Below are 57,671 nucleotides of genomic sequence, written 5' to 3' on the forward strand. Positions count from 1 at the left end.
TTGCACGCAAGCGGTTGAACCGCCGTATACCGAACGGTACGTACGGTGGTGTGAGAGGTCGGCTACTCAACTAATGGGTAGCCTCCTACTCGATTGTGTCTTGCTCGCGCACCTTGATCTCGCTAGCGTCATTTCAACCTTTTACTTTGCTGGCAGGGCAGCAAGTGCATCACAGAATGCCTTTCCATACGGAGGAAGATCAGGTGGACGTCGAGCCGAGATAATATGTCCATCCACAATGACGGCTTCATCCTTCCAGATCGCCCCTGCGTTTTCCATGTCATCCCGAATACCCGGTGTAGATGTAACTGTAACGCCATCCAGTATTTTCGCAGAGATCAGCACCCAGCCTGCATGACAGATTTGTCCGATGGGCTTGCGGTCTGCATGCATTTCCTTCACAAGCTCCAGCACCTTGGAATAACGTCGTAATTTGTCAGGGGCCCAGCCGCCTGGCACCAGTATTCCATCATAATCGGAACTGCTGAGCTCATCGAAGCCGTATTCAGCGACAGCGGGCACACCGTATTTGCCGATGTATGTTTTACCTTTTTGCTCACCAGCCAGATGTACTTCCGCACCTTCCTCGCGAACCCGGTGCACCGGGTACCACAGCTCCAGATCCTCGAATTCTTCATCGACCAGTGCAATGATTTTTCGTCCTGTTAATCTCATTGTTGTTGCTCCTTCCTGTTGCCTGGGATAGTTGTCCTTTCATCGTACTGTATATTGTAACAGATTCGTTGCTCTGCTTCATACACAGCATAACGTTTACATCAATGTACCGTTTCCAATCCAGTAATGTCTGAGTTTCGACAGCCTTCATCTGGTGACAGTGGTAATTTGTGCAACCTTTAGTTTACAGCAGGATTTAAGCAGAAATAGGTCGAATGGTACTTATATAGAGAGCAGAGTTGAATGAGGTGAAGGATAGTGCGTAAGTCGTGCAGATGTGGACATGTAATGGAATTGGAATTAAGAACGGTGGTATACGCCAAAAAGGTAGAAATACGCAATGTACCCGTCTTTGCGTGTACAGCGTGTGTAGCCTATGAAGTGCTGCAGCCGGTGAAACCGGATCTGACCGAATGTATCAGCAAGCTCGGGGAACGCCCTGCGAAGCAGGATCTTTCGTTTGCAGAGCAAAATGAACTGGCCGATCTGTTTCATGAACAGCTGCTCGCCTGGCCGGATGCAAGCGATCAGGAGATGGAATATCGAATGAAAGAGGCCGTGCAAGAGCGAATCAATCTACTGCTGGATATTATGGGATACGCTCACAAAGCCGAAGACGAAGCGTGGATGGAAGACACCCAGCGCAGACTGGGACAATTGTCCGGGTTTGTGTGGCGGGCGCATTTCTCAAATGCCGTCTAGTTTTGACGTGCCCAATGCTTGCTTTCATGAAAATTGGATTTTTTGCTCACTTTTTGTTAAGATATCGGAGAGTGAAAACGCTCAACATGGCGGTATTGCTGATAAAGGGGGATGTATAACGAATGGCTGACATGACTAGAATGACAAGTATTGAACAGCTAAACTCCGCAGTGCAGGCAACGGAGGATCAACCCTTGCTTCTGTTCAAGCATAGCACCCGCTGTCCAATCAGTGCGCATGCTTACCAGGAGATGAAAGATTATTTGCATAACGCTCCGAATGAAAGCGTGAAATATGGCATGATTTACGTGGTAGAAGACCGCCCTGTATCTAATGAAGCGGCAGAGAAGCTGAATGTGAAGCACGAATCGCCCCAGGTCATTCTGGTCAAAAATGGCATGCCTATATGGCATACTTCCCATTCACAGATTACCAGCAGGACGCTTGCTAACATTTTAAGTGAGGCTTAGAGCCTATTTTAATTGATTAATGCTATAATTTGTCGTAATATAAATCTTAATGAAAATGGAATGAAAATTTACTGGTAATGGAGCGAAGTACTGTGACGGTAACCATTTATGATGTGGCACGTGAAGCTGGAGTGTCTATGGCAACGGTATCACGGGTAGTCAACAATAACCCTAATGTCAAACCGCAGACGCGGAAAAAAGTATACGAAGCAATTGAACGACTTGGATATCGCCCGAATGCGGTAGCCCGTGGTCTGGCTAGTAAAAAAACGACTACGGTCGGAGTCGTGATTCCGGACATTTCGAACTCGACCTTTGCGGAGATTGCTCGCGGGATTGAAGATATTGCGAATATGTACCATTACAACATTATTCTATGTAATGCGGACAAAAAGAAAGAAAAAGAAATTCGTGTAATCAACACATTGCTGGAGAAACAAGTAGACGGTCTGCTCTTCATGGGGGGAACGGTAACGGATGAACACATTCAAGCGTTCCAATCTGCAGCGGTGCCGATTGTATTGTGTGCGACAAGTGATGAGAAGGGCACATTCCCTTCTGTTGATATTGACCATGAAGCAGCAGCTTTTGATGCAGTCAACACGCTCATTCGCCATGGTCACAGAGAAATTGCAATGATCAGTGGTACACTGCAGGACCCTGCTAACGGATTTGCACGTTTCCAAGGTTACAAGAAAGCACTGGAAGCTGCAGGCATTGAATACCAGGAGGATCTGGTGCGGATCGGTAACTATCGTTATGAATCCGGTGTGGAAGCGATGAAATATTTCCTTGGACTCAAGAAAAAGCCGACAGCAATCTTTGCAGCAACAGACGAAATGGCGATTGGTGCCATTCACAGCATTCAGGATGACGGGCTGAAAGTGCCGGATGACTTCTCGATCATTAGTGTGGACAACATCCGTATGGCTTCTATGGTACGTCCGCAGTTAACGACAGTAGCCCAGCCGATGTATGATCTGGGTGCGGTAGCGATGCGTTTGCTGACCAAGCTGATGAAGAAGGAAAATGTGGAGAATCCGAGAGTGATTTTGCCGCATGAAACGATTCTCCGTCTGTCTGTAAGCCACGCAGGTTAATTCGTTTATTTGCTGAAGTAAAAGAAAGGGAGAAGGCATTCTCTCTACATAGAGTTTGGTTGTGCATAAGCTCCGGAAACGGGGCTTTTGTGCTGAAAACGGCTTGGTGAACATGCGTTGATTTCACATACAGGATGACTGAATTGCAAACAGGGAGGAAACAACAATGCGTGAAACGATAGGCATTATGGGTGCTATGGATGAAGAAGTAGAGCTTTTGCTTCAAGGGATGAAACAGCATGAAACGGTGAAGCAGACGGGCATTACGTATGTTGCTGGCGAGTGGCTTGGCAAGCAGATTGTTGTGTGCAAGTCAGGCGTAGGGAAAGTCAATGCGGCGGTAACGACGCAGATTCTGATTGATCGTTTTCAAGTGAATCGTGTCATCTTCACAGGTGTAGCCGGAGCGGTACATCCCGACCTGAACATTGGAGATATGGTGATTTCTTCGGTATGTGTACAGCATGACATGGACGTAACGCCGCTGGGATTCGAGCGTGGAGTAATTCCATATCAGGAAACATCAGCATTTCCAGCCGAGGCTTCACTGATTGCGCTGGCCGAGGAAGCCTGCAAAGCACAGGGGGCCCTTTACCGCATCGGCAAGGTGTTGTCAGGGGATCAGTTTATCGCGAGCAAAGAGACCGTGAATATGCTGTACACGGAGATGGATGGAGCGTGTGCCGAGATGGAGGGGGCAGCCGTCGCTCAGGTATGTTATATGAACCGTGTACCTTTTGTTGTACTCCGCAGCATGTCTGACAAGGCTGATGGTTCCGCACATGTCAATTTTGCCGAATTCACCGTAGAGTCTTCACAGCGTTCCCACCGCATTGTGGAGCATATGCTTGAACATATGTGATTCTCATATATAAACCGCCTCTCAGAGCCACTTCCGTTCAGATGGAGAATGTTCTGCAAGGCGGTTTTTATGTATAAAATGAAATAAAATGAGCGACACTTCGTTTCGTGTTAATACATAAATCGATGACGGAAGCGCACTCGGTCAAATTGTTCTTCCGAGCTCATAGGGACTTGATTACCGATACGAACCATCAGGCAGTTCGCGGGGTGAGAGCAGATTTCAGGATCATCCGTGGCATACCAGGTCATATCAATGTTCTGCATCAGCCGCTCCATCATTTTACGGTAGTCCCATACGTTCAGTCCGCTGCCCTTCAGGTCCCAATGCCAATAAAATTCTGTCGTGAAAATAATATACTTCTCCATGTACTTGTCTTCCATCGCAGTAAGCAGCATTTCACGTCCGACTCCAAGGGAACGGTATTCATCTGCAACTTCAATGGCCCCAAGCTCAATCAGATCCGTCATGTTGCCCTCGGACCAGCGTTCGCATTCATCTGCGTAATGGAACGTAACATAGCCGATAATGACGTCATTCTCATGTGCGATAATAATGCGTCCTTCAGGTAAATCAGCAATCTCGGCAAGAGCCTCCTGCTGTTCTGCCGGACGCCGGAAGGCATCCAGATCGGCATGGAAAGCCATACGTCTAATCTGGTCGGCATGCACAGGGCCCTCAACCGTAATTCGGTGGTCGGACTTGAAGATGGAACGCATATGATGCTCCTTGATATGCTCCATGGTTCATACTCCTTTCTCCCCCTACTTATAGCAAACAATCGAAAAGTTGAAAAGCCATAGACGATGTTTGATCAAATTTGATATAATTGCGTTGACAAAAATTGTTCACAATTCAACACCGTTTATGTGCATCAGTTGGGTCAGGCAAGTACGTGAAAGTAGTTTTCTCTCTACTAATGTAAGCGCTAACTGGAAGTTCAGTCAACACAAAGGCAATACGAAGCAACCCTGTCGGGAATCGAATGTCGAGTTGAAGGAGGCTGGCAAGCATGAGTCAAGCACATAATGAGATGCTGCAAACGGTGGTGTCTGAGTCGAATCTGGGCGATTATACGGAAGCTAGAAGCCGGTTCGATTGGGAAACGGTAGAAAGGCACTTTACGTGGCACGCCAGCGGAAAAGTGAATATGGCACATGAGGCGATTGATCGCCATGTACTGGAAGGCAGAGGCGGGAAGACAGCACTGCTATACAGCGACGCCTCCCGTGAGGAAGCATACACATTCGCTGATCTAAGCGAGCAGTCCAGTCGCTTTGGTAATGTACTGCGTAAATATGGCGTAGCCAAAGGAGATCGTGTCTTTATTTTTATGCCGCGAAGTCCAGAGCTGTATTTCAGTCTGCTGGGTATTCTGAAAGTAGGGGCTGTAGCTGGTCCCTTGTTTGAAGCTTTCATGGAAACGGCGGTGAAGGATCGGTTGGAAGACAGTGGAGCTGTGGCACTGGTGACGACACCGGAGCTGCTGGGACGAATTAAACGTTCCGAATTGCCGGACTTGAAGCATATTTTTGTCGTCGGCGGTGGTCCGCAGTCTGATGCGGGACTGATTGATTTTGATGCAGAAATGGCGGCTGCTGCAGATGATATCGAGGTTGAATGGCTGACGCGTGAGGATGGACTGCTGATTCATTATACGTCCGGTTCTACCGGGAAACCAAAGGGTGTGTATCACGTCCAGAATGCGATGATTCAGCATTATTATACAGGCAAGGTAGTGCTTGACCTGCGAGAGAATGACGTATACTGGTGTACCGCCGATCCGGGCTGGGTAACAGGCACTTCTTACGGCATTTTTGCGCCTTGGCTGAACGGAGTAACCAATGTGATCCGCGGCGGCCGGTTCAGTCCACAGGATTGGTACAGTACGATTGAGAAAAACAAGGTAAGTGTATGGTATAGTGCTCCTACAGCGTTCCGTATGCTCATGGGTGCCGGGGATGAGACGATTGCGCAGCATGATCTGAGCAGCTTGCGCCATGTGATGTCGGTAGGCGAACCACTCAACCCTGAGGTGGTACGTTGGGGCTGGAAGGCTTACGGCCAGCGAATTCATGATACGTGGTGGATGACTGAGACGGGGGCACAATTAATCTGTAACTACCCGGGTATGCCGATTAAGCCGGGTTCGATGGGACGTCCTCTGCCGGGCATCGAAGCAGCCATTATTGATGACCGGGGACAGGAGCTTCCACCATACAGCATGGGCAATCTTGCCATTCGTGCACCATGGCCGTCCATGATGGCCAAGATCTGGAACAATCCAGCCAAATATGAGGAGTATTTCAGGCTAACAGGCTGGTATGTATCCGGGGATTCGGCCTACATGGATGAGGATGGCTACTTCTGGTTCCAGGGACGTATTGATGATGTGATCAACTCCTCTGGCGAGCGAATTGGGCCGTTTGAGGTGGAGAGCAAGCTGGTAGAGCACCCAGCAGTTGCTGAGGCGGGTGTTATTGGCAAACCGGACTTAACCCGGGGGGAAATCATCAAAGCGTTTGTCGCGCTCCGTGAAGGGTATGAGGCCACCCCGGAGCTAAAGGAAGAAATCTATCGATTTGTCAAAGAAGGTTTGTCCGCTCACGCAGCCCCGCGCGAGATTGAGTTTAAGGAGAAGCTGCCGAAGACACGTTCAGGCAAAATTATGCGTCGTGTATTAAAAGCATGGGAGCTTGATTTGCCAACCGGTGACTTGTCTACAATCGAAGATTGATCACTTACTGATTATCTGAGCAGATGGAACGGCTCGCTTGAAAGAACAGAGGCCTGGCTCATGCGTAAAGCGTGAACCAGGCTTCAGTTGCATGTTATTGAAGAGAAGCGGTAGCTAAACTAGCTAACGGTTAGCGAAGGTATCGCGAATCATGTGATGACGCACAAAACAAAAACAAGCATGCTTACACCTTGTATAACACGAACAAGCCGCATGTCCAGTGTACTCAACTCACTGGACATGCGGCTTGTTTATTGTGGATATGAGGACTCAGAGAGAGCGTCATATCAAGGCTGATAATGTACCGCTACGGAAGCGTCCGATTCGCCGACACTGTTGATGGCAGATACTTTGAACCAGCCGCTGGTGGATGAGGGTACACCATAATCCATACTTGTACCGGAGGTTGTTCCGATTTTGGTGTAAGCTCCCGAACCTGTCTCACTGTAATAGACTGCGTAACTTTGTACCTTGTCTGCTTCCGGATTGGATGACCATTGAATCCGAAGGCCTTGGGAGAGCGCAGAGACACCGACTTGACCTGGTGTGCCTGGAACGGCTGTTGGTGCATTGTCATTCACTGCCTCTCCTGGTGTTACCACAGTGCCCGGGACTTCAATTGGTTCCTTGACCTCGGTCTGAGGCGGAGTAACACCTGCACTGCTTACAATTGCACTTGGTGCAGATTCCCTGCCTGCAACGTCTACAGCTGTGACATAGAATGCAAAGTTGCCGCTTAATGTTGCGTAAGCAGAGAACGATCTGGACTCACCTGTCAGCACGACCTGGCCTTGGTTCTGGAAGCCGGCACCGTTGACTGAGCGATAGAGGCGATAACCAACGACATCACTTTCAGGTGTAGCATTAAATGTGATCGTTGCACGCTCTCCCGAGATCGAGAGACGTACGTTGCCAGGTGCATCAGGGGCTTTGCCGTTATCGGTACGCGGATCAACCTCTGTCGGCAGATCAGCACCAGCATCTTCTGGCAGGTAATAGGCCAGTGACTCGTGACGGCTCATCCGTTTAAAAGCATTTTGCAATTCTTTGATGAGATCCGAGATTGGCTTTTTGCGTTTGATAACCGTTTTTTCTCTCAACATATCATTAGGTGTTTCATCTCGAGGGATATAATTAACACCATTGTACGTAATATATTTTGCTTTAGCAACAGCATCATCGCTCTCCTTCGGAATAAATTTGCTGTTGAAAATGTCAGTAACAAATTTATCAGTCAGCGATGTTGGCAGCTTGCCGCTGTATGCAGACACCGTCCGGGTTTCGATGCCTGACGGTTTTTTGAATGAATTGGTCACGAAAAGATCCTTCTGTGTTTCCACGACTTCATTCATGATTTTTGCCCAGAGCTGCTGAGCGCGTTTTCGTTGTGACTTGGTCTCCAGTGTGTTAATCGGCTGTTTATAACCGACCCATACACCGAGCGTAACATCTGGCGTGTAACCTTCAAACCAGACATCCGCATAGTTTTGAGTGGAGCCTGTTTTACCCACAATCGGTACACTTGATCTGTACTTGTAGTTTTCCCGCACTTTATCGGCTGTACCTTCAGTGATGACGGTACGCAGCATATCTGTCATCAGATAGGCTGTTTGCTCCGAGAACGCCTGCACAGGCTCACGATCATGCTGGTATACGATCTTACCTTTGGAATCGACAATTTTGCTGATCATATAGGAGTCATTGTATACACCTTTATTGGCAATCGCACCATAGGCACTTGTCAGCTCTTCAACCGTTACACCATATTGAAGTCCGCCAAGAACACCTGTCTGTGCCTGATAATCCTGCTTCTGAATCGTCGTAATTCCAAGCTTTTTCGCAAAAGCCCAGGCTTTGTCGATTCCAACTTCCTCATTGAAAAGTTTTAGGGCCGGAATGTTCAGCGAGTAATTCAATGCTCTGCGGGCTGTTACCAGACCTTGGTAGCGGTTGTTCGCATTTTTGGCAATATGGTAGCCGCTAGAGCCGTCTTTAAGGATGATTGGTGAATCATCAATAATGGAGGCGGGTTGAATAAGACCTTCCTCCAGAGCTGGCAAGTAGGCGGCAATCGGCTTCATTGTTGAACCAGGCTGACGGACCATCTGTGTTGCATAGTTCATCTGCTCGTCTTTGAAGCTGCGACCTTCAATCATGCCCAGAATAGCACCTGTTTTGTGATTGATGAGCATGGCAGCGGTTTGCTCTTTTCCTTTGACAGGATCATCCGCAGAGAAATTGCTGTCATCCTCGGCAATCGTACGCATCGTTTTGTAAATATTTTTGTTAATCGTTGTATAGACGCGATACCCGCCAGTACGCAGCTGGGATTGTGCTTCCTCCAGCAATGCGCTGTTCTCCTTGGAGGAGGTTTCAGCATCTGTACTTTTGCTCACGGCCTTCGTTTTGTTCTCACTCAGCTGCTGCATCAAAATCTGTGCTGCCTGACGTTCCGTTTCCATCATAAGGTATGGATAAGTATTATAAGCTTTAACGGTTTTTGGTGCGAGCGAGCTTTTAATATCAAAGGCAAGAGCTTCATTGTACTCAGATTGTGAAATTTTTCCAAGTTCGAGCATTCGGCGAAGAACGAGATGCTGACGATTGATGGCGCGGTCAAAATTGTCCTCTACAAAGTCACCTTTACCATTAAAGGCGGAGTAGGAGGAGGGCAGCTGTGGCAAGCCGGCCAGATAAGCCGCCTGAGCCGTGTTGATTTTATCCAGATCATTAATATTAAATAGTCCCTTGGCCGCTGCTTTGATCCCATATACGTTGTAACCGCTTGAGCCATTACCGAAAGGTACTTTGTTCAGATAAGCTGTCATAATCTCGTCTTTGGTCAGAAAACGTTCCAATCGGAGAGATAACAAAATTTCCTTCACCTTACGATCTTCCGTACGATCCAGATTTAAAAATACACGTCTTGCTAGTTGCTGTGTAAGTGTACTGCCGCCTGTTTGCACTGATTCTTTCAGCACTTTCTGTTTCACGGCACGGAGCGTTCCGCTCATATCTACACCTTTATGTTCGTAAAAATGATTGTCTTCAATCGAAACAACGGCATCAATAACTTTTTGTGGAATCTGGTCAAAAGTGACCGGACGCCGATCTTCTTCCGTACGCAGCTGACCAATCGGACTGCCGTCGGAAAAATAAGCAAAGCCTGTGATGGAGTTTTCGCTGACTTTTTGTTCGATCAGGGCCCTGGAACGCACGGGTTCGTCTTTGACGATGGAACTGACGTAACCCATCAGAGCACCGCCCGCGAACAGTACGCCCATTAATCCAAGCACAGCCATCCATAGAACGAAGCTGCCCAGTCTGCGAGCAAAGCTACGCTTGCGTACAGGCTGCTCTTCAGGCTTTTTCTTAGTAACATCACCCATTCAGTGTCTTCCTCCTTTTAACAGCACTTATTATAGCATAAAAAGGTCCGTTTGCATGCCTGAGAAATACAAGTATTGGTCGAAATTTGCCAATCTGGCATGGATTATGCTATATAGCATGTGATATCGGGGGACATTTCATGAGTTGAAAAACAAAGGAAAAAGGCTGTCACTGCATGAGAGCAGGACAGCTTTGGAGAGATAAGAGCTCCCATGTGTTACAGAAAAATATTACATTTTATTACAGAAGAATATTACATTATAGCTGTCATTACGTTCTGAAACGCTGGATGAGTTCAAGCAGCTCCTGAGTGAGATGTGCCAGAGCAGCGGAGGCGGCAGTGATTTCCTCCATAGATGCCAGCTGCTTCTCGGAAGCGGAAGCCACCTGATTGGCATGGTCGGCCGTTTCATGACCGATCACTTTAAGGTGTTCTAGAGAGGAGTCGACTTGCTGCGATTCGTCTGACATCTGCTTGGCGATGGTGGAAACTTGCTCAATCTGCTCGTTCACGTCGGCAATCTGGGAGGAGATGGATAAGAAAAGCTCACCGCTCTCATTCATTACTTCTGCGATGTGAGTTACTTCAGCACTTCCCGTTTCCATATTGTCCACAATAGCTCGAACCTCATGCTGCACCGATTGGATCAACGTTGCAATGTCGGAGGCCGATTGATTGGACTGTTCAGCAAGCTTGCGAATCTCGGCAGCGACTACACCGAATCCGCGTCCGTGTTCACCCGCACGCGAAGCTTCTATAGAAGCATTAAGTGCGAGCAGATTGGTTTGACGACTGACTTCCGTAATCATACCTGTAATTCGTCCAATTTCCTCCGAGCGCTGCTGGAAATGCTCCAGCGCGGTCATGGAGGACTGGACAGAAGAATTCGCACGTTCAACCATATCCATAGCTGCCTTCATCTTGTCAGTACCAGAAGAAGTTCGTTCTGTGACCGATCTGGAGGCCTGGCTTACCTCGGCAGCGGCATCTGCTATCTTTCCGATCCCTGTGGATATTTCATTCATCGAGCGGGAGGAATGCTGCAGCTCTTCGACCTGCTTCTCAGCCTTTTTGGATACCTCGAGTCCCGTGAGTGCCATCTGCTCGGCAGCTTTGCTTGTATCTTCCGCACCGGCTGTCAGTTGCTGTGAAGTTGAACCTACAGATAAGGCATGCTCGGAAATAACGGAGATGGTATGGCGCAGCGTAGTCATCATGTCATTCATATGAACAGCCATAACTCCGAATTCATCCTTCGATCTTACAGGTAATTTTTGTGTCAGATCTCCACCTGCCAGCTGCCCGGCAACCACATTTACACGGTTTAATTGCTTCACAATGGAGAGGATGGTATACGTCACAACGCCGGCAAGCAGAAGCACTGCGAATATAGCGATAATCACAGACCACTTCAGGCTTTCGTAGAACGGCTTCAGAATGACATCTTTGGGCAAGGCGGATACCAGAAACCAGCTTGATTCAAGTCCAGGCATTTTCGCCGGCTCAGCGATAAACAAATCTGGCTTGGCATTGTCAATTGAACTGTAGAATCCAGACTCGCCTGCTGTAATACGCTGAATAACGGCTTGGGTATCCGCTGAGACCTGAGCGTTTTCCTTGACAAGCTCGGGCCTGGAGCCGTGGGCTGCAATGCGCCCTCCGCTGGTAATCAACATCGCATATCCTTGGTCAGGGTTAAGGGCGGCGATATTTTGCTGAAAGCGATCAATTGTAAAATCAACTCCGATAATGCCCAGGAATGTATTATTCTCGTCCAGGAGCGGGAGAACAATGGAGACGAGAGAGATTTCTTTGCCGGCTACCTTGTAGGTTGTAGGTTCAGTCCAGTACAATGCTTTGGTGGCCTTGGGCTGCTGATAATATTTACTTGTGTCACCTGCTCCTTCGTAGGTGGTCAGCGGCTCGTAATGTAACGAGTTACCATCTCGCACGATATAAGGGATAAACCGTCCGGTCGCATCATCATACTTGCTTTTGTTGACATGCTCGGCGTCTTTACCGTCAAAGGCATTTGGCTCAAAGCCGGTATAAATCCCGAATACCTTGTCATCCTTCTTCAGATGCTCCTCCAAAATACGAACGATATCTTCACGGCTCATCGACCCGTTTTTAGCTGCATCAACGATGGTTGTACCGAGGCTGTCCAAGGAGCTTCTTAACTGATTGATATCGCCCATAAAATCGTTTACTGCTGCATTTGCGGATTGTGCCGCAACAGACTCGCCGTATTGCAGGCTTTTGTCATAGATGGCTTTGGTGTTAAAAGCGATTAACGCCCCGATTGAACAGAGGAGTACCACCCCAAGCAGCACGCCAAGTTTTACCCCCAGTTTGGTATGTCTCAAAAATTGCATATGCAGCCCCCCACGATGTCTTTATGAAATGTTTTCTAATGATCAATCTGTATTTATCTTTAATGATAATATCGTTATGTAAAGGTTAATAATGAAGATAAGCTATGAAAAAACAAAAAAAGACACAAAAACAACTGCCGAGAAATTCTCAAGCAGTTGTCTTTGTGTTGTGGTGCAACGATTAACGGTTGTAGAACTCGACGATTTGTTTTTCATCGATGTCTTGGGACAATTCAGCACGCTCAGGCAAGCGAATGAATTTACCTTCTACAGCTGCTTCGTTGTATTCAACGTATGCTGGAAGATGCGTACGGTTTTCCAGAGCTTCCTTAACGGAAGACAAACCGCGGCTTCTTTCACGCAAGCCAATCACATCGCCAGGGTTTACCTGGTAAGAAGCGATATCGACTTTTTTGCCGTTTACAGTTACGTGACCGTGTGCTACCAATTGACGCGCTCCAGCGCGGGAGTTAGCAAAGCCAAGACGGTAAACGAGGTTGTCAAGGCGGCACTCAAGCAAGAACATGAAGTTCTCACCGGCAATACCTTGCATTTTTTGCGCTTTGGAGAACAATGTGCGGAATTGTTTTTCACCCAAACCGTACATGTGGCGCAATTTTTGTTTTTCTTGCAACTGCATACCGTAGTTGCTCATTTTTCTGCGTTGGTTAGCTCCGTGCTGACCTGGAGGGAAAGGGCGTTTCAATTCTTTGCCTGTTCCGCTCAGGGAAATGCCGAGGCGACGGCTCAATTTAAATTTAGGACCAGTGTAACGTGCCATGTTTAAAGTAGCTCCTTTTTAGTTAAAGTTCATATAGGGCTCTGTTTGCGCTCCAATTTGTTGATGCGGGCTTGGCCTCGCATAGAACAATCAGGAAAGTTCAGCCGCTGTCCTGAAAGCAACAAAAAGAATGAGGGTGACACAACCGGTAACGCCCAAATTTAAAGACACCGAAGTAGTCTTCATCAACAATTTATTCTACATTCTGTAAGCATCAAAGTCAAGTAATAGATAAAGTCAGAAAATAGTCTAAATTTGTCGATAGGTCATTGGGCCTAAAATAATGGGACAATTTTCTGAAATATGGATGCAAAAATGCTTTAAAGAGAGTAAAATAGATGGTATCTTAACTTTAAACAATCTTGTGTACCAAGGTTTCGCGATTGTTTTGCAGATTTGCGATAGCTAAATGCAGATTAATGCATCCACCCGGATGCAAAAACGGTGCAAAGGAGCGCCTGACATGTTGGAACATCTAAGAAGTATACCTGCCAGCCTGAACTCGCGAAGTGCGGGCGATTCCACATCGTTTAATGTGTCGCCATCTCATGATGATCACGCGTTGTGGATGCAAAAAATGGACATTACCCCTTTTGACTTTTCATATTTAAGCAGTTTGTTAGGGCAAGCGTACAATGATTGGACAAGCCAGGTGGATGCCCCACTGGACAGGACGTTTACTGTATACAGTGTATGGAGTACAGAAGGTGAGTGCGTCGGGGAGGACCCCGGTCAGGAGTTCGATCCAGCCATCAATGTACGTTTGCTGGCTTTGGAATGTGCGGAGAAGAAAAGTACGCTGTCCCGAAGCGGGACCAGCATACAAGGAGACTATCTGCTTATTGCAGAGCCGTTATTCTCGAGAACAAATAGAGATTTGTTTGCCGTGTTCATTGCTCTGGTTTTTGAATCCAGCTTATCCGAAACTTCAGAAGCTGTAGTTCGATCTGAGGCATTGCACTATCGTACTTGCTTTTACCGAAGATTCGAATACATATTTATGACGGATTTGCTGCATGCACACGAACAAACAGCACGCGAGGAACACCGAAGATCTATTCTTTTTCAGATTGTACAGCGCATGCATGACAAGATGGATGTCGGAGCCATATTAGACGAGGTTTTTGTAAGTATGGATTATCTCTATCCTTCAGCGAACATTATGCTGTATATGTCTCAGGATCAAAGGAATTTTAACCCAAGGATCAAGCCGCTGCTTGTGCAGGAGCGTGGAGAGGACATTTGCGTTCGATCCTTTATGGAGGGCAAGCTGATCGTTTCCCGATCTGAAGGAATGGAGAGGCGTATCATTGAAGTGGGCTTGCCGCTGAAAGGCAAACAAGGCATCTATGGTGTCTTTCATATCGAGATGAATGAGGAATTGATAGAGGATTCCGATCTGCAGCTCATTGCAATGATGGCGGATACGGCCGGGACTGCTTTTGAAAATGCTAAATTGCATGAACAGTCCCATATGCTCATCCAGGAACTTCGTGTAATCAATGATCTCACACAGCGTCTCAATAAAAGTTTGCAATTGACGGAAATTTATCAATTTTCCGGGCAAGAGCTCAAGCACACGTTTCAAGCTGATTTTTGCTGCATTTTGCGATTAAATGACAATACGAACCGGTTTGAGGTCATGTCCACCAATGTTAAAGAAATCAGTCATAAAACGTATCCGGTGGACTCCGGCATTGCTGGTTATATGTATCAGACGGAAGAGCCGTTAATCATATCCGATTATACGCAATTTGACAAAGTTACCTCCAGCTTTATGGAGCTTACTGGCGCGATGTCTTTGATTGCAGCTCCAATCCGGGTAGATGGTCAGGTGAAGAGTGCAATTTTGCTGGCCCATGAACGGGAGCATTTTTTCTCCTATGACAATTATCGCCTGCTCCAGATGTTATCCATTCATCTCGGCCTTGCGATAACGAATGCGACCTTGCATGCAGAAGTACGACGTCTGGCTAATCTGGATATGTTAACAGGACTGTATGTAAGACACTATCTGGATAACATCATTCACGAGCGTCAGGCTCATGATTACTGCGGTTCATTGGTTGTCGTTGATATCGACCAGTTCAAACAGGTGAATGATACCTTCGGTCACCAGACCGGAGATCAGGTATTGAAGCAAGTGAGTGACATTGTCACCAGTTCGGTTCGGCCTGAGGATATATGTGCAAGGTGGGGTGGGGAAGAGCTTGCCATCTACATGCCGCAGATCGGAATTCATCAGGCGCTTGCTTATGCTGAGATGATTCGTACACGAGTGGAGGCCGAGACCCGGCCGTCTGTGACAGTGTCAAGTGGTATTGCGGAATGGAACTGGATGGACGAGAGGGTAAGTGTGGAGTCCCTGTTTTACCGTGCAGATATGGCACTGTACAGTGCCAAGAACGGGGGACGAAATCGAATTGTTATCGAAGAGCAGGAAGTCACACGTTAAGAGAGAGCTATTCCCGCTTGCGGAGTCGGTTCTCTTTTTTTTGTAGTATAAGTGTATACGGTGGGGGCAATCTATGGAGAAAATGACCGAAAGGTGGATTGCATATGGTGAGCCGTCAGTTGATGCGGACTTTGTTGTTAACCTTGTGTGTTATGCTGGCAGTCGTTCCGGGCTGCGGCATACTCCAGAAGGATCGGACACCGGAAGAGATCTTTGCTATGGCCTTATCCGGCATAGCGGGGAAGGAGACGATGACGTTTGAAGGGGAGGCAGGACTACGGCGAGAAAACAGCGCAATGTTTGAAAATCAGTTCAAATTCGAAGGAAAGCTTGAGGAGCATGACCGGCTGACGCTGCAGACCCGTTTGCCAGGCTCGGTGACTGCAGCAGGTTCAGGCATCTCCATGAATGCAGTTAACCATAACGGACAACCAGGTGGCTTCAGTGCCTCGTATAAGCGGAAAAAAGGAAAATGGAATGCTCTGGCGGCGGAGCATGAACCATTGCGTGGATCACTATCCCGTTTCAATCCCATTGCTCAACTGGAGCAGATTGATACGATGAAAAAAACGATTCAATCCGAATATGGATCGGGGCGTCAAACGCGAATATTACGCATTGAACTCGCGCCGGAGGATGCCAAAGCTTGGGCGGCAAGCCAGTTGACCGACGAGATGAATGCGATTCGGGCAGATTATATGCATAAGGCGGTTCAGGTAAAAGGTGCGAATCAGGGAAAGCTGGAGGAGGAGCTGCAGAAGGTGTGGCAGCAGGGAGAGACCTCCATGCAGAAGATGTTCGAGAAGGCGGAGGTGCATACGGTGTACCACCTTACAGTGGATCGTAAAACAAGCTTGCCCATGCGCCTTTCTTCGGAAAGTCAGATGAAGTATAAAGATAACAGCAACCGAAATAATGTGGAGGCACTGGTCACCGATGTCAATTTCAAATCATATCAATAAATTAAAACCTGTGACTGCCTGCTGACGGGATGCCTGGTGCGTGCTACAATAGTAACGTAATTTACCGTTGTTCAATTCATTGAATGGCATATGACAGGAGGATTTATCATATGAAGGACCCTAGAATTCAGAAGCTTGCAGCAAACCTGGTAGGTTATTCTGTTGATGTACAGCCCGGTGAAAATGTATTGGTTGAGATGATTGGATCAGAGCGTGATCTGATGAATGCCATTATTGAGGAAGTGGGCAAAAAAGGCGGTAACGTTTTCGTGCAATTGACGGATAGAACGGTTCAACGTGCGATGCTCAAAAATGCTACAGAAGAGATGATGAAAACGTGGGCGGAGATTGATCTGAACCGTATGAAACAAATGCAGTGTTACATCGGTATTCGTGCCGGAGAGAATGTAAACGATCTGTCCGATGTGCCGGAAGAAAAAATGAAGCTGTACAATGCTCTATACTCCCATCCGGTACATAGCGAGCAGCGTGTCAAACATACGAAATGGGTGGTGCTTCGTTATCCGAACGCAAGCATGGCACAACTCGCCAATACAAGCACGGAAGCATTTGAAGACTTCTACTTTGACGTATGCAACCTGGATTATGCGAAAATGGACAAAGCACAGGATTCACTCGCGAGTCTCATGAAACGCACGGACAAAGTGCGGATTACAGGACCGGGAACAGATCTGAGCTTCTCGATCAAAGACATCGGTGCAGAGAAATGCTCCGGGCAAAAAAATATTCCCGATGGCGAGGTGTATAGCGCGCCTGTTCGCGATTCCGTGAACGGTACGATCAGTTATAATACACCAACACTGTATAACGGAGTTACGTTCGAGAATATTAAATTTACGTTTAAAGACGGTAAAATTGTTGAAGCATCCAGCAATGATACGAAACGTCTGAATGAAATTCTGGATTCGGATGAAGGCGCGCGCCATATCGGTGAGTTCGCTATCGGATTCAACCCTCACATTCTGCACCCGATGAAAGATATTTTGTTTGACGAAAAAATTGCAGGCAGCCTGCATTTTACGCCTGGTCAGGCATATGAAGAAACAGATAACGGAAACCGTTCATCCATTCACTGGGATCTCGTATTGATTCAGCGCCCGGACTACGGCGGTGGGGAGATTTATTTTGATGATGTGCTGATTCGTAAAGATGGCATTTTCGTCATTCCTGAGCTGGAATGTTTGAATCCGGAACAGTTGAAATAGGAACTGCATTTTGCAGTTGCTAGGAAAGCGGATTCACGGTATCATGTAGTGGTAATTAATAGATGATACTAAAGTAAAAAGACGGAGGGATTCCTATGTCGAGTAATAATGCGGCTGTAGTAGAAATTGCTCAAACAGCAGGCAAGTTTACTTCTTCAATCGTGCTTCATTCAGAGAACAAGTATATCGACGTAAAAAGTATTCTGGGTTTGTTTACAACACTGATCAGCACTCACAGCTATGAGCTGCACGTTCATGGCCCGGATGCTGATGAGGCGAAGGCGGCAATGTCCGAAGTATTCGCCAAGCATGGTCTGAATGTAAACATCGCTTCTGAATAACAACGTTTAAGAACACCTCTGCTTTAGGGCAGGGGTGTTTTTTAATAAAGAAAAACATTGTGGGGAGAGTTCCGCAACGTGTAAAGAGTGCAGAGCACAGAATGGTCGCGAGTTACTTATAGCTTGTGTGCTTATTTTGGTCAGGTTCTTGTATTAGCTCTTCATTTCGTCTAATATTAGATGTAGAACGTCTTTACGCGATTTTTGGGACATAGGGGGGAAATGATGCATGACTTCATCTGATCTGCAGGACCAGCTGAACCTGAAAGCAATCAGTCTTCTTCAAGAAGATGCAGATAAAATACAGAAGCTTATCGAAGTACAGATGGAGAATCTGGCTACCCGCTACTGCCCTCTCTATGAGGAAGTATTGGATACACAGATGTATGGGTTCTCCAAGGAAGTGGATTTTGCTGTTCGTGCAGGGCTCCTTCCAGAAGGTACAGGGAAGCAGATGGTTAGCGCGCTTGAACGGAATCTGGCCATTTTATATGAAGCACTGAACAAGAAGAATGAGCAATAGCCTGCGTCGCGCGGGTCAGTATAGAAGGCATGCACATGTTCGTTGCATGCTTTTTTTGTATGAGATAAAAGGATGATGTGAATTCAAAAAAGGCATCTATCAGGAATGAGTTTCCCATAGATGCCTTTTTTGAGTAGTGTCAGCTCAAGATGTTCATATGAGACAGCGCGGTGGAAACAGGGCATCTGTCCAATTAGACAAGGAAGAAGGAGACACCCAGAATGACATATACCACAAGCAGCAGCAAGCCTTCGTACCAGTTGGTGGAGCCGTCCTGTGTGATCGACTTGGCTATGAACACAGACACGCCGATCGCAACCAGCTCAATGGTGGTAAACACGATGTCCATTGTACGCCCGGTAAAGTAACTGACAAAGATAAGCACAGGGGCGACAAACAAGGCGATCTGCAAGCTGCTGCCTACCGCAATTTCCACCGCTGCCCCGATTTTATTTTTCATCGCAAGCATGATAGCGGCGCTATGCTCAGCTGCATTCCCGATAATTGCCACGAGGAATGCACCGACGAACAGCTCGCTCAGACCAAACTCGGAAGTGAATACTTCCAGAGTGCCGACCAGCCATTCACTGACAAAAGCAACCATGACCGTTGCGATGACGAGATACAGAATGGACTTTTTCTTCGACCACTCCGGTGCATGCTCATGAGGCAGTTCCTCATCATTATCGTCAGTTACATCTGCAAGGTAGCTTTTGTGCGTAACCATGGAAAACAGCAGCCACGCGATGTAAGCGGCAATGAGCAAACCCGCAACGATGAGACTGAGTGTATTCGTATCCCGCTGTGTGATGGAGTGGGTGTTCAGGAAGACAGCCGGAACAAACAAAGCGATGATGGCAACAATCATCAAGGAGCCGTTTAGCCCCGCAAGGGATACGTTGTAGTTCTGAATTTTAAACTTCAGACCTCCGGCGAAAATACTGAGTCCAAGCACAAGCAGCAGGTTCCCGATAATTGACCCGGTCAGACTGGCCTTGACCATGTCGAACAGGCCCTCTTTGACAAGGAAAATGGCGATGATCAGCTCAGCCGCGTTGCCAAACGTAGCATTCAGAAATCCACCCAGCCGCTGTCCGGCATAATGGGCAACATTTTCGGTAGCCTTGCCTAAAAAGCCGGCGACAAAAATAACCGAAATGGCAGATAAAACGAACTGCAGAATCGAATCCCATTTCATGTAGTGGGCGATGGCGCTGAGTACAAAAAATGCAATCAGCAAATAGGATGAAATCCGGTTTCTCACAAAAAACACCTCGGTTATGTACTTATTTTGTTTGGAAAATGACGTAACGTACCTATGCGATTAATTTCATATTTCAATATAACCAAATGGTGGCAGGTTGTAAACGCATCTTTTTCAGTTAAATTTGCTTTTTGGGGTCGAAACGATTTAAAATACGAGTAACGAAGTGAAGGAGGATGTGGCATGGCAGAACAACTTCAATTGGAGAGCGGAAACATCCGGATTGCCGATGACGTGGTTGCGAAAATTGCTGGAATGGCTGCAATGGAAACGCCTGGAATCGCCGCAATGTCTGGAGGTTTGTCAGAGGGCTGGGCGAAGCGTCTCAGTGGTAAAAACGTGCAGAAGGGCGTGAGCGTTGAGGTCGGCCAGCTGGAAGCAGCCATTGATCTGCGCATCATCGTCCTGTACGAAACCCCGATTCATGAAGTTTCACGTATGCTTCAACAGAATGTGAGAGAAGCGGTAGAGACGATGACCGGATTACGTGTCGTTGAAGTCAACGTAAAGGTCGAAGGTGTATCTTTCCGAGGCGACGACCTGTAAAAGATGACCCTATAAAAAAGACTCTGCATCAACTGATGCAAAGTCTTTTTTTTACACTTATCCAGCCTTATCGAACCCGGCGAATAGAGTCTCGGGAACGAAGTGCAGGAGATGTGCGCGTTTGAACCGTCACCGATTTGGTTTTTTCTTCTTTGATGGCTTCAAGGTTGTTCGTGCGTGAGATGCTCAGTACAATTCCCATCGCGACCATCATGACGAAGAGTGACGTTCCCCCATAACTGATAAACGGAAGGGTAACCCCCGTTACAGGGATCGTTTGAGTGACCCCTCCGATATTGATGAAGGCCTGGATCGCGATCAGTCCCATAATCCCTATACCCACCAGTGTACCAAACGGATCAGGACACCGCAGCGAGACAATGATTCCCCGCCAGATAAAATATAAATATACCAGCAGGAACAGGGTACTACCAATAAAGCCGAGCTCCTCTCCGATCACGGAGAAAATAAAGTCATTATAGGCATTAGGCAAATAATGCAGCTTCATGGTTCCTTGTCCAAGTCCCGAGCCTGTAACGCCGCCGTCACCAATAGCTACAAGAGAGCGGTAGAGGTTAAGACTTCCACCGTTAATATCAGACAATGGATTGAGGAAAGCCTGAATCCGACCGATTTTGTAGTTCTGTTCGGCTGTCACTGTTGTTGCGGCATCCAGTGCGGGAGCGCTTGGAGACATAGAGGAGAACAGGGCATTTGCGCCAAAAGCAAGACCTCCACCAAGCACTACGAGCAGAATGGAGCCGAGAATGTGTTTCATACTGGCTCCGCCGGCATAAATAACAAGACCGCAGGTGGACACCAGGATGAAGCAGGTGCCGAAGTCAGGCTGCAGCATGATTAAACCTGCGATAAAGCCGACGATAATTAACACAGGGAAATAACCGGTTTTGAAATCACGGAAACGTTCCCCTTTTTTGGTGATCAATGCAGCCAAATAAAGAATGATAGCGATTTTTGCAAATTCTGCAGGCTGTAGACTGAATCCGAACAGATGAATCCAGCTTTTTGCACCGTTCAGCACTTTTCCTGTAATCAGTACGAGCAGCAGCAGCGCCGTGGTGAACAGGAAAAAGGGAGCATACAGTTTTTTGTACTTGTTAAAGCGGATGTTCATGGCAAAAAACATGCCAAACAGACCGATAATCGCCCACATAAGTTGTTTTTTCGTGAAGTAAAGGGCATCGTTGTTAAAACTTTTGCTTGCAATTGCAATGCTGGAACTGGAGCTGAATACCATCACCAGTCCAAAGCCCACCAACAATAAAGTGAGGATTAGCAGTTGAAAATCCGGCGTGCCTCTCTTCGTTCTCGTCTGGGCCTTTTGTTGTTTCATAGCAGGCCCGCCTAAGCTTCGAGCAGTTCTTTGAGCTGCTGTAATTTTTGGGTCGCCAGCTTCACGACTGGCTGCGGAACGGAAGAGTCGTAATCAAGTCCATGCGGAAAAGTGGCTTTGCCGAGATAAACGGCTTCAACGGCCAGAACCGTATCAGGTTTCTCAAGCTTGCCTTCTACCGCGCGCGTATTAATGCGTACAAAGTATTCTGAGTTAGTTTGTTCGTCTTCGATTTTGTAGTCATATGTAGCACGGTAATATTCCCACTGCCACCGGACAAATCCGACTTTCTCGGCGCTCTCATCCAGGTATGCCAAGTCGCTTTTCAAGCCATCCAAGCCTGTGTTCTCAAAAATCATAAGCGTTTGATCCTCCTCATAAGCTTCCGAGTATATTTCTCGTATGTTACTCTAGTTTATGATAGTATGTTTCACCTTCCCGTGCAAGCTTTCCAAAGGCCTTTCGTATCGGATTTCATGCAATTCTGCTACAATATACTGCAACAGGTTTGAAGAGGAAGGTTAGCTACTGTGAAAAGTGCCGTTAATGATCGAAAGGATGGGGTTACATGACAACGAATATATGGTGGGAAGATCTGCAGATCCACATGGTGGAATGGCGGCGTCACCTTCATCGCAATCCTGAGGTTTCCTTTCATGAGGAGAAAACATCCTCTTTTGTGGCAGATATGCTGGAGAGCTTTGGTATTGAGGTTAAACGACATGTAGGCGGTCATGGAGTAATTGGTGTACTGCGTGGAGACAGGCCAGGACCTGTTGTGATGCTGCGGGCGGATATGGATGCACTGCCTATTCAGGACGAGAAAAATGTAGCATATGCTTCTCAGCAGGCTGGGGCTATGCATGCCTGTGGTCATGATGGTCATATTTCAATGCTGCTTGGAACAGCGTTATATTTCAGCCGTCACAGGCAGGAGGTGCAGGGAGAAATCCGCTTTCTGTTCCAGCCGGCTGAGGAACTGCTTCCAGGCGGTGCTGTTCAAGTAATCGCAGACGGAGCGCTGGAAGGGGTAGACGTTATCTACGGAATCCATCTGTGGACGCCAATTCCTGTAGGTGTGGTTGCAAGCACAGCAGGACCAATGATGGCGGCGGCCGATGATTTTTATATTGATATCAAAGGTAAAGGCGGTCACGGCGGGATGCCCCAAGCTACAGTAGATAGTGTAGTCGCTGGCTCTGCCCTTGTCATGCAGCTGCAGACGGTAGTCAGCCGCTCGGTTGATCCGTTACGCCCGGCTGTGCTGACGATTGGTACGATGCAAGCGGGCTCGGCGCAGAATGTTATTGCCGAACAGTGCAAATTAAGCGGCACGGTGCGGACCTTTGATGAAGAGACTCGAAACGCAATGAAGGAACGTGTGCTTGCGATGGTAGCGCAGACTGGGGCTGCTTATGGTGCAGAGACTCAGGTGAAATACATTATGGGCTACCCTCCCGTTGTTAATGATGAGCGAGAGACAGCGCGGTTCTTCCGCGAGGCTGAAGCGACATTTGGTGCGGATCGGGTTCAGAACTCTCCTATGCTGATGCCGGCAGAAGACTTTGCATATTATTTGCAAAAGGTTCCGGGATGCTTCATGTTTGTCGGTGCAGGCAATGCAGAGAAAAATGCAGTGTATCCACATCATCACCCGATGTTTGATTTTGACGAGGACGCCATGCAGACAGGTGTTAAGCTGTTTGTGTCCATGGTGAAGGGTTACGCAGCCGAATGTTAAACCTTATAGTTGGGCATCCTGATCATACCGAGGTATGGACAGGGTGCTTTTTTGTGTTTTGGAGAAACAGAGACAGATTAACAGAAGGTGAGGGAGGGAGAGAAAAATGAGGACGTTTAATCCGTCAGGTGCCTGCATTGTTCAGCGGGATTTCACGGTGCTGCTTGAGACGGGACATTCTGAATATGAAGCGGCGAGAGCACAGATCTCCATGTATGCCGAGCTTGTAAAAACACCTTCAGCCTTCCACACCTATCGGATTACGCCGTTATCGCTGTGGAATGCGGCAGCGCTGGGCTGGCAGTCGGAGCAAGTCATCGCCAGTCTGGAGCAGGTGTCACGCTGGAGTGTGCCTTCGGCGCTCATGCAGGACGTGCGGAGAATTATGGACCAGTATGGCAAATTAAAGCTGTACGCTGAGCCGGATCATGTCCGCATGCGTTTGGTCAGTGAAGATGAGCAGCTGCTGGATGAGCTGAACGGGATAAGGTCGATTGCAGCATTTCGTATGGAACGGGTAAATCACTATGAACTTCTGCTATCAGGGGAGAAACGTGGCTTGCTGAAGCAGGAGCTGACACGTCTTGGTTATCCGGTGCTGGACTATGCAGGTTATCGGAGAGGCAGTGAGCTTTCATTTGGCTGGCGTTCTGATACGGGGTTATCCACGGGAAGTACATCCCGAAAGAGAGAACGAGATGGTGGCTTTGCGCTGCGTCCATATCAGGAAAAAGCGGTGCATGCTTTTACAGGCGGCGAAGGCACTGGCGGCAGCGGGCTGCTCGTGCTTCCCTGCGGGGCAGGCAAAACGGTTATTGGCATAGCCGTACTGGAACGGCTGCAATGCGAATGCCTTATTTTAACGTCCAATACAACATCTGTCCGGCAGTGGATACAGGAAATTCAGGATAAAACAACGATTACTTCCGAGCAAATCGGGGAGTATTCCGGTCAGAAGAAACAGGTGAAGCCGGTGACAGTCGCTACATATCAAATTTTGACTCATCGCAAGTCCAAGGACGCGGAGTTCAGCCATATTCACCTTTTGCAGGAACGAAAGTGGGGGCTGATCATCTATGACGAGGTGCATTTGCTGCCGGCTCCGGTATTTCGGGCTACAGCAGACATTCAGGCAACGCGTCGTTTAGGGCTGACGGCTACACTTGTGCGTGAAGACGGATGTGAACAGGATGTGTTCTCACTCATTGGCCCTAAATTATACGATATGCCATGGAAAGAGCTGGAGCAAGAAGGATGGATTGCCGAGGTGAAGTGTCAGGAGGTCAGGGTCCCGTTGTCGCCTGAATTAAGATCGACCTATGTGCAAGCCGAAGGCAAACATCAGTTCCGACTTGCAGCTGAAAATCCTGCCAAAATCAATGTTGTTAAACGTTTGCTTGAACGTCATGCCAACGCACCAACGATTGTCATCGGTCAATACCTCGACCAGCTGGAGATGATTGCCCGGGAAATTGATGCTCCGCTTATCTCAGGATCGATGTCCCAGCAGGAGCGAATCAAGTGGTTCTCCGCCTTTCGTCAGGGCGATATACGCACGATTGTTGTATCCAAGGTTGCCAATTTTGCTGTTGATTTGCCGGATGCAGCGGTGGCACTTGAGATTTCAGGAAGCTTTGGATCAAGGCAGGAAGAGGCTCAGCGGCTCGGCCGCATTTTGCGTCCCAAGGCAGAGGAGAATAAAGCCTTTTTCTATGCGCTTGTTTCTGAAAATAGCAAGGAACAGGAGTTCGCACTGCATCGCCAGATGTTTCTGGTTGAGCAGGGGTACGAATATGCGATTGTGCAGGAATCAGATGTAATCCATTAAACGCTGCAGAGGAGGAGGAGCATGTGATGTCTGATTTGGAATATGAGATGGAGCAGGAAGCCCCAACGAGAGAGGAGCACAGTCTGGAATCATGGGGTGCGCTCGGAACAGCAGAGCGGCGGGTGCTAGGTGTACTTTTTCACAAACATGCGGGTCAAAGCTTTTCTTCTCTTCTGCCTCCTGAAGTGTGGGCGAAGGAAGGTTTAAGCGGGGCGGAAGCAAACCTGGCCTTTGCCATGCTTCGGCGTAAACGGTGGATTAGCTCGGTTCACAAAAGCTGGGGCGAATGCACGTATTATATCCCGCAAAGTCATCTCATCGTGTTGACACTGGTCTGCACTGATTTTACCAATCATATGGTTGAAGCAATGAATGAACCTGTTATGCGAGTAATATGTGAGGCTAAGCCGCATGTAGCGGCAGAACTGCTTCATCTGGTCGCCTGGATTGAAAGGGAGGCATTGCCCCTCACGTCCAAGGGCACAATACATAAAAGAAGTGTGCAGAAGTTAAGCACATTAACGATTTTATCTCCTGCTGATTTTGAAGACCTGAATATTGCTTATGAGCATGCTGATTTATATCCTGTACATGTCGTTATCCTGCTGGATATGCTGGTTTGCCTGAATTTGGTGCAGCAAACGAACAAGGGACTCGAGATCAGACAAGAGCGTTTGCAGCAATGGATCTCGCTGTCCTGGTCAGAGATGCATCGGGAGATTTTCCAAGTGTGCATGGAGCGATATGGAGGCTCACAGCCAGTGATGCAGCATTTTCGTTATCAGCTTGCCTTGTTAGCGCCGGGCTTGAATGGATGGTATCGAATTAGAAATGAGCAGGACCATACAAAAATCAAGAGCTGGCTGGTGGCTTTGGCAGGCTGGGGGTTTGGCGAGGTTGGCGAGACGGCAGATGGAGCGCTGGCGTTTCGCTGGCTGATGAATCCGGCTGAGCTTATGGATATCCGTAGATCAGCCCGGAGTGTTGAAGCGGATGTTGTGCGGCTTCATGCCCGGGTAGAGTCTGAGGAAACATTCGCCAGAGTTTATGTGCAGCCTGATTTTGAAGTGATGGTACCCCCTGACGTGTCTCCCGAAGTCTGCTGGGGGCTGGAGCATTACTGTGAACGAATGACACGTGATCAGATGACCATATATCGGCTGTGCAAAGAGCGGGTGGAGAAGGCCGAATCAATAGCAGGAGGACAGAAGGGACAGTCGGCAGTTCAATTTCTGGAGAAATATAGTTATGGCCGTTTGCCAGAGCATGTGATGGCGGCTTTGGCGGATTGGCCCAGAGATTGTGAAACGGAGACGACGAAACAAACACAGACACAGAAGCAGGACACTGTCAGTCTCGTTGAAAAAGTGGGATTAAACTCCATCCATAAGTCGCCTTCTTTTGTTTATCGTCCTGATGCGCAAGGTTTACTTCAAGGACGTATGAAGACAGGCATGACAGCAGGCCCAAATGCCGCTTCGCTTCATCATATGGAAGGGGTTGAGCAGGAGGAACCTTCCTGGTCCTTGAGAAAAACGGATGTACCCGAGACATGGCACAGGGAATGGAGGAAGTATCATGTGTCCACGGCACGTCAGATTGCACTGCAGGCCATCGAATGGCAGGTGAAGCTCGGCGTACGAAAAGGAGAGGATACGTTCGTCCTGATTCCTCAGCACGTTAAGGGACACGAGCGCTGGACACTTGAGGCATGGTGCCTTCTGGACAGCGGAGAATTGGTATGCACGACAGAATGGCGAACATTTACACCCGAAGGCTGGGATACAATGCGTCTTATTCTGCCAGATCATGTCTAAACCTGAGGCTTTGCGTGATAAAATGAAATCAAAACCGAATTTTGAATACTTCCTGCCTTGCAATTACAGGAAAAACTCTTCTTAACCTTTCATGGATATGCTATGATGAAGGAGTCTACGTTAAGTAGAACTTTATATATAGATAGGATGAATAATTCATGAGCGTAGCGGAAATAAACACGGTCGATATGGCCCAAGTGTTAACGGGCGCATATGAACTGGGTGACATGATTAACCAATCTGCCGAAGTATCGGATTATTTATATTGGAAGCAGCAAGTGGAGACAAGTCCCGAGATTCAGGAGGGCATCCGCAGGCTGAATGCCAAGAAAGAATTGTTTGAGGAAACACAGCGGTTTGGCCACTTTCACCCAGACTATCATGCAGCGAAGGATCAGGTAAAAGCACTGGAAAAGGAACTGGAGTCCTTTGAAGCAGTAGCGCGGTTCAAGCAAGCGGAGCGAACATTGGACGAGATGCTGTTTCAGATGTCGGAGACGATTGCCTTCGCCGTATCCTCCACCATTAAAGTACCAAGTAATGACCCAAATCCCAAAGGTGGCTGCGGAAGCGGCGGCAAATGTGGATGCAGCTAATCGCTGCCGAATGATTAGATTTACATTGTGAAGGACCGGGCCTTTCGAGGGCCGGTCTCCATTTATAGAAGGGCGGGGAACGATGATGTTTGCGGAAAGAACTGGATTCATTATTTGGGTTAGTGATTTGAAAGCGGCCCGCAATCTCGAAAAATATGGAACCGTGCATTATATCTCCCGCCGTATGCATTATGTTGTCATGTATGTTAATGCAGAACGAGCTGAGGATACAATGAAAAATGTAAAGCGGCTTTCCTATGTGCGCAAAATCGAGCGCTCTTATCGTAACGAGATCAAAACCGAGTATGCCAGCAAAACGATGGACAAAACAAGCTATTACGGAATATAACACGAAACGCAGGAGGGGCCCGGTGGGTCGCTCTTTTCTTAAACACAGCATAAATAGAATTTTATGAAAAAAGTTAAACTTACGCCTTGAGGTTGCGGGACTTATGTTGTAATATATTTGGTAATAAATAGATAGAAAGTCCTATCTGGTGGAGAGTGATTCCCATGCGTGATAAGGTGATGCAACGTTGGAGCACCTACGAGCCGTTTTTTGTGGCTCTCGGAGACAAGAAAGTGGCTGACATCGTCATTACCCATCATGCAAAGATGCGGTATGCAGACCGTATTGAGGCTGCACGTAGTGATGATGACCATATTGCGGCATGGTTATGGGAGTGTCTGAAGCAGGACCGGGTAACACCATATTACCGCAATGAACAGGACGTTTACCTGATTGATGATGATTTGGTTATGGTCGCTGAGTTTTCCGAGCTTGAAGGAGAATATGATATAACAGGCAATCCATTGCACAAAATGATTGTAGTGACGTTTTTGGGACGTATGTCGGAGACAATTGAGCTTCGAGATTTGAAGTCGTATTATTCCTGGCTTAGACACTCCAGAAGAATGACACTGGTCAAGAATAGCCGGAAGCACAGATAATAAGTTGTTCGATATTGCAATCATAGATTTAATGCGAGATTCTATGTACTTACGCATGCAGACAAGCTGCATGCTTTTTTTTTGTTGCAGAACGGGAAATCGGCTACAATATAGAGAGAGAGCAAGTGGAAGAGGGGCGAACATATGAATTTTCATCAGCTGCACATTTTTTACACGGTGGCAGAGAAGGGCAGTTTTTCTGCGGCTGCACAGGCACTACATATGACACAACCGGCGGTGACGATGCAGATTCAATCGCTGGAGGATTATTTCGGAACCAAGCTGCTGCATCGTTCTACCAAAAAAATAGAATTGTCAGAGGCGGGCCGCACATTACTGCCTCATGCCAAACGAAGTGTAGAGCTGGTCAGACAGACCGACGAAGCGATGTCTGCTTTTACACAGAAACTGCAGGGGAGATTGCAGCTTGGGGCAAGTCTGACCATCGGGGAATATGTGCTGCCTCGTATGCTTGGACCTTTTGCAAGGCAGTATCCCGATATATCCATTGTTATGAAAGTGATGAATACAACCCAGATCATGGATGAGATTTTGAAGCACCAGTTGAACTTTGGATTAATTGAGGCGCCGATACATCACCCCGATATGATTGTGGAACCTGTCATGCAGGATGAACTGAAGCTGATTGTACCTGCGGGACATGATCTGGCAGGCCGTGGCAAAGTCAATCTTGAAGAAGTGATGAATTATCCTTTTGTACTGCGGGAGGAAGGCTCTGGTACACGTCAAGTGATGGAAGGGCAGCTGCAGAAGAAAAAAATTGATCCAAGTGACATGAATGTGGTCATGGAGCTTGGCAGTACAGGAGCGGTCAAATCGGCTGTGGAAGCCGGGGTGGGCATTACGATGCTGTCTCCCTCTTCTGTGCAGCATGAGCTGGCTCTGGGGCTTGTTCATATGGTGGACATTCGCGGGCTGGAGTTCAAGCGCCAATTCTATGCCATTCATCTGAAATCCTCTTTGCTGCCGCTGTCTGCTGTAGCTTTTCTGGGGTATTTGCGTCAGCAGGAGCATGAGACGGGAGAGCAGGCTTAGGGATGTATGTTCTGTAAGATGGATTTACTTGAGGATTGTCAAAAAGAAACGGTAAGAATCAACAGTCCAGCATTGGATAGGAAAGGAAGGATTGCCCATGAATCAGCATCAGGGACGCTGTGATCTTCATACACATAGCCAGGCTTCGGACGGAATGCAGTCCCCGAGAGATAATGTGACGCTTGCAAAGCAAAAAGGATTATCCGCAGTAGCTCTGACAGACCATGATACTGTGGCTGGAGTGGCTGAGGCCCGGCAGGCCGGACAGCTGCTTGATATTGAGGTTATTGCCGGGGTAGAGATCAGTACACGCGCGGGTGGCAAGGAGATTCATGTCCTTGGGTATGAGGTGGACGTAGATGATGAACGTTTTCTGCAGCGATTGCGGGGTTTGAGAGAGGCGCGAGAGGAGCGTAATCATCGAATGATTGCCAAGCTTCAGGAGCTTGGTCTCGATATCACTTGGCAGGAGGTGCTGGACGAGCTGGGGCGGCCGCTGGAGCCGGATGAAAGCGTGGGCAGACCACATATGGCAGATGTGCTTGTAAAAAAAGGGTATGCCGCCGATATGCGTGATGCTTTTGATCAGTATCTGGCGGAAGGCAAGCCTGGTTTTGTATCTGTACCTCGTGTTGCACCGAAGGATGCTTGTGTCTGGATTAGAGAAGCAGGTGGTGCTGCGGTTATAGCGCATCCGGGTATTTACGGAAATGACGAATTGGTAAGACAGATCATCATGGACGCCAAACCGGACGGTATCGAGGTGTTTCATTCGGATCATGGCCCGGAGGAAGAGCAGCGGTATTTGGGGCTGGCGAGGGAGTTTGACCTGATTGTTACAGGTGGGTCAGATTATCACGGGGAACGGCAAGGTGTCGTTTTTCACGGGGATTTAGGCAGCAAAACGGTAGCGATGGAAGTCGTAGAGCAGCTTCGGGCTGTGTCATCGACAAGAAAATCGAAATAGGCGCATGAAGTGTGGCGGACAGTAAGTATAAGTCAAGGTAAGCATAAGACAATGTAAGGATAAAGGAAAGCGAAGTAAATATAAAAGTAAGGGTGCAGATAAAAGGAAGGCCATAAACACGTTGAAGGAGTTCTTCAGGGTGCTTATGGCCCTTTTTGATTTGTTTCGCTCGGTTCGCTCGGCCTGTTGTTAGGTAAAGATGGACTACGAATCTAACGATTCTCACGAACCTTATTTGCCTCCGATTCGGATTATTTGAATTCTAACGATCCCCAGAAGTCTTATTTCAGCCAAAACACTAAAAAATGGCCTCCAGTGGAGCGAATTCAGGGAAATAACGTCTCTGTGGATCGTTAGAAATATAAAATGCCTGAATACACCCAAATAAGGTTTCTCCTGATCGTTAGAGCTCGCAGCCGGTTGCATTATTATGTGATGGGCATTCGAAGGCAATATATTACCGAACTGTATTACCGAAAATGTATTGCCGAACTGTATTACTAAAATGTGTTACGGAACTGTATTACCGAATTGTATTACCGAATTTGTATTACTAAACTGTTTTACCAAATGTATTATCAAGCGTACCATCCGACTGAATGTGCCACCTTACCCGTTTTTGATCGTTGATGGCAGGCTTTTGATCAACTCGTCATTCGGTGTGACAAACAGCGTTTTCTGATGGTCATAAATGACAAAGCCAGGCTTTGCACCACTTGGTTTACGTACATGACGAATGTAAGTGTAGTCTACAGGTACGCTGCTTGATTCCTTTGCTTGGCTGAAATAAGCTGCGAGCTGCGCTGCTTCCTCCAGCGTAGCCTCACCAAAATCCGTGCTGCGAATGACCACATGTGAGCCGGGAATGTCTTTGGTATGCAGCCATGTATCATTTGCTGAAGCGAGTCGGTTGGTTACATACTCGTTCTGAAGATTGTTTTTGCCAACCAGAATGTCAATGCCCTCCGAGGATGTGAATTGATGCACGGTTGGACGGTCATTTTTCTTTTTCTTCTTGCCCTTTTTGTTTCGGTCACGCAAGTATCCCTGCTGTACAAGCTCGTCCCGAATTTCTTCAATATCGTTCATGGATGCGATGGACAGCTGCTGCAGCAGGTTGTCGAGATAGGCGATCTCGTCCTTCGTTTTGCCAAGCTGCTCATGAATGACAGCCAGGCTGTTTTTATATTTGTTATAACGCTTGAAGTAACGCTGCGCATTATCGGATGGTGTAAGCAGCGGATCAAGCTGAATGGTGATGCTGCGCTGCTCTTCGTCGTAAAAGTTGACAAGCTCTACACTTTTATCACCCTTGTTGACCAGATGCAGGGAAGCAAATAACAATTCCCCCCACAGTCTGTACTTGTCCGCATCGTCTGCTTCAAGCAGATCCTTGTTCAGGTTGTCGAGCTTTTTAATGTTTTTGCTTCGCTCATTTTGCAGGAACCGGAGCAGGTCGCTGACTCTTTGTTTGACTGTGTCCCGTTCTGCCTTGTCTCCGTAATAATCCTCCATACATTTACTCATTGTATCATACGATTTTTCCTGTTCCTCAATGCTCTGCAGACGAATGGCGGAGAAGACCATTTTGCCTTTGGCATTCAGCCCGGTTACAGGGGTGTACTGATGTTTCTTGACAGGGGCCAGCACGGATTCAAAAGCAGTCCAGAGTGTTTTCGCATCCAGATCGGTCGCTTCCGAAGCTGAGCGAGCTGTGATCTCTCCAGCAATGAGTGGACTCATACCACTAAAGGCATTGACCAGCCAGCGTGAAGGATGCAGATCTGCTTCATTCCCGGCTTCAGCGCCTGACGTTTGCTGGCTCTGCTCGACTGCCGTAGAGATCAACTGTGCAAACTCATTTGAAGTGACCTCTAGCGGATTGCTTTTGTGCTGCTCCGGCGGGGCCGTGTATGAGAAACCGGGCATGATGACACGATAACTGCTGATGGATGGAGTAACGTGGTGAATACCGTCCAGAATCGTGTCTGTCGCAGGGTCGAGCAAAATGATATTGCTGTGACGTCCCATCAGTTCAATAATGATGCGTTTGACCGAAATATCGCCAAGCTCGTCCCGTTGACGCACATCGATATGAATGATCCGTTCCATACCAATCTGGCGGATGTTCTCAATGATAGCCCCTTCGCAGTGCTTGCGCATCAGCATGCAGAACATTGGCGCCTCTGTCGGATTCAAAAATGTTTTCTCGGTAAAATGCACACGCGGGTATGTCGGGCTTGCCGAGACAAGCAGCTTGCTGTTGCCGCGCTGGGCACGCAGGGTGAGCACTACATCATGACCGTTTGGCTGATGAATTTTGCTGATTCGCCCTCCGATGCAGCCTTGCAGCTCATGTACGATGGCGCGGGTTACGATGCCGTCAAGTGCCATATTGTCCACTTCCTCTCTATTCAAGCAATCTGCACGGTTCTTGCAGAATGCCTTATCTACAACGAATTACAGCAGCCAGGCGTATGTAATTAGATGGGTCATAACAAAAGAATGGCTGCCCTCTTTCTTACTGCAATCTGGAGTTACCCGTAAGCTTCGCAGACTTATATTTTAGCTTATTCTGTCCATCAGGGAAAGGATTCACCTTCCGGGTGCTATTCACGGACATGTCCGAATACATATAGAGCAGGTAGTTTGTCCGGCACAGTGTACAGCTTGCCCAGGCAGCATGCCGGTGAAACATGTGAGAGCTTGCATTGCAGATGAAATGAGACTGGGAGGGAATTCTGTAGCATGGAACATACCAAGTGGCATCAACTGAGTGACGAAGAGCTTCGTGACACTCTTGGAGTCGATCCGCAGGAGGGATTAACAGAGGAAGCGGTGGAAGAAAAACGAAAAACAGCTGGCTCGAACGAGCTGAGTGAGGCAAAGCGGATATCTCCGATCACACTGCTGCTGAATCAGTTCAAGGACTTCATGGTGCTGGTGCTTATGGGAGCAACGCTGGTATCCGGTTTGCTTGGAGAGTATCTGGATGCGGTGACGATTGTTGCCATTATCGTGCTGAACGCCATCTTAGGCTTTGTACAGGAATTCAGAGCAGAACGTTCCCTGCGCGCACTCAAGCAGCTGTCGGCACCTCTGGCCAAAGTGCTCCGTTCAGGTCAGGAAGTGCATCTTCCGGCAAAACAGCTCGTTCCTGGAGACATTATCGTGGTGGAAAGCGGGGACCGCATTCCCGCCGATGTACGCTGGCTGGAAACGAGCAGTCTCGATGTAGAAGAGTCTGCACTAACGGGAGAATCCGTGCCTGTCAGCAAACATTTCAGGCCCATTGCCAGTGATGATGTTCCGCTGGGAGACCAGCGAAATATGGGATTTATGGGCACAATGGTCACTCGGGGTACAGCTAAAGGCATCGTTATTCGTACGGGTATGGACACAGAGATGGGGAAAATTGCTGACCTGATCCAGAGCACAGAGGAGCAGGAGACTCCGCTGCAGCACAGATTGGAGCAATTGGGCAAAATTCTGATCTTTGTTGCGCTGGGGTTAACGGTTATGGTTGTGGTCGCAGGGATTCTGCATGGACAACCCGCTGTAGGCATGTTCCTGGCAGGTGTCAGCCTTGCTGTGGCAGCAATCCCGGAAGGCTTGCCTGCGATCGTGACCATCGCCTTGGCGCTGGGTGTACAGCGGATGATTAAACGCAAAGCTATTGTACGTAAGCTGCCATCGGTAGAGACGCTGGGCTGCGCCTCCGTAATCTGCTCGGATAAGACAGGTACCCTGACACAAAACAAAATGACGGTCACGAATGTATGGCTTGAAGGACGCAGCATCAAGGTCACAGGAGACGGCTATGCACCGGAAGGTTACATGCTGGAGAATGATCGAATCATTGAGCTGAAGAGCGACCAGTCCCTGCGAAGAATGCTTCAGATCAGTGCACTTTGTAACAATGCGAGCATTGTAGAAACTGTTCTGAACGAGCCAGGCAGCAAGAAAAAAAATAAAGATTCCAAAAAAGAGAACAAAAAAGGCCGCAAGAAAGGCCAGCAGGAGGAAAATCAGGATTATATCGGCCAAGTGCTGTGGGAGTTGAAGGGAGATCCGACGGAGGGGGCTCTGGTGGCCATGGCTTCCAAAATGGGCATTACTCCGGCAGGACTCAAGGAATTGTATGCGCGAGAGCAGGAATTTCCGTTTGATTCCGAGCGGAAGCGTATGTCCGTAATGATCAAACATCAGGGCGGGCGAATGATTTATACCAAGGGAGCGCCTGACGTACTCATTGAGCATTGCAGCTATATTCTATGGGAGGGTAAAGTCGTTCCGTTCACCGGCACACTGCGCCAGAAGGTGATGGCTGCCAACGAAAGCATGGCTGGCAATGCGCTGCGGGTGCTCGGGATGGCTTACCGTGAAGTCAGACCGAAGGAACATGTCGCTGACGAACATGCAGCAGAAAGCCAGCTTGTATTTGTCGGGCTTGCAGGTATGATTGATCCCCCTCGTCGTGAGGTTCGTGATGCCATTGCTACATGCCGCAAGGCGGGCATACGTACCGTCATGATCACGGGAGACCATGGCACAACGGCAGAAGCCATCGCCCATCAGCTGGGCATTCTGCCTCGCGGCGGAGCTTCACTGAGTGGACAGCAGCTTGCGGGCATGACGGATGAGCAGCTGGATAAACAGGTGAACGACATTTATGTGTTCTCCCGCGTGTCACCCGAGCACAAGCTGCGCATCGTCAAATCACTGCAGCGCAGAGGACACGTGGTTGCCATGACCGGAGATGGTGTCAATGATGCACCTGCGATCAAGGCAGCAGACATCGGCATCGCAATGGGCATTACCGGTACGGATGTAACCAAGGAAGCCTCTTCCCTTATTCTGAGTGATGACAATTTCTCCACGATTGTGTCAGCTATTGAAGAGGGCCGTAACATCTATGAGAATATTCGCAAGTTTATCCGTTATTTGCTGGCCTCTAATGTAGGCGAAATTCTGACGATGTTTTTTGCAATGATGATGGGCTTGCCGCTTCCGCTTGTGCCCATTCAGATTCTATGGGTAAACCTTGTGACGGATGGCCTGCCTGCAATGGCGCTTGGGGTCGACCAACCGGAAAAAGATCTGATGGAGCATAAGCCGCGCGGAGCGAAGGAAAATATTTTTGCCCGCAGATTAGGGTGGAAAATTGTTAGCCGTGGTGTGCTGATCGGGTTATGTACGCTCGGTGCATTCTGGCTTACTCTTCAGGCGGCTCCGGATAATCCGGGTCAATTGATCAAAGCACAGTCTGTGGCTTTTGCAACTCTGGTGCTGGCGCAGCTGATCCATGTGTTTGACTGCCGGAGCTCGCGTTCCATCTTCCATCGAAATCCGCTGCAGAACAAATATCTCGTGCTTGCTGTCATTTCCTCTGTTGTGCTTATGCTGGTTGTCATGTACTTTGAACCGCTGCAGCCGATTTTCAAAACAGTTCCTCTCGGCCTGCGTGAATGGGCAATCTGCATCGTAGCCGCAGGTATTCCTACCTTCCTGATGGGGGCAGGCAGCGTCTGGGGAGGTCGTCGTAATCGCCGTCGTATGGGTGGTCCCGGGCGCTTCGTACCGAAAAGTACAAAGTTTTCAGCATAAAATCAATAGTAATTCCTGAGCTGTTTCGGTATGCTATCCTCAAAATGATTCAAAGCGAGAGCTTTGACATTTTGCAGGATAGCTTTTTTGTATGCATTAACGTGGTTAGCAATTGCTTAATCGGGTTTGACTGTAACAACCTCAATAAGAGAGAATAATTTATAAACTAAAGCTTTGGCAGCAGACTGCCAAAAGGAGTGGGCAAGGATATGGAATTTACGAAAATGCACGGATTGGGCAACGATTTTATTATTGTATTTGGTGAAAAGGAACTTCCTTCAGATGCGGCCGAGCTTGCAGTAAAATGGTGCAATCGCTTCTTCGGTATCGGAGCGGACGGCCTGGTATATATACTGCCTTCAGAAAAGGCGGATTTTCAGATGCGCATTATGAACTCGGATGGCTCGGAAGCGGAGCAATGCGGCAATGCTATTCGCTGCGTGTCCAAGTACGTATACGACCACGGTCATGTTGACCGTGAACAGATTACCATTGAAACGATCGGCGCCGGGGTACAGCCTGTGACCCTCAACCTGCGTGATGGCAAAGTGGAAACGGTACGGGTAGATATGGGCGAGCCAATACTTGATGGTCTTCAGGTGCCAACCACAGTAGATGCGAATCCTGTAGTTAATCATTACATTGAAGCCAATGGACATGCATTCAAATTTACGGCGGTATCCATGGGCAACCCTCACGCAGTTATCTATGTGGATGATGCAGTGAACTTTGATCTGACTACCTGGGGGCCGCTGCTTGAAGTGCATCCGATGTTCCCGAAAAAAATCAATGTTGAATTCGCTACTGTACGCGACCGCGGATATGTAGACATGCGAGTGTGGGAGCGCGGAGCAGGACCAACGCTGGCTTGTGGAACAGGCGCCTGTGCAACACTCGTGTCATCGGTGCTGAACGGTCATACAGACCGCACGGCTGTAATCAGCTTGAAGGGCGGAGACCTCAACATTGAGTGGAGCGAGGCAGATAACCACGTCTATATGACTGGACCAGCCGAAGTTGTTTTCAAGGGAGTTACTTCATAATCAAGTTCGTACGATGAGATTAATGATCACGGAGGCCTGCGGGCCTCTTTTTTTACTCATAGTGTTAACCTCTTCTGTCCAGCACTCAAGGGCGCTTTCAGACGTTCAATGCTAGGAATGTCCACTGGAGCCGGACAAACAGCAAAATCCTGTGTTTTTCTTCGTTTTTTAGCGTTTTTTGTGTTACATTAGTATGAAATGATCACAGCTAGGCGGGGGGAAATGGGATGAAGGCGGATTTACGCACAGCAATGAAACAACGTGTTCTTGTTGGTGATGGGGCCATGGGAACGTTTCTATATCAAATGGGATTCCCGGTTGGGATTTCCTATGAAGAATTGAACTTGATTTCACCGGAAGTTGTGGCAGACGTGCATCGTCGTTATCGGGATGCTGGCGCAGAGATCTTTGAGACGAACACATACTCGGCCAACTTTGACAAGTTGTCCAAGTTTGGACTGGAGTCCAGAGTCGAGGAAGTGAACCGCGCAGGTGTACGCATCGCAAAGGAAGTGGCCGGTACAGACGGATACATTCTCGGCGCTGTGGGCTCTATTCGCGGCGGCAAACGAACGAACGTGTCGACCAGTGAATTGAAGCGCTTCTATCAGCAGCAAATTTCTGCTTTGCTGGATGAAGGTGTGGACGGCATACTGCTCGAAACCTTTTATGATATTGAAGAGATGGACATTGCTCTTCTGCAGGCGCGTAAACTGAGTGATCTTCCGGTTATCGGTCAATTCGCTGTTGAAGATGTGGGCCATACACTGGACGGTTACACGATGCCTGAAGCCTTTCGCATTATGCGTGAGCAGGGAGCTGACGTCATCGGCTTCAACTGTCGTTCTGGTCCGAACGGGATTATGCGTGCGATGGAAACGGTATCTGGACGCATCGGTGTTCCGATGTCCGTGTATCCGAATGCGGGTGCGGCGGATTATGTGGACGGTCAGTTCCGTTATGGCGCAACGCCTGAATATTTTGGCCAAACTGCAGTGCAGTTTGCAGATCTTGGTGCCCGTATTATCGGTGGATGCTGCGGTACAACGCCTGATCATATTACAGCCATCAAACAAGCTCTTTCGGAGTATGTACCGCTGCCGATTGCAGAGCCTGATCCAGCCGAGAGCCAGCCGCGAATCGTGCTTCATGAGCATGTGGATGAACGTGCAGGGCGCGGGGGACAGCCAACGATTGTGGATCTGGTCAAGCAGCGCCATACGGTCATTGTCGAGCTTGATCCACCGCGTGATCTGGACATTGCCAAGTTCATGAAGGGTGCTGAAACACTGAAAGCTGCCGGAGCAGATGCACTGACGCTGGCGGACAACTCTCTTGCCGTGACCCGCATGAGCAACATGGCCCTTGGGCATCTGGTGCAGGACCGAACTGGTCTTCGTGCACTGGTGCATATTGCCTGCCGTGACCGTAATCTGATCGGCACCCAGTCCCATATGATGGGATTCGATGCGTTGGGCATTAACCATGTGCTTGCGGTAACCGGTGATCCTGCCAGATTCGGTGATTTACCTGGTTCCAGCTCGGTGTACGACCTGACCTCATTTGAGATTATACGAATGATCAAACAGCTGAATGATGGTGTAGCCTTCTCGGGTAAACCGTTGAAACAGAAGGCCGGTTTTGTGATTGGAGCTGCATTTAATCCAAATGTTAAACATCTGGACAAAGCGGTACAGCGGCTTGAGAAGAAAATTGCCTCCGGGGCAGACTACATTATGACACAGCCTGTATATGATCCGGAACTGATCGTAAAGATGAGTGAGGCAACCAAACATCTGGATATTCCAATATTTGTCGGTGTTATGCCGCTGGCAAGCGGACGCAACGCCGAGTATCTGCACAATGAGGTTCCTGGTATTCAGCTGTCGGATGAGGTGCGCTCTCGTATGGCAGGACTTGAAGGCGAAGAGGGCCGTGCGATGGGAGTTACGATTGCGAAAGAACTGCTGGATGTAGCTACAGAGCATTTCAAGGGGATCTATTTGATGACTCCGTTTATGTTCTATGGCATGACCGCCGAGCTGACTCAATATGTCTGGGAGAAATCGGAGCATCAATGTCCTACTTGTTTCCACCCTAATAATCAATTACAATAGTAAAACGGATGTGATGCCGATGTCATTCAGTATGACCGGATACGGTCAATCCGCCTTTCATTTTGGCGGCTACAAGGTACAATTGGAGATCAAATCAGTCAATCATCGTTATTGTGAAGTCATGATGCGTCTGCCGAGAGAGTGGACGTACTATGAGGATGGTTTGAGGAAGATCGTACAAAGCCGCTTGAAGCGAGGGCGGATTGATGTTTATGTAATGAAAGAAAAAGAGGAAGACCAGGCTCTTCCCGCTGTTCTGAATGAGCAGGCGGTCAGGGCCTATCTGCAGGCTGCAGAGCAGCTGGAACGTCAATTTGGACTGCAGGGCAAACCAAGCATTGTGGATATGCTGGGGCTGCCGGATGTCATGGTTCAGTCGGATGGGACGAGCTTCGTGCCAGATGAACAGAAGCATGAATGGGAGCAGGTTTTGCATGCGGGTTTGAATGAGGCTCTCTCCAGTCTGGAGCAGATGCGCGCTCGCGAAGGTCTTCATCTGGCCACTGATCTGGAACGGCGGATTACCCGTCTGGAGTCACTGCATACCGAGATGCTCGCGCTTGCGCCAACGGTGGTAAGTGATTACCGCAACAAGTTAAGGCAGCGGCTTACGGAAATGCAGGAAGAGGGCTCTTTCCCTTTTGATGAGCATAAATTGGGTATGGAAATCGCAGTGTTTGCGGATCGTTCCAACATTGAAGAGGAGCTTACACGTTTACTCAGTCATTTTGGACAGAGCAGGGAATTGCTGAAGAGCGAGGACCCGGTAGGCCGCAAGCTGGACTTTCTGATTCAGGAGATGAATCGGGAAGTCAATACGATTGGATCAAAAGCCAACCACTTGGCTCTGGTGAACCGTGTTGTCGAGATGAAGGCGGAGCTGGAGAAGATTCGTGAGCAAGCAGCGAACATCGAATGAACGGCCAAATTTCGGCAGAAGAGTCGCATGTATAGGGGGAAGAACCTGATTATGGCAATCAAACTCATTAACATTGGATTCGGTAACATCGTATCGGCGAACCGGATTATATCCATCGTGAGTCCGGAATCGGCGCCGATCAAGAGAATTATACAAGAGGCAAGAGATCGTCACATGCTGATTGATGCAACTTACGGAAGACGTACCCGTGCCGTTATTATTACGGATAGCGATCACGTTATTCTGTCTGCGGTTCAGCCTGAAACGGTCGCCCATCGTCTTTCTTCGAAAGATGATGATAACGACGAATAAAATGGAGTGTAATATGTCTAAGGGATTACTGATAGTGTTGTCCGGCCCATCCGGGGTCGGGAAGGGTACAGTATGCAGCGAACTGCGTAAACGGGTGCCGAATCTGACGTATTCGGTATCAGCAACCACGCGTCAGCCACGTTTGGGTGAAGAGCATGGGGTAAACTATTTTTTTCACTCGCATGATGAGTTTCTGAAGATGATTGCCGAGGATCAGCTGCTTGAGCATGCGGAATATGTAGGCAATTATTACGGTACTCCGCGTGATTTTGTGGAGAAAACAATTAACGAAGGCCGCGATATCATTCTGGAGATTGAGGTTCAGGGTGCGCTCAAAGTGAAGGAGAAATTCCCGGAAGGAATCTTTGTGTTCCTGCTTCCGCCTTCTCTGGACGAGCTGAAGGATCGCATTCAGGGCCGTGGTACGGAAAGTCAAGCGACGATTGATCACCGGATGTCCGTTGCGGTGGATGAGATCAATCTGCTGGAACAGTATGATTATGCGGTGGTAAATGATGAAATCGAACTCGCTTGCAAGCGAATAGAAAGCATCATTATTGCCGAACATTGTAAGATCAATAAATAATCCCTTTTGCCGCCGCATACAGCGATATTCATGGGGCAGTTGTCATATCATGTTAAGGATGGGCTAAGCCCGCATGCCTTGGTGTGAAGACGCGCAACATAAAGGCTCTGTCCGGCGGCAACTTGTGATTATACTAAAGCAAAGAGGTGTTTTGTTAATATGCTGTATCCTTCAATTGATGAAATGATGAATAAAGTTGACAGCAAGTATTCCCTGGTTGTCGCTGCTTCCCGCCGTGCCAGACAACTTCGCGAAGGCGAAAAATCCGAGCTGAGAAACGCAAAATCCCATAAACAGGTTGGCGTTGCACTGGAAGAAATCTACGGAGATCATCTGGTTGTACTCAAAGGACAGGATGAAGAAGAAGAGTAAGCCCTGGCGGCTGCTCTTCAACTGCATACGGCGAAAGCCCAAATTATTTTGACAACCGCGAGGTTGTTATTTTTTTACGAATAAGCCTTTAATCCTTATTTAAAGACTGTTATTTTTTATTTTTATTGATATCGACGTCTTAACATGATCGGGGGATATACACATGTTGAACGGTAAAAGAATTGTGCTCGGCGTAACAGGTGGCATAGCGGCTTACAAGGCAGCAACATTATGCAGCAAGCTGGTGCGGAAGGGAGCGGATGTTCACGTCATTATGACGGCTTCTGCAACACAGTTTATAACCGAATTAACGCTGCAGACATTAACCCGCAACCCGGTGTACACAGATACATTTGATGAACGGGAACCAGCTGTGGTGTCTCATATTCATCTGGCTGATCTGGCCGATCTCGTGCTGGTCGCTCCTGCGACTGCCAATGTCATTGCCAAGATGGCACATGGAATGGCTGATGATATGCTGACAACTACTTTGCTTGCTACCACCGCACCTGTAATGATTGCACCGGCCATGAATGTGCATATGTACGATCATCCGGCGGTCAAACATAATATGAATCTGCTCGTTGAACGAGGCGCTTTAATGATTGAACCCGGCGAAGGGCTGCTGGCCTGCGGTTATGTTGGCAAGGGGCGTCTGGAAGAACCGGAGACGATTGTCGACGTGGTAGAGCGTTTCTTTGCGCAGCGTGGTGTTCCTTCTCCTTCGATGAGACGTTCGGAGCAAGCTCTGATCGAGGTTCAGACACAAGGCCAGGATTTGCTTTTAAAAGGAAAAAAGGTCGTGGTCACCGCTGGCGGTACAGTTGAGCGAATTGATCCCGTTCGTTATATTACCAATGACTCATCCGGCAAAATGGGCTTTGCCATCGCCGCTGCCGCGCGTGATCTGGGCGCCGATGTGAAGCTGGTGATGGGCAATACACAGGCGCAGCCGCCGGAGCAGGTGGAGGTTATCCCCGTGCAGTCTGCACAGGATATGTATGAGGCGGTATCGAAGGAGTGGCAGGATGCGGACATCGTTATTAAAGCAGCGGCTGTCGCTGATTATCGACCAAAGGAAGTTTACACAGAGAAAATCAAGAAGAAAGGTGACACACTGTCACTGGAGCTTGTGAAAAATATAGATATTCTGGAGACGCTGGGCAAACGGAAAACCCATCAGTATTTGATCGGTTTTGCCGCAGAGACGCAGTCGCTGGAAATGTATGCACGTGAAAAGCTGGAACGGAAAAATTGTGATCTGATCGTAGCCAATGATGTCACCCGTTCGGGAGCCGGATTCGGGACAGACACCAATGCGGTTCATATTTATGACCGGGATGGATTGGTAGAGGAGCTTGAATTGATGTCCAAGCAAGATGTGGCGCATCGCTTGCTTCGAATTGCGGCAGAGCGCATTGCCGGGAGGAATTGATAGATGGAGATTGCCAAGGTCATTGTCGATGTGCCTGTAAAGCAGACCGACCGGCCTTTCGATTACCTGGTTCCCGACTCCATGAAGGAATGGATTGAGGTGGGCAGCAGGGTAGGTGTACCTTTTGGACATCGCACAGTGCAGGGATTTGTCGTTGATCTGGTTCCGCGCACAGGTGAGGAATCATTCAGGCTGAAGCCTATTCAGGAGCTGCTGGACATTGTGCCGCCACTCTCGAAGGATCTGGTGGAGCTGGCAGAATGGATGAGCGAGCGTTATGCGAGCAATCGCATTTTGTCCTTGCAGGTGATGGTGCCTACGGCGCTGAAAGGAAAAGCCGAGCGTTATATTTCGCTGGGAGATGTGCTGGATGGATGTGCCTTGGATAAAACCTCTAACGAAAACGTGTTGTTTGTGTGGGGAGAAGAGTCGAGTGCCGAGAAGGTGCAGCAGGATATTATTCGTTTTGTGCAAAACAGGGGGCAGGTTCCACTGCAGCAATTAAGCCGTAAATATCCGAACCATGCGGCTTTGATCAAAAAGCTGCTGCTGAGTGGTGTTCTGCTGGAAAGCCAGGCGATCAAGGACAAGCTTAGCAAAAAAACGATGAAATCCGTCAATCTGGCTGTAGATATTGCTGCCGCAGAAGAGGCGCTTGATTCGTTCCCGGCCAAGGCACAGCGACAGAAGGAAATTCTTTCTTTTTTGCTGGAGATGAAGGACTTGCTGCCTATGCCTATGAAAGAAGTGCTGGCTACCTTGCAAGTGTCGGCGGCAACCGTCAAAGGGCTTGAGGACAAAGGACTGGTTGTTACGGAGGATGTGGAGGTTTTCCGCGATCCGTATCAAGGCAGACGGTTTAAACCAACAGAACCACTGGCATTGACCGATGAGCAGCAAGGTGTTTATGCCAGCATAAACGGCCGTTTGCAGGAACATCGTCACGGTGTTTTTCTATTGCATGGAGTTACAGGCAGCGGCAAAACAGAAGTGTATCTGCAGACGATCCAGCAATGTATTAATCAGGACAGGCAGGCGATTGTGCTGGTGCCGGAGATTGCCCTTACGCCACAAATGGTGGAACGTTTCAAGGGACGTTTTGGAGATCAGGTAGCGGTTATGCACAGCCGGCTTTCCGGCGGTGAGCGTTATGATGAATGGCGCAAAATTCGTGAAGGTCAGGTCAAGGTGGCGATTGGCGCACGTTCTGCGGTATTCGCTCCCTTTAGCCGGCTGGGACTCATTATTATGGATGAGGAGCATGAAACCTCGTACAAGCAGGAGGAGACGCCTAAATATCATGCGCGGGATGTCGCTGTCAAAAGAGCACAGCAGCATCAGGCCGTGGTTGTTCTCGGCTCCGCCACACCTTCGCTTGAGAGTTATTATGCAGCGCGCTCGCAAAGCAATGACGAGTTTGCTCCGCTTTTGCTGGAAATGCCCACAAGGGCGCTTGGCAACAACCTGCCAACCGTCCGTATCATTGATATGCGCGAAGAGCTGAAGGAAGGCAATCGTTCCATGTTCAGCAGGGCGCTGCACAAAGGAATCGAGGAGCGGATGGAGCGCGGAGAACAGACGGTGCTGCTGCTGAATCGCCGCGGATATTCCACGTTTGTGATGTGCCGCAGCTGCGGATATGTGGCCGGTTGTCCTGAATGTGATATCTCCTTGACGTATCATCAGCGCTCCAACAATCTGCGCTGTCACTATTGCGGTTATGCGGAGGCTGCACCTGAAACCTGCCCGGATTGCGGAAGCGAGCATATCAGGTACTTTGGCACAGGAACACAGCGCGTGGAGGAAGAGCTGGCCAAGCTTTTCCCCGGGATTCGTGTCATTCGAATGGATGTGGACACCACTACCGAAAAGGGTTCGCATGAAAAGCTGTTAAAGCAATTTCGGGAGAAAAAGGCCGATGTCCTGCTTGGGACCCAGATGGTTGCCAAAGGACTCGATTTCCCCGATGTGACTCTGGTGGGTGTAATCACAGCGGACTCAGCGCTGAATTTGCCTGATTTTCGTGCTGCCGAGAAGACGTTCCAGCTATTGACGCAAGTGGCTGGCCGGGCGGGCCGTCATCAATTGCCAGGTGAAGTGTTCGTACAGTCCTATACGCCTGAACATTATTCGATTGGACATGCAAGCCAGCATGATTACGTATCCTTTGTACGGGAGGAGCTCCTGCATCGCAGAACTTTACAGTATCCGCCGTATTGCCGTCTGATTCTGGTAACGTTCTCCCATGAACAGCTCCCGGTATTGATCCGATTGGCCGAGAACTACACCCGATTGCTGAAAGAGAAGGCAAATGCAGCTGGCTGGCTGGGTAGCCTGGACCGTTTCAGCAACGATGCTTTTGATGTGCTTGGGCCTGTCGCTTCGCCAATCCCGCGGATCAAGAATAGATACCGATTCCAATGTATGATAAAATGGCGTGGGGATGTGGACGCGATCGGTCTGGCTCTGGCAACGGCCCGGCACATGGATGATGATGTTCAGGCCCAAAAGTTGCTCATTAGTCTTGATGTAGACCCGCAGATGTTAATGTAACATTTCACAGCTTTTTATATAAAAAAAAATGTGGATGTGAACAAGCGGTATAAACATAGATTATAACCAGCATATGAAATAAAGTTGATTGCCGAGAAAACAAGCGGAAATGAGTTATTAGAAAACAAGTGTAATGATTTTTAGAAAACAAGATAAGAATTAGGAAGGTGCTTACTACATGTCGATTCGTATTATCGTTAAAGAACCAGATGAGGTGCTACACAAGAGAGCCAAGGAGGTAACCAAGGTTACACCTAATGTGCAGAAGCTGCTGGATGATATGGCAGATACAATGTATGATGCAGAAGGCGTAGGTCTGGCTGCTCCACAGGTGGGCATACTGAAACGTTTAATCGTCATTGATGCAGGGGATGAGCAGGGACTGATCAAAATGATTAATCCCGAGATTATTTCCAGTGAAGGTGAACAGTTCGGACCGGAAGGCTGCCTGAGTATCCCTGGAATTAACGGTGATGTCCGTCGCTATGAGACGGTAACAGTTAAAGGGCTCGATCGTGAAGGAAAAGAGCTGATCATTACAGGAAGTGGCCTGTTGTCCCGTGCGTTCCAGCACGAAATTGACCATCTGAACGGTGTACTTTTCACCGATATCGCCGAGAAAGTATATGAAATTGCAGCCGATCAGACTGGACCGCGTCGCAATTAAGGAGTGATCGATTTGAATATCGTTTTTATGGGAACACCTGAATTTGCTGTACCTTCCCTGGATATGCTGATGGCAGAAGGTTACCATGTCGTAGGTGTGGTAACCCAGCCTGACAAACCGCAGGGACGTAAAAAAGTGCTGACACCAACGCCGGTCAAGGCCGCAGCCGAACGCTACGGTCTACCGGTGTTTCAGCCAGTCAAGCTGCGTGACCCGGAAGCAGTAGCCCGTCTTGCGGAATGGAAGCCAGATCTGATTGTAACGGCTGCATTCGGACAGATTCTGCCCAAAGCGGTATTGGATATGCCCATTCGTGGCTGCGTGAACGTTCACGGTTCTCTCTTGCCGAAGTACCGGGGAGGAGCACCGATACAGCGCTCTATTATTAACGGAGAATCGGTGACAGGTGTCACACTGATGTATATGGCAGAAGGACTGGATACCGGAGATATGATCTCTCGGGTGGAAGTGCCCATCACAGATGAAGATACATCGGGTACGATGTTTGCAAAGCTCAGTGAGGCAGGCTGCAGGCTGCTTCAGGCAGAAATGCCGCGCCTGATCGCTGGTGAAACAACAGCTGTGCCGCAGGACGATAGCGAGGCTTCATATGCTCGTAATCTGACCCGTGAAGACGAGAAGATCGACTGGAGTCGCACTTCACGTGAATTGTTCAACCAGATTCGCGGCCTTGTGCCTTTTTCAGGTGCATTTACGATGTGGGACGATCAGGTGTTCAAAGTTTGGGCTGCGGCCAATCCCGCGCAAGCTCAGACGGAGAGTTCCGCTGTATCGGGCAATGGACAAGCCGAGCCGGGAACGGTGCTCCAGTTGAACAAAACGGGTATTGAAGTGCAGACAGGCAATGGCTCCTTATGGCTGACAGAGGTACAACCTGCCGGTAAAAAGGTAATGCAGGCCGCTGACTTTGCTCGTGGCGGAACATTGAAGCCTGGAACGGTGCTGCGATGAGTGGCAATAAATCAGGAAATAACGATAAGTCACAAAGTAACATTAAGTCAAAAGGTAACATTAGGGCAAATCGCTCTTCGGATAAAGGCCCCAAACATGCTGGCACCAGCGGCACGCATGTGCAGAAGCCGAAAGTTTCTGCACGTGCGCTTGCTGTCAAAGTGCTGAGTGCGGTTGAGCAGGACGGAGCATACAGCAATTTGGAATTAAATCGCCGTCTCAAGGAGGCGGAGCTTAGTGCTGCAGATGCAGGACTTGCTACCGAGCTGGTATATGGAACGATAGCAAGACGGAATACCATTGATTATTATCTGGAGCGTTTTGTTGCCAAAGGCGTAGCCAAATTACAGCCTTGGGTACGAAGCCTGCTTCGAATCAGTGTCTATCAGATCATCTATCTGGATCGAATTCCGGAACATGCCGTCGTGAGTGAAGCTGTGAACCTGGCGAAGAAGCTGGGTCATCAGGGAATCTCCGGTATGGTGAACGGTGTGCTGCGGAATATGATTCGTAATCGGGAACAGCTGCACATCCCTTCACATTTGCCAGCTGCTGAAAGGATTTCGCTGGAGCATTCTCATCCGCTGTGGATGGTGGAACGCTGGATTCGTCAGTACGGCGAAGAGACGACAGAAGCCATTTGCCGGGCAAATAATGAACCTCCAGCCGTGAGCGTGCGTGTGAATACGACGATGACCACACGGGAGAAGATGATGGAGGAAATGATGAGAAGCGGAGCAGTTGTTGAAGCTTCACGTCTTAGTCCAGATGGCATTCTCGTGCGAAGTGGCGGTAATATGGCGCTAACGTCCTGGTATCGGGATGGACTGTTCTCCGTGCAAGACGAAAGCTCTATGCTGGTTGCCGAAGCTGTGTCTCCTGAAGAGGGACAGCGTGTATTGGACTGCTGTGCAGCTCCGGGCGGGAAAACAGCACATATGGCGGAGAAGATGCAGGATCGCGGTCATATTATAGCTAACGATGTTCATGCACATAAACGCGAGCTTATTCTGGAGCAGGCCGAACGTCTCGGACTCGGCTGTATTGATGCGGTAACGGGAGATGCACTTGATTTGAACAAGCGCTACCCCGAAGCTTCATTTGACCGGATTTTGCTGGATGCACCTTGCTCCGGTTTGGGTGTAATTCGTCGCAAGCCGGATGTAAAATGGAGCAAGTCGGCATCGGATATCGAGGATATCTCGGGCCTCCAGCGCGAGCTGCTGGATTGTGTAGCGCCGCTGCTCAAACCGGGCGGCATACTGGTGTACAGCACATGTACCATTGAATCAGCCGAGAATGAAGATATGGTAGCTGACTTTTTGAGCCGTCATCCCGAATATCAGGCTATGGAAACGACTAACTGGTCGCAGCCCGAAACCAGCAGTTGGCAGGCTGTAAACGGTGGGGTTCAGATTCTGCCACAGTATGCTCATAGTGACGGTTTTTACATCGCAAGGTTGACAAGAACCGTTAATTAACCGTTTAATAAAGCACGGAAGGAAGGCCGCCGAGGGAAACCCCGGCGGATTTCTTTGTGAGAGGCAAGTTTTGCTGAATGGTTCGGTCGAAATGAAGTATTTGCTATGATGTCAAGATGCGATAGCAGCATTGAGGTGTTATAATGCATGAATAACGTGTCTCACGGGTATACATGGATGTAACGTGGTGTTTGTGATAGAATAGGACGAATGCAGTAAAACGCTGGAAAGCAAATGAAAAGAAAAAAGGAATAGGTGTTGACTACAAAATGAAACCTTTTATATACGATTTTTCCCTGGAGCAGTTACAGCAATGGGCTGTTGAGAACGGGGAGCCTGCGTTTCGCGGCGGCCAGATTTTTGACTGGATCTATGTGAAGCGTGTGAATGATTTCAGTGAAATGACGAATCTGTCCAAAGCTTTGCGTGAGAAGCTGGCAGATCAGTTTGAATTTGTAACCCTCAAGGAAATTACCAAGTTCGAGTCCAAGGATGGAACTGTAAAATTCCTCTTTGGTCTGCATGATGATCATGCGATCGAAACGGTCATTATGAAGCATAACTACGGCAACAGCATCTGTGTAACGACACAGGTCGGCTGCCGGATCGGCTGCACGTTCTGTGCATCCACGCTGGGTGGACTCAAGCGCAACCTTACAGCAGGTGAGATTGTAGCTCAGGTTGTACAGGCTCAGAAGATTCTCGACGAACGTAATGAACGTGTCAGCAGCATCGTAATTATGGGTTCCGGTGAACCGTTTGAAAACTATGAAGCAACGATGACGTTCCTGCGGATTATGATTCACGAAAAGGGCCTGAATATCGGTCAGCGTCACATTACCGTGTCTACAAGCGGAATTGTACCGAACATCTACAAGTTTGCAGATGAAGATACACAGATTAATCTCGCGATTTCGATCCATGCACCGAATGATGCTCTTCGTTCGAAGCTAATGCCGGTTAACCGTCGTTTCCCGTTTGATGATGTGATGGAGTCTCTTCGTTACTATCTGGCCAAGACGGGCCGGAGAATTACGTTTGAGTACGCATTGATTGGTGGCGTAAACGACCAGCCGGAGCATGCGGAAGAATTGGCAAGCGTACTGAAAAGCATGTTGTGCCATGTCAACCTGATCCCGGTCAATCATGTGCCTGAGCGCAAATATGTCAGAACGTCAAGAAAAGACATATTTAATTTCCAGAGAATTCTCTCGGAACAGGGAGTTAATGTAACGATTCGTCGTGAACAGGGACATGATATTGCTGCCGCTTGCGGCCAGCTTCGTGCAAAGCATATGGAGTTGAGGTGAGAGCGTTTTGATCAAAACAGTTCATGTGAGCCATATCGGACGAGTACGTTCGGTGAATGAAGATTCAGCCTGGATTCGTAATCTCGATACAGGATATATTCTGGGAATCGTCGCGGACGGCATGGGTGGACATCTTGCTGGAGATACAGCAAGTCGTCTCGCAGTGGAGACACTGGTACAGGATCTGGCCACACTTGAGCCAGGCCTGTCCCATGCTTCCCTGTCAGCTGCACTTAGCGATGCGATTCATCATGCGAATGAAGTCATATTCCGCACAGCATCTACGGATGATAAGTATCATAATATGGGAACGACTGTGGTCGCCGCCCTATTGAATGATGCAGAAGGTGTGATTGGACATATCGGAGACAGTCGTGCTTATAAAATCACTGGCAAAGAAGTATTTCAGTTGACCGAAGATCACACATTGGTAAATGAATTGTACAAAAATGGTCAGATCAGCAAAGAGGACGTAACTCATCATCCGCGGCGCAATGTACTTACCCGAGCCCTTGGCACAGATGCCGAGGTAAAGGTAGACATGGATACCGTTCGTCTGGAAGAAGGCGAAGTGTTGCTTCTCTGCAGCGATGGACTCAGTAACCTGGTCAGCAATGAGCAGATTATTCAGGTTGCAGGCAATCTAGACCTTGCGCTGGAGGACCGTGCTGACCGATTGCTGCAATTGGCATTGCTTGCTGGAGGGGACGATAACATTACGGTAGCGTTATTTGAACCTCAGCAGCAGAACGCCGTGCATACGGAAACGGGGTGTGAGTCATGATCGGGCACCAGCTAGGCGGACGCTATGAGGTGATTGAGCGTGTCGGTGGCGGCGGCATGGCGCTTGTGTACAAGGCTCAGGACTTGCTTTTGAACCGGAATGTGGCGATTAAAGTACTGAGACAGCAGTTTGTACATGATGAAGAATTTATTCGCCGTTTCCGCAGAGAAGCACAATCGGCAGCCTCTCTTTCCCACCCTAATGTGGTTAGCATCTATGATGTGGGTCAGGAAGATGATGTGCATTATATCGTTATGGAATATGTGGAAGGTAAAAATCTGAATGAGATTATTAAGGAGCGTGCGCCTTTACAGGTTGACGAGGCGGTACACATTGCTTCCCAGATTGCGGACGCATTGGACCATGCGCATCATAATCAGATCATTCATCGGGATATCAAGCCGCATAACATCCTGATCGGCCGGAATGGTCGCGTGAAGGTGACGGATTTCGGAATCGCTCGTGCCGTAACCTCGACAACGATTACACAGACCGGCTCTGTTGTCGGTTCTGTACATTATTTCTCGCCAGAGCATGCCAAAGGCATTGTGACCGGGGAGAAGTCGGACTTATATTCTCTTGGTATTGTACTCTATCAAATGCTGACAGGACAGCTTCCTTTTTTGGGAGAGAGTCCAATCAGTGTAGCTTTGAAGCACTTGCAGGAAGAGTTTGATGAACCACGCAAGTTCAATCCGCTTATTCCGCAAAGTGTGGAAAATGTCATTCTCAAATCGATGCGTAAAAATCCGCAGGAGCGTTATCAGTCAGCCAAAGAAATGCAGAACGATCTGGAGACATGCCTTTTGCCAGAGAGACGCAATGAGTCGAAGGTTGATTTTCCCGATGAGGATGATATAGACCAGACTCGTGTTATGCCGGCGATTAAACCGGAGCCGCGTGGAATGACGTCTACAGGGACTATGCCTGTGATGGAGACGGATACAGATGAGAATTCAAGCAAACCGAAGAAGAAAAACTGGAAAAAACCGACACTGCTTATATCACTGACTCTTCTTATCCTGGTTGCCATGGTTGGTGTGGTATGGTATGTCAAAGGTATGCTTGTTGTACCTGAGGTCACCGTTCCTAATGTGGTCAACCAGACGGAAGAAAAAGCTCGTCAAATGCTGGAGGAACAGGGGCTGGTTGTAAGCAGCGAGGTTATTCGAAAGTATCAGGAAAATGTAGATCCAGGTATGGTCTTTGATCAAAGCAGAAATGCCGGCGATGTGGTCAAAAAAGGCACAGAAGTGCAGCTGAGTGTGGGTGCAGAGAAAACAAAGGAAAAAATGATTGATGTTAAGGGAGACCCTTATACGGAAGCGGTCAAAAAGCTGACTGCTTTGGGCCTCAAAGAAGACCAGATCAAACGTAAGGATGACTTCTCCAACGAAGTGTCTTCAGGTTTAGTTATTTCCCAGACGCCTGGTGTGAATGAAGAATTTGATCCTGAGTTGGTTGAAATTGAGTTAACCGTAAGCAAGGGCACTGAAACGGTCAAAATGCCTGATCTGAAAAATCATACACGCAGTGAAGCAGAGCAAATGCTGAAAGAGAAGGGACTTGTGCTCGGACAGGTGCAGGAGGAATCCAGCTATACGGTAGAACAGGGCAAAGTTACGCAGCAATGGCCTGTGGAGGCAGGAGCAGATGTGAATCCTGGCGACAAGATTACGATCTTTATCAGCACAGGATACCCGCCTGAAGCACTGGAGTATCCGTTTAACATCAACGTATCACCCAAAGAAGTGGGCAAAAACAGCAAAATCCGTATTACCTATGAAGATGCACGCGGCAAAAATCAGGAGTGGGGCACACGTACGATCAATTCTGCTCAAATGTTGACGATACCGCTTGTGCTTGCACCAAATGAAAACGGTGCGGTGTCCGTTTATCGTGATGGCAAATTCCTGGATACGTATGTTGTATCTTATAGTGAAGCGAAGAACGGTACAGTGAACGTACCTTCCATTGATCCGGAGCAGAGCACACAGGCTCCGCCAGCGAACACCCCTGATCCGGGGAATGGCGATAACGGTAATGGAAATGGAAATGGCAATAGTGATGGTAATGTGGACAACGGCGGGGAAACCGACCCTGGCTCTACTCCGGTTGATGGAGAGGGAGATAATCAGGAAGGTGACACCTCGGCTATGAAGACGGATAAAGGTCCGGGCAAGCATAAAGAGGATTCGAAAAAAGGAGTTATTAACGCATCAGGCCGTCCATAAGGACGGCTTATGCTGGCGTAAGGCCAAGGCGTAAGCGAAATTGTGATTGTAACTGAACTGACTTGAAGGAGGGCGACGGAGCTGTGCCAGAGGGTATCATCGTCAAAGCATTAAGTGGTTACTACTATGTCATGCCGGTGGAAGAGAACGGGGTTCCTTCGGTTGAAGGTTCCGCCGTTCAATGTAGAGCCAGAGGGATTTTTCGTAAAAGAGGCACTTCTCCACTGGTTGGGGATCGTGTAAGCTACATGCTGACAGAGAACGGAGAAGGAACAGTGGATGAAATTCACAAGCGTGAGACTGAACTAATTCGTCCTCCTGTGGCTAATGTTAGCCTGGCTGTTCTGCTATTTTCGGTCAAAGAGCCTGACATGAATCTGAATCTGCTGGACAAGTTCCTTGTTCATATTGAACAGGCAGGGCTGGATGCCTTGATTGTATTGACCAAACAGGATCTGATCGACCCGGAGGCCGAGGATCGGGACATTGTCGCTGAAGTGAAGGCACTGTACGAGCAAATCGGTTACGAGGTTATTTCGACCAGTTCCCGGACAGGAGAAGGCAGCGAGCTGCTCAGGGAACGACTGGCTGGCAAGATCAGTGTATTCTCGGGTCAATCCGGTGTAGGCAAGTCCTCCATGCTGAATGCATTGATGCCTGGACTTACGCTGGAGACGAGTGCGATCAGCATGCGTCTGGGACGGGGGAAACACACGACCAGACACGTAGAGCTAATTCCACTGGATAACGGAGGATTTGTAGCGGATACCCCTGGATTCAGCCAGCTGGACTTTCTGGAGATTGGTGTAGAGGAGTTATCCACTTGTTTCCGGGAGTTTGCGCAGTTTGCTGATCAGTGCAAGTTCCGTGGGTGTACACATACGCATGAACCGGGCTGCCGGGTGCTTGCGGCAAAAGAGGAAGGATTGATCTCTGAAAGCCGATATCGGCACTATGAGCAGTTCCTGACTGAGATGAAAGATAAGAAGCGGAGGTATTAACCATGATTAAAATTGCCCCATCCATATTATCAGCCGATTTTGCCAAGCTTGGCGCGGAAGTTGCTGAAGCTCAGGCTGCAGGCGGAGACTGGATTCATGTTGATGTGATGGACGGTCATTTCGTTCCTAATATTACGCTGGGCCCAGCAATTGTAAAGGCCATTGCACCGCATACCACACTGCCGCTGGACGTTCACTTGATGATTGAGAACCCTGAACGGTACGTGGAAGAGTTTGCAAAAGCGGGTGCGGCGGTTATTACAGTTCATGCCGAGGCATGTGTACATCTGCACCGGGTGATTCATCTGATTAAAGAGCAGGGTGTCAAGGCAGGTGTTGCCCTGAATCCGGGCACTCCAGCGAGTGCAATTCAGGAAGTGTTGGATGATGTAGATATGGTGCTTGTTATGACGGTTAATCCGGGCTTTGGGGGTCAAGCATTTATCTCTGGCACAATGAATAAAATCAAGCAGATTCGCACATGGTTGAATGAAAAAGGACGTCACGACGTACATATCGAGGTAGATGGCGGTATTGCTGCCGATACAGCACCGCTTGTCGTGGAAGCTGGCGCTGACGTTCTTGTGGCTGGTAGTGCCGTATTCGGTCGTGAAGACCGGGCTGCTGCGATTGCCGAGATTCGCAGCAGCTACGAGGGTTAGTTCATGACCTTCAAGGAAACGCTGTGGACGATGGCTGCGAGTCTGGTAACGGGGCTGGTGCTAGCGCTGTTTGCCGTGCTCCAGGCTCCGTACAATGCGCTCACGTCCTTGATCGGGGTTGCGGTAGTCATTATGTATTTCCGCAAGTTTGATCGGAAGGGACTTCGGATTACCTTTGTTATATTCAGCATTTTGTATTATCTCATGAGTGTTTTCATGATTGCCGTCTATCAGTATATTCCCGCGCAAAGCGAAATGGGCTGATGATCAGGCTTGTCATGTGGAATAGGGACAACAGGTTCCGCATAAATATGGTTACATGAGCAGGTTTCTCATGTAGCCTTTTTTGTCGTGTTGGGGTGAAAAAGGCCTGAAGCATAGGATACGGCGGACGCATGAGCATGATGGGGAGGGTGAAGTATGAAATTTTACACATTCAAACTGCCGAAGTTTTTGGGAGGGTTTGTAAAGGCGATCCTGAATACGTTTCAAAAGAACTGATCTGGTCTACAAGATTGATAAGCACTACAGTAGCTATACGTTGATCAGCAGCATCGTTAGGCGAATACCGCCGCTTTGGCTCAAGGCTCATCTGGAGAACCGGATTTGCAAGAAGTGCCATGCGGCGGACATTCCTGTGCGTATTCAGGACACGGTGCCGCAGCATCATGTTCTTGTGTCGCAGGAATCAGCAGATTGTTGGAAGGTGCTTTTTGTAAATACCAAAAAAGCACCTGCAAGGAACAAGGTGCTTTTTGCTTATCCGATTTATAGTAGCTTTGCGTGATTATACGCGAGTCACTTTACCGGCTTTCAGTGCACGGGTGCTTACGTATACACGTTTCGGTTTGCCGTTCACGAGAATGCGGACCTTCTGAACGTTTACGCCCCAAGAACGACGGTTACGGTTGTTAGCGTGGGATACGTGGTTACCGGTGCCCGGTTTCTTACCTGTCACATAACATTTGCGAGACATAGATTACACCTCCTATCCTAAAATAACCAGTGCCTTCGGAGAGACGAACGTCATTCCATAAGGACTCAATTGTTCTTTCCTGATCCTGAGATCAGGCTTCAGTAGCTAATGGCGTTGTTCAAGCCGGCATGGCCGGATCATTTCCATTACTTAACCTGCATAAAACAATACTTGAATATAATATCATAATTAAAAAAGCTTCGTCAACTGATCCAAAAACTTTATTTATTTCTCTTGTCTAATATAGTACAATGTTGAATAGTCCATAGTACAGCCATGAATAGGCTGTTGCCGCGGGAAGCCGGAGAAAAAACCGTACGTAGAGGTTGGAGGTTTGCTTTTTTGGCAACGCTGTGAGATGCGGCATTCCATCATTGGCACCAGTCTCCATGCGGCATTCATGTCGGCTTCTGATACCGGTGCATATCCCTATGCCCGCAAACGGGTTGCAGAGAATGCAGCATATTGGTAGCCCGGCCGCCCAGACCGTTTACCCGGCTGACATGTTGTATAATATGCCTGTGCCGGACAAGGTATGGACGAAGAATAACGCAGATGCGTTTACGCATGAACAGACCAAAATGATTCTTGGTGCAAGATGTTCGTGTATCAAGCTAGGAAGGGGAATTCTCACTTGAGTATACGTTCTTTAAATGGAACAGATTTCACCGCAATGGTCATTGCCGGAGCGGAACAACTAGGGCAGCACGCAGAACATGTCAATTCCCTGAATGTTTTCCCGGTGCCGGATGGCGATACGGGAACAAACATGAATTTGACAATGACTGCCGGTGTTGCAGAGATTAAAAGGAAAAGCTCTGCTTCCATCGGAGAAGCTGCCGGAATTTTATCCAAAGGCCTGCTTATGGGTGCACGCGGGAACTCCGGGGTTATTTTATCCCAATTGTTCCGTGGATTTAGCCGTTCAGCAGCTGCGCATGAGGAATTGAATACAATTCAATTTGCTGCCGCTCTGCAAAATGGTGTGGACGCAGCATACAAAGCTGTAGTGAAACCCGTAGAAGGCACCATTCTTACCGTAGCCAAGGAAGCGGCAAAACATGCCACCTACTATGCAAGACGGACGAATGATATAACTGAATTAATGAATGAAGTTCTAATAAAAGCAAAAGAAGCACTGGCGATGACTCCGGAAATGCTGCCTGTACTAAAGCAGGTTGGTGTGGTCGATTCAGGCGGTCAGGGGCTTGTATATATTTATGAAGGTTTTATGGAAGTGCTGCTGCAAGGTGAGGGTGGTTCACGACCTTTGATACAAAAAGAGTCTGTTCCGTCCCCAGCTGTGAAACCGTCTGCAAAACCAGAGCCGGTTACAACAAAGGCGGCACAGGTCATAGCTCCTGAGATGCCGCTGTCCGCTCAAGCGCGTCTGGAAACGGAAGATATTGAATTTCTGTATGACATGGAGTTCTTTATTAACCGCGAGCTTGGAGAAAACGCGGGAACAGCATTTGATGATGAGACGTTCCGGAAAGCGCTGTCAATAAATGGAGATTCTATCATCATCATTGCAGATGATGAAGTGATCAAGGTGCATGTACATTCCAAGACACCTGGTGATGTATTAAATCTGGCTTTGAAATATGGCGAAATTACACAGATTCATATTCTGAATATGCGTGAGCAGCATCGTGATCTGCTCACTGCGGGCATGGACGGAGCAGCTTCACCTGATCTGTTTGCTGATATACCTCACGAGAAGACAAGCACACTTGAAGAAGCGGTGCTGCCGGCGGATGAAATGGCACCTTACGGTTTTATTGCGGTGTCTTCCGGCGATGGTATAGCTGAGATTTTCAAAAGCCTCGGTGTGGATATTGTTCTGTCGGGTGGACAGACGATGAATCCAAGCACAGAGGACTTTGTCAAAGCGGTGCGTTCGATCGCTGCAGAACAGGT

51 protein-coding genes (1 of these 51 running past the window's edge) are annotated in these 57,671 nt (G+C 48.5%); 41 read left to right on the forward strand and 10 right to left on the reverse strand.

What is annotated here, in order from left to right:
* Positions 1–141 precede the first annotated feature (141 nt).
* On the reverse strand, positions 142–675 hold the full coding sequence (locus HNR77_RS18510; protein ID WP_184187493.1) for a type 1 glutamine amidotransferase domain-containing protein: 534 nt from the start codon (positions 673–675) through the stop codon (positions 142–144).
* A 288-nt stretch (positions 676–963) separates the two neighbouring features.
* Between HNR77_RS18510 and HNR77_RS18515 the strand changes: the two genes are divergently transcribed.
* The 4 genes from HNR77_RS18515 (at position 964) to HNR77_RS18530 (ending at position 3,809) form a co-directional block, all read left to right on the forward strand.
* Entirely contained in the window at positions 964–1,377 is a 414-nt protein-coding gene (locus HNR77_RS18515; RefSeq protein WP_184187496.1) for a hypothetical protein, read from the forward strand.
* A gap of 122 nt (positions 1,378–1,499) precedes the next feature.
* On the forward strand, positions 1,500–1,847 hold the full coding sequence (gene ytxJ / locus HNR77_RS18520; RefSeq protein ID WP_184187499.1) for a bacillithiol system redox-active protein YtxJ: 348 nt from the start codon (positions 1,500–1,502) through the stop codon (positions 1,845–1,847).
* Positions 1,848–1,939: 92 nt separating this feature from the next.
* Entirely contained in the window at positions 1,940–2,947 is a 1,008-nt protein-coding gene (ccpA, locus tag HNR77_RS18525; RefSeq protein ID WP_110898550.1) for a catabolite control protein A, read from the forward strand.
* 166 nt (positions 2,948–3,113) lie between these two features.
* Positions 3,114–3,809 (forward strand): 5'-methylthioadenosine/adenosylhomocysteine nucleosidase, encoded by a 696-nt coding sequence (locus HNR77_RS18530; protein WP_184187502.1) that lies wholly within the window; start codon positions 3,114–3,116, stop codon positions 3,807–3,809.
* 110 nt (positions 3,810–3,919) lie between these two features.
* Here the strand turns inward: HNR77_RS18530 and HNR77_RS18535 are convergent, their stop codons facing one another.
* Positions 3,920–4,552 carry a GNAT family N-acetyltransferase gene (locus HNR77_RS18535; protein WP_184187504.1) on the reverse strand — a complete coding sequence of 211 codons (633 nt, stop codon included), beginning with the start codon at positions 4,550–4,552 and terminating at the stop codon, positions 3,920–3,922.
* Positions 4,553–4,821: 269 nt separating this feature from the next.
* Here HNR77_RS18535 and acsA point away from each other — a divergent pair, with 269 nt between their 5' ends.
* The gene (gene acsA / locus HNR77_RS18540) at positions 4,822–6,546 is read left to right on the forward strand and encodes an acetate--CoA ligase (protein WP_184187507.1); all 1,725 of its coding nucleotides are present in this window, start codon (positions 4,822–4,824) and stop codon (positions 6,544–6,546) included.
* Between the two features lie 287 nt (positions 6,547–6,833).
* On the opposite strand, the gene HNR77_RS18545 is transcribed toward acsA, so the two are convergent.
* From HNR77_RS18545 to rpsD, 3 genes are all read right to left on the reverse strand, one after another.
* Positions 6,834–9,935 carry a transglycosylase domain-containing protein gene (locus tag HNR77_RS18545; protein ID WP_184187511.1) on the reverse strand — a complete coding sequence of 1,034 codons (3,102 nt, stop codon included), beginning with the start codon at positions 9,933–9,935 and terminating at the stop codon, positions 6,834–6,836.
* A 271-nt stretch (positions 9,936–10,206) separates the two neighbouring features.
* Complete coding sequence (locus HNR77_RS18550) at positions 10,207–12,312, reverse strand: methyl-accepting chemotaxis protein (RefSeq protein WP_184187514.1); 2,106 nt, start codon at positions 12,310–12,312, stop codon at positions 10,207–10,209.
* Between the two features lie 181 nt (positions 12,313–12,493).
* Positions 12,494–13,093, reverse strand: a complete 600-nt coding sequence (gene rpsD, locus HNR77_RS18555; RefSeq protein ID WP_184187517.1) for a 30S ribosomal protein S4 — start codon at positions 13,091–13,093, stop codon at positions 12,494–12,496.
* A 463-nt stretch (positions 13,094–13,556) separates the two neighbouring features.
* On the opposite strand from rpsD, the gene HNR77_RS18560 reads away from it, so the two are divergent.
* The 5 genes from HNR77_RS18560 to HNR77_RS18580 all read left to right on the forward strand — a co-directional run bounded on the left by HNR77_RS18560 (position 13,557) and on the right by HNR77_RS18580 (position 18,600).
* Positions 13,557–15,548: a sensor domain-containing diguanylate cyclase gene (locus HNR77_RS18560; RefSeq protein WP_184187520.1), complete on the forward strand. Its 1,992-nt coding sequence runs from the start codon at positions 13,557–13,559 to the stop codon at positions 15,546–15,548.
* A gap of 107 nt (positions 15,549–15,655) precedes the next feature.
* A complete protein-coding gene (locus HNR77_RS18565) occupies positions 15,656–16,510 on the forward strand; it encodes a hypothetical protein (protein ID WP_184187523.1) in 855 nt (284 codons plus the stop codon).
* Between the two features lie 110 nt (positions 16,511–16,620).
* Positions 16,621–17,736, forward strand: coding sequence for an aminopeptidase (locus tag HNR77_RS18570; protein ID WP_184187527.1), 1,116 nt, complete (start codon positions 16,621–16,623; stop codon positions 17,734–17,736).
* Between the two features lie 95 nt (positions 17,737–17,831).
* Positions 17,832–18,077 carry an HPr family phosphocarrier protein gene (locus tag HNR77_RS18575; protein WP_090923662.1) on the forward strand — a complete coding sequence of 82 codons (246 nt, stop codon included), beginning with the start codon at positions 17,832–17,834 and terminating at the stop codon, positions 18,075–18,077.
* A gap of 229 nt (positions 18,078–18,306) precedes the next feature.
* Positions 18,307–18,600 (forward strand): Fpa/YlaN family protein, encoded by a 294-nt coding sequence (locus HNR77_RS18580; protein ID WP_111271074.1) that lies wholly within the window; start codon positions 18,307–18,309, stop codon positions 18,598–18,600.
* 193 nt (positions 18,601–18,793) lie between these two features.
* Here the strand turns inward: HNR77_RS18580 and cax are convergent, their stop codons facing one another.
* Positions 18,794–19,864 (reverse strand): calcium/proton exchanger, encoded by a 1,071-nt coding sequence (gene cax / locus HNR77_RS18585; RefSeq protein WP_184187530.1) that lies wholly within the window; start codon positions 19,862–19,864, stop codon positions 18,794–18,796.
* A gap of 183 nt (positions 19,865–20,047) precedes the next feature.
* Here cax and HNR77_RS18590 point away from each other — a divergent pair, with 183 nt between their 5' ends.
* The gene (locus HNR77_RS18590) at positions 20,048–20,410 is read left to right on the forward strand and encodes an Asp23/Gls24 family envelope stress response protein (RefSeq protein WP_105410238.1); all 363 of its coding nucleotides are present in this window, start codon (positions 20,048–20,050) and stop codon (positions 20,408–20,410) included.
* A 67-nt stretch (positions 20,411–20,477) separates the two neighbouring features.
* On the opposite strand, the gene ftsW is transcribed toward HNR77_RS18590, so the two are convergent.
* Both ftsW and HNR77_RS18600 read right to left on the reverse strand, forming a co-directional pair.
* Complete coding sequence (gene ftsW / locus HNR77_RS18595) at positions 20,478–21,764, reverse strand: putative lipid II flippase FtsW (RefSeq protein WP_184187533.1); 1,287 nt, start codon at positions 21,762–21,764, stop codon at positions 20,478–20,480.
* 11 nt (positions 21,765–21,775) lie between these two features.
* Positions 21,776–22,123 carry a YugN family protein gene (locus HNR77_RS18600; protein ID WP_090923657.1) on the reverse strand — a complete coding sequence of 116 codons (348 nt, stop codon included), beginning with the start codon at positions 22,121–22,123 and terminating at the stop codon, positions 21,776–21,778.
* A 209-nt stretch (positions 22,124–22,332) separates the two neighbouring features.
* Here HNR77_RS18600 and HNR77_RS18605 point away from each other — a divergent pair, with 209 nt between their 5' ends.
* The 8 genes from HNR77_RS18605 (at position 22,333) to HNR77_RS18640 (ending at position 30,720) form a co-directional block, all read left to right on the forward strand.
* Positions 22,333–23,505: a M20 metallopeptidase family protein gene (locus tag HNR77_RS18605; RefSeq protein WP_184187536.1), complete on the forward strand. Its 1,173-nt coding sequence runs from the start codon at positions 22,333–22,335 to the stop codon at positions 23,503–23,505.
* Between the two features lie 106 nt (positions 23,506–23,611).
* Positions 23,612–25,333: a DNA repair helicase XPB gene (locus tag HNR77_RS18610; RefSeq protein WP_184187539.1), complete on the forward strand. Its 1,722-nt coding sequence runs from the start codon at positions 23,612–23,614 to the stop codon at positions 25,331–25,333.
* A gap of 26 nt (positions 25,334–25,359) precedes the next feature.
* The gene (locus HNR77_RS18615) at positions 25,360–27,150 is read left to right on the forward strand and encodes a hypothetical protein (RefSeq protein WP_184187542.1); all 1,791 of its coding nucleotides are present in this window, start codon (positions 25,360–25,362) and stop codon (positions 27,148–27,150) included.
* A 158-nt stretch (positions 27,151–27,308) separates the two neighbouring features.
* The gene (locus tag HNR77_RS18620; protein ID WP_111271068.1) at positions 27,309–27,746 is read left to right on the forward strand and encodes a YlbF/YmcA family competence regulator; all 438 of its coding nucleotides are present in this window, start codon (positions 27,309–27,311) and stop codon (positions 27,744–27,746) included.
* Between the two features lie 85 nt (positions 27,747–27,831).
* On the forward strand, positions 27,832–28,095 hold the full coding sequence (locus HNR77_RS18625; protein ID WP_056696929.1) for a YlbG family protein: 264 nt from the start codon (positions 27,832–27,834) through the stop codon (positions 28,093–28,095).
* Between the two features lie 164 nt (positions 28,096–28,259).
* On the forward strand, positions 28,260–28,697 hold the full coding sequence (locus HNR77_RS18630) for a hypothetical protein (RefSeq protein WP_110898569.1): 438 nt from the start codon (positions 28,260–28,262) through the stop codon (positions 28,695–28,697).
* 144 nt (positions 28,698–28,841) lie between these two features.
* Positions 28,842–29,753 carry a selenium metabolism-associated LysR family transcriptional regulator gene (locus tag HNR77_RS18635; protein ID WP_184187545.1) on the forward strand — a complete coding sequence of 304 codons (912 nt, stop codon included), beginning with the start codon at positions 28,842–28,844 and terminating at the stop codon, positions 29,751–29,753.
* A 97-nt stretch (positions 29,754–29,850) separates the two neighbouring features.
* Positions 29,851–30,720 (forward strand): PHP domain-containing protein, encoded by an 870-nt coding sequence (locus HNR77_RS18640; RefSeq protein ID WP_184187548.1) that lies wholly within the window; start codon positions 29,851–29,853, stop codon positions 30,718–30,720.
* A 609-nt stretch (positions 30,721–31,329) separates the two neighbouring features.
* Here HNR77_RS18640 and HNR77_RS18645 read toward each other — a convergent pair.
* Complete coding sequence (locus HNR77_RS18645; protein ID WP_184187738.1) at positions 31,330–33,114, reverse strand: Rqc2 family fibronectin-binding protein; 1,785 nt, start codon at positions 33,112–33,114, stop codon at positions 31,330–31,332.
* A 354-nt stretch (positions 33,115–33,468) separates the two neighbouring features.
* On the opposite strand from HNR77_RS18645, the gene HNR77_RS18650 reads away from it, so the two are divergent.
* From HNR77_RS18650 to HNR77_RS18745, 20 genes are all read left to right on the forward strand, one after another.
* Positions 33,469–36,327 carry a cation-translocating P-type ATPase gene (locus tag HNR77_RS18650; RefSeq protein WP_184187551.1) on the forward strand — a complete coding sequence of 953 codons (2,859 nt, stop codon included), beginning with the start codon at positions 33,469–33,471 and terminating at the stop codon, positions 36,325–36,327.
* A gap of 209 nt (positions 36,328–36,536) precedes the next feature.
* A complete protein-coding gene (dapF, locus tag HNR77_RS18655; RefSeq protein ID WP_184187553.1) occupies positions 36,537–37,370 on the forward strand; it encodes a diaminopimelate epimerase in 834 nt (277 codons plus the stop codon).
* Between the two features lie 227 nt (positions 37,371–37,597).
* Entirely contained in the window at positions 37,598–39,487 is a 1,890-nt protein-coding gene (locus tag HNR77_RS18660) for a bifunctional homocysteine S-methyltransferase/methylenetetrahydrofolate reductase (protein WP_184187554.1), read from the forward strand.
* A gap of 19 nt (positions 39,488–39,506) precedes the next feature.
* Positions 39,507–40,406 (forward strand): YicC/YloC family endoribonuclease, encoded by a 900-nt coding sequence (locus tag HNR77_RS18665; RefSeq protein WP_111271060.1) that lies wholly within the window; start codon positions 39,507–39,509, stop codon positions 40,404–40,406.
* Between the two features lie 51 nt (positions 40,407–40,457).
* Positions 40,458–40,718: an extracellular matrix/biofilm regulator RemA gene (gene remA / locus HNR77_RS18670; protein ID WP_006209218.1), complete on the forward strand. Its 261-nt coding sequence runs from the start codon at positions 40,458–40,460 to the stop codon at positions 40,716–40,718.
* A 13-nt stretch (positions 40,719–40,731) separates the two neighbouring features.
* Positions 40,732–41,304, forward strand: coding sequence for a guanylate kinase (gene gmk, locus HNR77_RS18675; RefSeq protein ID WP_110898576.1), 573 nt, complete (start codon positions 40,732–40,734; stop codon positions 41,302–41,304).
* A 159-nt stretch (positions 41,305–41,463) separates the two neighbouring features.
* Positions 41,464–41,676 (forward strand): DNA-directed RNA polymerase subunit omega, encoded by a 213-nt coding sequence (gene rpoZ, locus HNR77_RS18680; protein ID WP_110898577.1) that lies wholly within the window; start codon positions 41,464–41,466, stop codon positions 41,674–41,676.
* Positions 41,677–41,839: 163 nt separating this feature from the next.
* Positions 41,840–43,111: a bifunctional phosphopantothenoylcysteine decarboxylase/phosphopantothenate--cysteine ligase CoaBC gene (gene coaBC / locus HNR77_RS18685; RefSeq protein WP_184187557.1), complete on the forward strand. Its 1,272-nt coding sequence runs from the start codon at positions 41,840–41,842 to the stop codon at positions 43,109–43,111.
* A 3-nt stretch (positions 43,112–43,114) separates the two neighbouring features.
* A complete protein-coding gene (gene priA / locus HNR77_RS18690; protein ID WP_184187559.1) occupies positions 43,115–45,664 on the forward strand; it encodes a primosomal protein N' in 2,550 nt (849 codons plus the stop codon).
* A 178-nt stretch (positions 45,665–45,842) separates the two neighbouring features.
* A complete protein-coding gene (gene def / locus HNR77_RS18695; RefSeq protein WP_110898580.1) occupies positions 45,843–46,331 on the forward strand; it encodes a peptide deformylase in 489 nt (162 codons plus the stop codon).
* Between the two features lie 12 nt (positions 46,332–46,343).
* Positions 46,344–47,303, forward strand: coding sequence for a methionyl-tRNA formyltransferase (fmt, locus tag HNR77_RS18700; RefSeq protein ID WP_184187561.1), 960 nt, complete (start codon positions 46,344–46,346; stop codon positions 47,301–47,303).
* The gene (rsmB, locus tag HNR77_RS18705) at positions 47,300–48,784 is read left to right on the forward strand and encodes a 16S rRNA (cytosine(967)-C(5))-methyltransferase RsmB (RefSeq protein ID WP_184187563.1); all 1,485 of its coding nucleotides are present in this window, start codon (positions 47,300–47,302) and stop codon (positions 48,782–48,784) included. Before fmt ends, rsmB begins: the two co-directional genes overlap by 4 nt.
* A gap of 269 nt (positions 48,785–49,053) precedes the next feature.
* Positions 49,054–50,094: a dual-specificity RNA methyltransferase RlmN gene (gene rlmN, locus HNR77_RS18710; protein ID WP_111271055.1), complete on the forward strand. Its 1,041-nt coding sequence runs from the start codon at positions 49,054–49,056 to the stop codon at positions 50,092–50,094.
* A 7-nt stretch (positions 50,095–50,101) separates the two neighbouring features.
* Entirely contained in the window at positions 50,102–50,878 is a 777-nt protein-coding gene (locus HNR77_RS18715) for a Stp1/IreP family PP2C-type Ser/Thr phosphatase (RefSeq protein ID WP_184187566.1), read from the forward strand.
* Positions 50,875–53,112, forward strand: a complete 2,238-nt coding sequence (gene pknB / locus HNR77_RS18720; RefSeq protein ID WP_184187569.1) for a Stk1 family PASTA domain-containing Ser/Thr kinase — start codon at positions 50,875–50,877, stop codon at positions 53,110–53,112. The genes HNR77_RS18715 and pknB overlap by 4 nt, the downstream gene beginning before the upstream one ends.
* Before the next feature lie 83 nt (positions 53,113–53,195).
* A complete protein-coding gene (gene rsgA / locus HNR77_RS18725; protein ID WP_184187572.1) occupies positions 53,196–54,113 on the forward strand; it encodes a ribosome small subunit-dependent GTPase A in 918 nt (305 codons plus the stop codon).
* A 2-nt stretch (positions 54,114–54,115) separates the two neighbouring features.
* The gene (rpe, locus tag HNR77_RS18730) at positions 54,116–54,775 is read left to right on the forward strand and encodes a ribulose-phosphate 3-epimerase (RefSeq protein WP_110898586.1); all 660 of its coding nucleotides are present in this window, start codon (positions 54,116–54,118) and stop codon (positions 54,773–54,775) included.
* 3 nt (positions 54,776–54,778) lie between these two features.
* Positions 54,779–55,039: a hypothetical protein gene (locus HNR77_RS18735; RefSeq protein ID WP_184187575.1), complete on the forward strand. Its 261-nt coding sequence runs from the start codon at positions 54,779–54,781 to the stop codon at positions 55,037–55,039.
* 156 nt (positions 55,040–55,195) lie between these two features.
* Positions 55,196–55,276: a stage V sporulation protein SpoVM gene (gene spoVM / locus HNR77_RS18740; RefSeq protein ID WP_019424875.1), complete on the forward strand. Its 81-nt coding sequence runs from the start codon at positions 55,196–55,198 to the stop codon at positions 55,274–55,276.
* A gap of 40 nt (positions 55,277–55,316) precedes the next feature.
* Positions 55,317–55,562, forward strand: a complete 246-nt coding sequence (locus HNR77_RS18745; protein ID WP_184187578.1) for a hypothetical protein — start codon at positions 55,317–55,319, stop codon at positions 55,560–55,562.
* Here the strand turns inward: HNR77_RS18745 and rpmB are convergent, their stop codons facing one another.
* Positions 55,563–55,751 (reverse strand): 50S ribosomal protein L28, encoded by a 189-nt coding sequence (gene rpmB, locus HNR77_RS18750; RefSeq protein WP_024631107.1) that lies wholly within the window; start codon positions 55,749–55,751, stop codon positions 55,563–55,565. It abuts the gene before it with no gap.
* Positions 55,752–56,206: 455 nt separating this feature from the next.
* On the opposite strand from rpmB, the gene HNR77_RS18755 reads away from it, so the two are divergent.
* Positions 56,207–56,389, forward strand: a complete 183-nt coding sequence (locus HNR77_RS18755) for a hypothetical protein (protein ID WP_184187581.1) — start codon at positions 56,207–56,209, stop codon at positions 56,387–56,389.
* A protein-coding gene (locus HNR77_RS18760; protein ID WP_184187584.1) for a DAK2 domain-containing protein crosses the window boundary here: on the forward strand, positions 56,386–57,671 show its 5' portion. 511 nt of this gene lie beyond the right edge of the window; only the first 1,286 of its 1,797 coding nucleotides appear in the window; the start codon lies at positions 56,386–56,388; its stop codon lies beyond the right edge, outside the window. The genes HNR77_RS18755 and HNR77_RS18760 overlap by 4 nt, the downstream gene beginning before the upstream one ends.

The organism is Paenibacillus sp. JGP012, assembly GCF_014203995.1.
GTDB lineage: Bacteria > Bacillota > Bacilli > Paenibacillales > Paenibacillaceae > Paenibacillus > Paenibacillus silvae.

Excerpts from the sequence above, each read along its gene's own strand:
- HNR77_RS18510 (WP_184187493.1), bottom strand. The coding sequence starts at position 675 with ATGAGATTAACAGGACGAAAAATCATTGCACTGGTCGATGAAGAATTC.
- HNR77_RS18515 (WP_184187496.1), top strand. The coding sequence starts at position 964 with ATGGAATTGGAATTAAGAACGGTGGTATACGCCAAAAAGGTAGAAATA.
- ytxJ (WP_184187499.1), top strand. The coding sequence starts at position 1,500 with ATGGCTGACATGACTAGAATGACAAGTATTGAACAGCTAAACTCCGCA.
- HNR77_RS18530 (WP_184187502.1), top strand. The coding sequence starts at position 3,114 with ATGCGTGAAACGATAGGCATTATGGGTGCTATGGATGAAGAAGTAGAG.
- HNR77_RS18535 (WP_184187504.1), bottom strand. The coding sequence starts at position 4,552 with ATGGAGCATATCAAGGAGCATCATATGCGTTCCATCTTCAAGTCCGAC.
- acsA (WP_184187507.1), top strand. The coding sequence starts at position 4,822 with ATGAGTCAAGCACATAATGAGATGCTGCAAACGGTGGTGTCTGAGTCG.
- HNR77_RS18545 (WP_184187511.1), bottom strand. The coding sequence starts at position 9,935 with ATGGGTGATGTTACTAAGAAAAAGCCTGAAGAGCAGCCTGTACGCAAG.
- HNR77_RS18550 (WP_184187514.1), bottom strand. The coding sequence starts at position 12,312 with ATGCAATTTTTGAGACATACCAAACTGGGGGTAAAACTTGGCGTGCTG.
- rpsD (WP_184187517.1), bottom strand. The coding sequence starts at position 13,093 with ATGGCACGTTACACTGGTCCTAAATTTAAATTGAGCCGTCGCCTCGGC.
- HNR77_RS18560 (WP_184187520.1), top strand. The coding sequence starts at position 13,557 with ATGTTGGAACATCTAAGAAGTATACCTGCCAGCCTGAACTCGCGAAGT.
- HNR77_RS18570 (WP_184187527.1), top strand. The coding sequence starts at position 16,621 with ATGAAGGACCCTAGAATTCAGAAGCTTGCAGCAAACCTGGTAGGTTAT.
- HNR77_RS18575 (WP_090923662.1), top strand. The coding sequence starts at position 17,832 with ATGTCGAGTAATAATGCGGCTGTAGTAGAAATTGCTCAAACAGCAGGC.
- HNR77_RS18580 (WP_111271074.1), top strand. The coding sequence starts at position 18,307 with ATGACTTCATCTGATCTGCAGGACCAGCTGAACCTGAAAGCAATCAGT.
- HNR77_RS18590 (WP_105410238.1), top strand. The coding sequence starts at position 20,048 with ATGGCAGAACAACTTCAATTGGAGAGCGGAAACATCCGGATTGCCGAT.
- ftsW (WP_184187533.1), bottom strand. The coding sequence starts at position 21,764 with ATGAAACAACAAAAGGCCCAGACGAGAACGAAGAGAGGCACGCCGGAT.
- HNR77_RS18600 (WP_090923657.1), bottom strand. The coding sequence starts at position 22,123 with ATGATTTTTGAGAACACAGGCTTGGATGGCTTGAAAAGCGACTTGGCA.
- HNR77_RS18605 (WP_184187536.1), top strand. The coding sequence starts at position 22,333 with ATGACAACGAATATATGGTGGGAAGATCTGCAGATCCACATGGTGGAA.
- HNR77_RS18610 (WP_184187539.1), top strand. The coding sequence starts at position 23,612 with ATGAGGACGTTTAATCCGTCAGGTGCCTGCATTGTTCAGCGGGATTTC.
- HNR77_RS18615 (WP_184187542.1), top strand. The coding sequence starts at position 25,360 with ATGTCTGATTTGGAATATGAGATGGAGCAGGAAGCCCCAACGAGAGAG.
- HNR77_RS18620 (WP_111271068.1), top strand. The coding sequence starts at position 27,309 with ATGAGCGTAGCGGAAATAAACACGGTCGATATGGCCCAAGTGTTAACG.
- HNR77_RS18625 (WP_056696929.1), top strand. The coding sequence starts at position 27,832 with ATGTTTGCGGAAAGAACTGGATTCATTATTTGGGTTAGTGATTTGAAA.
- HNR77_RS18630 (WP_110898569.1), top strand. The coding sequence starts at position 28,260 with ATGCGTGATAAGGTGATGCAACGTTGGAGCACCTACGAGCCGTTTTTT.
- HNR77_RS18635 (WP_184187545.1), top strand. The coding sequence starts at position 28,842 with ATGAATTTTCATCAGCTGCACATTTTTTACACGGTGGCAGAGAAGGGC.
- HNR77_RS18640 (WP_184187548.1), top strand. The coding sequence starts at position 29,851 with ATGAATCAGCATCAGGGACGCTGTGATCTTCATACACATAGCCAGGCT.
- HNR77_RS18645 (WP_184187738.1), bottom strand. The coding sequence starts at position 33,114 with ATGGCACTTGACGGCATCGTAACCCGCGCCATCGTACATGAGCTGCAA.
- HNR77_RS18650 (WP_184187551.1), top strand. The coding sequence starts at position 33,469 with ATGGAACATACCAAGTGGCATCAACTGAGTGACGAAGAGCTTCGTGAC.
- dapF (WP_184187553.1), top strand. The coding sequence starts at position 36,537 with ATGGAATTTACGAAAATGCACGGATTGGGCAACGATTTTATTATTGTA.
- HNR77_RS18660 (WP_184187554.1), top strand. The coding sequence starts at position 37,598 with ATGAAGGCGGATTTACGCACAGCAATGAAACAACGTGTTCTTGTTGGT.
- HNR77_RS18665 (WP_111271060.1), top strand. The coding sequence starts at position 39,507 with ATGTCATTCAGTATGACCGGATACGGTCAATCCGCCTTTCATTTTGGC.
- remA (WP_006209218.1), top strand. The coding sequence starts at position 40,458 with ATGGCAATCAAACTCATTAACATTGGATTCGGTAACATCGTATCGGCG.
- gmk (WP_110898576.1), top strand. The coding sequence starts at position 40,732 with ATGTCTAAGGGATTACTGATAGTGTTGTCCGGCCCATCCGGGGTCGGG.
- rpoZ (WP_110898577.1), top strand. The coding sequence starts at position 41,464 with ATGCTGTATCCTTCAATTGATGAAATGATGAATAAAGTTGACAGCAAG.
- coaBC (WP_184187557.1), top strand. The coding sequence starts at position 41,840 with ATGTTGAACGGTAAAAGAATTGTGCTCGGCGTAACAGGTGGCATAGCG.
- priA (WP_184187559.1), top strand. The coding sequence starts at position 43,115 with ATGGAGATTGCCAAGGTCATTGTCGATGTGCCTGTAAAGCAGACCGAC.
- def (WP_110898580.1), top strand. The coding sequence starts at position 45,843 with ATGTCGATTCGTATTATCGTTAAAGAACCAGATGAGGTGCTACACAAG.
- rsmB (WP_184187563.1), top strand. The coding sequence starts at position 47,300 with ATGAGTGGCAATAAATCAGGAAATAACGATAAGTCACAAAGTAACATT.
- rlmN (WP_111271055.1), top strand. The coding sequence starts at position 49,054 with ATGAAACCTTTTATATACGATTTTTCCCTGGAGCAGTTACAGCAATGG.
- pknB (WP_184187569.1), top strand. The coding sequence starts at position 50,875 with ATGATCGGGCACCAGCTAGGCGGACGCTATGAGGTGATTGAGCGTGTC.
- rpe (WP_110898586.1), top strand. The coding sequence starts at position 54,116 with ATGATTAAAATTGCCCCATCCATATTATCAGCCGATTTTGCCAAGCTT.
- HNR77_RS18735 (WP_184187575.1), top strand. The coding sequence starts at position 54,779 with ATGACCTTCAAGGAAACGCTGTGGACGATGGCTGCGAGTCTGGTAACG.
- spoVM (WP_019424875.1), top strand. The coding sequence starts at position 55,196 with ATGAAATTTTACACATTCAAACTGCCGAAGTTTTTGGGAGGGTTTGTA.
- rpmB (WP_024631107.1), bottom strand. The coding sequence starts at position 55,751 with ATGTCTCGCAAATGTTATGTGACAGGTAAGAAACCGGGCACCGGTAAC.
- HNR77_RS18755 (WP_184187581.1), top strand. The coding sequence starts at position 56,207 with ATGCAGCATATTGGTAGCCCGGCCGCCCAGACCGTTTACCCGGCTGAC.